The organism is Glutamicibacter sp. M10, assembly GCF_025452055.1.
Lineage (GTDB): Bacteria > Actinomycetota > Actinomycetes > Actinomycetales > Micrococcaceae > Glutamicibacter.
Window position 1 is genome coordinate 2,243,776 of record NZ_CP104918.1, and the last position, 54,098, is coordinate 2,297,873.

Consider the following 54,098-nt stretch of genomic DNA (forward strand, 5'->3'; position numbering starts at 1 on the left):
GCGAAACGCTATGTTACGCACTAATCTGCATCTAGGCGACTAATCTCCTAGCGTAACAATATGACGAAACACCTAAGGTAATAAAGCAATCCACTCCTACGATTACTGGCGTACCACCTCGCTTTAAGCCTTATAAATACTGGTCCAAAGCGAATCCACGCAGTGTCGAGAGGAACTACTTTTCACCATGTCTACGAACAACCAGAACTCCGTCGTCGGATCTGACCGCGTTAAGCGCGGTATGGCCGAAATGCTCAAGGGCGGCGTCATTATGGACGTAGTCACTCCAGAGCAGGCGCGCATCGCTGAAGATGCCGGCGCCGTTGCAGTTATGGCTCTTGAGCGCGTTCCAGCCGACATCCGTGCACAGGGTGGCGTCTCACGCATGAGCGACCCAGACATGATCGATAGCATCATCAGCGAGGTCTCCATCCCAGTGATGGCCAAGGCTCGTATCGGTCACTTTGTTGAAGCTCAGATTTTGCAGTCCCTCGGTGTTGACTACATTGACGAGTCAGAGGTCCTTTCGCCGGCAGACTACGAGAACCACATCGACAAGTGGCCATTCACCGTTCCATTCGTTTGCGGTGCTACCAACCTTGGTGAGGCTCTGCGCCGCATCAATGAAGGTGCAGCCATGATTCGTTCCAAGGGTGAAGCTGGAACCGGCGACGTTTCTAACGCCACCGGTCACATGCGCAAGATCCGCTCCGAGATCGCCAAGCTTGCAGCCCTTCCAGAAGACGAGCTGTATGTAGCGGCGAAGGAACTGCAGGCTCCATACGAACTGGTCAAGGAAATCGCACACACCGGCAAGCTACCTGTCGTATTGTTCACCGCAGGTGGCATCGCTACTCCGGCCGACGCTGCCATGATGATGCAGCTGGGCGCGGACGGTGTGTTCGTAGGTTCCGGTATCTTCAAGTCCGGCAACCCGGTAGAGCGTGCCGAAGCAATCGTGAAGGCAACCACCTTCTTCGATAACCCAGACGAACTGGCCAAGATCTCCCGCGGTTTGGGTGAAGCCATGGTTGGCATCAACGTAGATGAACTGCCAGAGCCACACCGCCTCTCCGAGCGCGGCTGGTAAGAACTTCTCACCTCAGCATTGCTGGCCTTGATTCTCAAACTAGACACGAGGCGCATCAAAGCGGTCCGTCAGATTTTTCTGGCGGGCCGCTTTGCGTTCTACGGCAAGATTGTAGATTCCGACGAGCGATGCTGGAGAGCCTATTCATGAGCATTCATCTAGGTCATTCCAAGACATCTGCGACCAGTTGCTCTTCCTTCTCGACGCTTTTCGCAATGTTCGGTCGTGCGCAAACGACACTCGAAGCAATACTTATCGCCGTGTGACGGGCCTATTTTGCCGGAGTTTTTTCGCCCCTAGGCTGAGGGTGTGTTCCACAGATGGAGCATCATCGAAGAGATCAACGCAGCCGCGTCAACACTGCTGCTTAGGAGGCCAACATGACTACCACCACCGCCACCCGCCTGAAACTTACAAAGCTCGGCGAACATATCGGTGCTCGCATTGAAGGCCTGGACCTTTCCGGACCCTTGGACTCCCAGACCGTTGATGCGATCCGATCGGCGCTGAACGAACACAAGGCGCTAGTTTTCAGCCAGTCGGGAATCGAAACGGACGAGCAGCAAGAACTCTTCGCCTCGCACTTTGGTCCGTTGACTACTGCCCACCCGACGGTGACCTTCAGCGAGCAGGAAAAGAAGACGGTACTACCGGTAGATAGCGAACAAGCCATCGCCAATCAGTGGCACACCGACGTCACGTTCATTGTTAATCCACCTCAAGCTTCTACGCTTCGTGCAATAACGTTGCCTCCGTACGGCGGAGAGACTCTGATTGCTAACGCGGCTGCCGCGTACCGCAGCCTACCTGCGGAGATTCAAAAACTTGCTGACGGGCTGTGGGCTGAACACTCTAACGATTCCGACTACGTGAGGCCGCGGACGGTAAACACCGATAAGGAGAAGGCGTACCAAGAAGCCTTCGTCTCGGAAAAGTACCGTACGATCCACCCGGTAGTTCGCGTTCACCCGCTGACTGGAGAGAAAGGGCTGTTCATCGGTACCTTTGCCAGGCACCTGAAGATTGTTGGCGTCTCACCATACGAGTCCCACGACATCCTGCGTTTGCTCCAGAGCCACGTGACTCGCCCGGAGAACGTACTGCGCGTAGCGTGGGAGCCGAACCAGTTGGTGCTCTTTGATAACCGCATCACCCAGCACTACGCTATCGACAACTATGGCCGCGCACCTCGCAAGCTCAACCGCATCACCGTTGCTGGCGACATTCCACGCAGCGTTGAAGGAAAATCAAGCTACTCGGTTGAGGGTGACGCTTCGCATTACTCTCCGATTGTTGACCCTGCCTAAATCAGGGGAGCAGTAAGCAGCCGAACTCGTTTGTTCCGCTCGTTCGATTGCCGATCCTTCGCCGAGGTCGAATTCCAACTAGGTGCGATCTCGACGAAAGAGAAGAAAGAGTTCGGGGCAAGCCGCTGTAGTAAATTGAAGTGCATGAGCGAGATCATTTTTGATGCAGCAGTGACCCTGAACGGCTACCTGGCCGACGAGAGCCACAGCTTGCAATGGCTCTTTAACGTCCCTGGAGCCCAAGAGCCAGACCCGGACTTGCTTCCGCAGAACGTGCGCGTCCACGTTGAAGGTGCCAATACGTATATGTGGATGCTTGAAAATGAGCAACTAATCGAAAATCCACAAAAGTGGCAGGAATTCTATCCGGGTATCACGACCTACGTGTTTACCTCGCGGGATCTTCCTATCCCGCAGGGCGCCGATGTACGACTGGTTAACGCGTCCGTTGCTGAGATACTGCCACACATTCGAGAAGTCGCCGGCGAACAGAACATCTGGGTGCTCGGTGGTGGCGAACTTCTTGGACAATTCTTCGATATTGACGCCATCGATACGTTGGCCCTGACCGTCGCGCCAGCCGCACTGTCCGGTGGGGCTGCCTCACTACCTCGCACCATTGGTAGCGAACGGTTAGAACTTTCCGAGGCAAGGAAGGCGGGCGCGTTTGCTCGCTTGGTGTATCGAGTGCTTCGCTCCGAATAAACAAGAAACAAACAGGTGCGCGGTGCACAGAAAATATTTTCTGTGCACCGCGCACCTGTTTACCTGGCTATAGTTTTGCTACTAGTTCCAAGACCGAAGAACCAAGTGGCGACCGCGACCAAGTAATTTCAGACCGTTGGCCGTGAAGAAATCAGCGCTTGACGGCGTCGCTGCAGCAAGCAGCTCCACCGCAGTCTCTTCGTCAGGCGGTGAGAGCGGATTGATCATGGAGCGCGAAAGCCCTTGAAGCAGTGCTGTGCCAGCACCCTGACGGCGGTATTCCTTGCCCACTGCCAGCGAATGAATCATCAGCTGACCGCCCAAACCCTGCTGAGCAAAACCGCGACCAACGATCTCGCCTTCATCGGTTCGTGCCAAAGCGTGCTCTACACGGCGTAAGGCCGGATGCCCGCTAGAAAGCTGGCTGCTGAGATCTCGCCACAAATTAGTGACGTTCAGCTCGGAAGCATCGGCACCGGTGGCTTCAGGAACGTTATTGCCCAGGCGAATTTTGCCGGCCCAACGATCCATCGGAATAGCCAACGGTCCAGCGTGCCAAGATACTTGTGCGTTGTCAGAGAAACCTGCGGCCTTCAGTTCAGCGGAGTCAGACCCAGCATTAACCAAGCTTCCACCCGGCGGGCGCCTAAACGCTGGCCCTCGGCCAGTGCTGGGCGCAACCCTGAGGGCTCCGGGTTCTCCGGGAACAGCAAGATCAAGCGCTTGCGCACCGGTTGCCATGCCCATGAGCACCCGTGGGTGGTAAAAATCTTGCCGCCTGTGGCAACTGCTAGTGCCTGATGCCAGTGGCTCAGTGCTTCCTGTGCGGAGGCAATCGTCGTCATTATTCTGCGTTCACCAATCCTCGACGGCGCAGCAACGGCTCTACCCGAGCGGTGCGGCCACGGAACAATTCATAGGACTTTAGGGGATCGCGCGTGTTACCGCGCGAAAGTAGTTCCTGACGGAACCGACTTCCATTTTCGCGCATCAAGCCACCATTTTCCTCGAACCACTGCACAGTGTCGGCGTCGAGTACTTCACTCCATATGTAGGAGTAGTAGCCAGCTGAGTATCCGTTGGCGAAAATGTGCTGGAAATAACCGGTCCGGTATCGTGGCGGAATCAGTTCTGTATCAAAACCAGCATCGTTGAGAACCTGCTGTTCGAACTGCAGTGGATCTTCGATGACGGCACCAGCGCGAATCGTGTGCCATGCCCAATCCAGCACGCTGGCCGCAAGATATTCGGTGGTAGAAAAGCCCTGACCCCATAGCCCGGCGTCGCGCACCTTACTAATGGTTGCTTCATCCAGCTTCTGACCTGTTTTATGATGCAAGGCATAACCGGGTATGACCTGCTGATCCAAAACCCACATCTCGTTGACCTGTGAAGGGAATTCAACAAAATCGCGGGGGACCGAGGTGCCTGAAAGAGAAGCATATTTACCGTTGGAGAACATGCCGTGCAGCGCGTGACCGAACTCGTGGAACAACGTATTGGTTTCATCCAGTGACAGCAAGACGGGTTCACCGTCAGCTGGAGCCGAGATGTTCAACGTGTTGGTCACAATGGGCAGTTCACCAAAGAAAGATGCAGCATCACGCAGGCTTGTCATCCAAGCGCCACCCTTTTTGGTTTCACGGGCCAAGTAGTCGCCGGTGTAAATAGCCAGTGGGCTGCCATCAGCGTCGAAAACCTCGAAGACGCGGAGTTGCTCGTGATAGGTAGGTAGGTCAAAGCGTTCCGTGAAGGTGATGCCATATAACTTGGTAGCGGTAGCAAAGACGCCATCAATCAGAACTCGATCAAGTTCAAAGTAGTTACGCAGCTCTTCGGAATCCACCGCGTATTCGTCACGTAGCACCTGGTTAGAGTATAACTTCCAGTCCCATGCGTTGAGCTCATGGCCAGCAACCTTGGCAAGAATTTCGGCTTCTTTACGAGCATTGGCTGTGGCCGCTGCGGTAAGTTCAGCCAGTCGCTCTTGGACCGCCGCAGTTGAAGGGGCGGTTGCCTGGGCGAGGACCGTTTCGGCATGGTTGGCAAAGCCGAGTAGCTCAGCACGCTCGGCGCGAAGAGCAGCCATCTGTGCAGCAAGATAGATCGTTGGGTTCTCGTCGGTTCCACGGGAGATCGAGGCCATGAAGACCTTACGACGAGACTCGCTAGAGGTCAGCGATTCAAGCAGTGGCTGCTGGGTCGGAGATACCAAGGGCAGAAGGTAGCCCTGAGCATGCCCGGCTTGTTTGGCAGCCTGAGCCGCCGAGTCGATGGCTTGTGTGCTCAACCCGGCAAGTTCGTCGGTGGATTCAAAGAGCACCGCATGTGCGTTTTGGTTCTCCAACACACGATTGCCGAATTGGCTCGAAAGCTCCGATAGCTGTGCGTTGAGTTCTTTGAGCTTTTGCTTTTCGGATTCGTCCAGCGCCGCGCCGGAGAGTTCAAAGTCCTTTAGGGTCTGTTTCGCTAGACGAGCGTCTTCGCCCTCCAGCTGTGAACAATTAAGGGTTTGTAAACGCAAGTACAAGGTTTTATTTAGGTAAATCTCGTCTTCTTGCGCACTGTAGATTGCCGACATCTGGGATTGGATGGCTCTGATTGGTTCAGTTCCATGAGCGGACAAGACGCTGAAGTACGTCATCATTGCCCGACGCAGGGTTTGTCCGCTGCTTTCAAGCGCTTGGAAGGTATTGGCGAAGGTTGGCTCGCCAGGTTCAGAGGCAATGCGCTGTAATTCTTCGCGTTGTTCCGCGGCACCGAGTTCGGCCGCTTCCAAGTAGTGATCGGCAGTAATCGAGTCAAAGGCCGGCCATTGGTAAGGGCGGGTACTTGGTGTCAAGAGCGGATTTTGCATAAGCATAGGCTTTCATAAGCAACGTGATTTAGCTTGCATTAACACCCCTGAGGTCATACTGGGCTAGGCTCAAAGCATGCATCAGCGTGTGGCCCTCGTTACTCGATCCCTGACTGCCGGCCTGCTTGGTATTGCTCTGCTCTCGGGCTGTTCGGCTACCGACACCCCGAACCAGAACAGTCAGTCTTCCGCGCAGCACACGCCGTCAGGCACTGCATCAAATCCGGACAGTACCGGTGCGGAGAATGCCGATGTTGATCGTGATCAACCAAAAGACTTCTCACTGATGGTCACCGGCGATGTCCTCTTGCATCCTGCGCTTTTGGACGAGGCGAAAACATCCGCCCAAGCACAATCGGGCAACGGTGAAGATTATGATTTTTCCCCGCTACTAGCCGGGCTCAAGCCATACGCTCAGGACGCGGACGCAGCCCTGTGCAATCTTGAAACACCTATAGGAAAGCCATCATATTCGGGCTACCCGCGCTTCACTGTCCCTGAACAGATTCTCGCTGATTTGAAAGACGTGGGGTACGACGGTTGCACCACGGCGACCAACCACACCGTGGATGCCGGAACCTCCGGAGTGAACCGGACGCTGGATGCGCTAGAGGAGCATGGACTTTTTGCCACTGGCTCCTACCGCACACACAAGGATTCTCAGAAGCCACCGATTATGGAAATTGATGGCGTGAAGCTCGGGGTAGTGACCAGTACCTTTTCGCTTAATGGATTAGCTGCCGATGCAAACTGGCAGGTCGATACCGGTGTTGACGCACAAAGGTTAATCAACCGGGGCAAAGCGGCGAAAAAGGCCGGGGCTCAAATTGTTGTGGCCGCGATTCACGACGGAACCGAATACACCAACCGACCCACCGCCGAGCAACAAAATCTTGGCCATGCGCTGGCTGACTCCGGGGCCTTCGACTTCATCTACATGCACCACACGCATTCGGTGCTTCCTATTGAAAAGTACGACGGCACCTGGATTGTTTACGGGCTGGGAAACTCGGTAGCCAAGCACGCGACCAAGACCATCCTGAACCGCGAAGGCATCAGCGTCAAAGCGACATTTAGCGAAGGCAAAAAGTCCGGGGACTGGGAAGTTAGCAAGCTTGAATGGGTTCCGCATCAGCTCTCTAAGTCGCCAGTGAAATGGTGCGAAGTTTTTGACGTCTCCGATTGTCTGCCTGCTGCTGATTCCAAAGCGTCTTTAGCAAGGACCAAGGCCACGATGAACGCGTACGGTGCCATTGAAGATGGGCTTCAGCCATGGCGTCTGGATTAAATTAGCGCACTGGCCAAGGAGCCCAGCGGCCATCGTGCGGAAGAATTTCACGGGCCCTGGCCAAGCGTGCGGGCGAAATATCTTCGAAGCTGCGCGATTCCTCGGCGAATCCCAGTGCCTTGACATGAAACAGATGCGTTACTAGTTGCTGCTCCCAGTTCATGATCTCGACGAAGGCCCCGGAGACTACTGCGTCGATCCATTCCTCAAGCTCGTCAAGCATCTCGGGAACTGACTCATCACAACCATCGCAACCGCAGTTAGGAGTGATTCTCCGGAATAAGGCTCCGAATTCAAGATGCACGCTAGGAAAGTTAGTGAAAACCAAAGCCATCGGTGCACACCGTGAATCCTCAGGAAAAAGTCGAACCGAAGCAATCAGATCTTGATCATTCACGCGAAGCAGCCTAGCTAGTCCGGGATCTTCGTAGCGACGCACTTTGAAACGCGCGCACATCCATTCCAGCAGCGCCTGAGCCACCTCATGCACCGGCGCAAAACGGTGCGGGTGGGCGACCTGGGTATACGCGTCCTCCGGTGGCTGGGAATCCCAGCGGTTTCCATACTCAATCGGCAGACCGCGAGCGTCAAGAAAATCCGCAATGGTGATCTGCGGTCGTTGGTATCCGTGGAGCATTGACAACACCCTTGCTTTGACGTGGTTAGTAACAGGCTATCGCCTTGACTCGCCATGCGTGGCTTCTGGCCGGTTGGCCACAACCAAAAACTGGGAGTGATGATGTCAATGGATGGCGTCGCCGTCGAATCATGGCGTAGGAAAAGGCGACACACCGTGCAACAAAATTAGCTGGTACGAGCAAGGGTACTAACGTTGTTTCGGCGCGAAGTGCGCCATGTAGCCCTCGAACTCTAAAGGTCACACCCATGCCGAAATTTGGCGTCCTCGCCCTTCAAGGGGATTTCCGTGAACACCTTGCGTCTTTGGAACGTTTGGGCCAAGCAGCACAGATAGTACGCACCCCTGAAGATCTTAAGCAGGTCGACGCGTTGGTCATCCCTGGGGGAGAGTCCTCTGTCATCGACCGGCTGTCACGTAACTATTCGCTGGCCGAACCGATCAAGGAACGCATAGCGGCAGGAATGCCGGCGTACGGCTCCTGTGCCGGAATGATCATGCTGGCTGACCGGATTGAAAACCCTGCGGTCTCCAGTGCCGGCGCAGTGCAGCAAAGCTTTGGTGGAATCGACATGACGGTGCGTCGTAATGCCTTCGGCCGACAAGTGGATTCTTTCGAATACCAGCTGGACTTCAACGGTAAAAATCTCGAAGCGGTCTTTATCCGTGCACCCGAAGCGGTGCAAGTAGGACCCGAGGTGCAGGTGATCAGCATGGTTCCGGCTGAGGATGAGCGCGAACAGGGTAGAATTGTTGCAGTACGTCAGGGAAATTTGTTGGCAACCAGCTTTCACCCGGAAGTCACCGGCAGCACGGCGATCCACGAATTTTTCATCCAACTCACGCGAGGAGACGCTTAAAGCATGTCAGGCCACTCCAAATGGGCAACCACCAAGCATAAGAAGGCTGCAATTGACGCCAAGCGCGCCAAGGCCTTTGCAAAATTCATTAAGGGTATCGAAGTTGCAGCCCGTGCCGGCGGCGCCGACATGTCCGGCAACCCGGCACTGGAACTTGCTGTTAGCAAGGCCAAGAAAAACTCCGTGCCAATCAATAACATCGACCGCGCAGTCAAGCGTGGTGCTGGCCTGACCGGCGAAGTTATTGACTACACCGAGATCATTTACGAAGCACGTGGCCCACAGGGCTCGGCTTTGCTGATCGAGTGCCTTACCGATAACAAGAACCGCGCAGCTTCTGAGGTTCGTGTTGGCATCACCCGCAATGGTGGAACCATTGCAGACCCAGGTTCGGTTTCGTACCTGTTTAACCGTCAGGGTGTAGTCCGCCTGCCAAAGGGCGAGCTGAGCGAAGACGACCTGTTGATGATCGTTCTCGACGCCGGTGCGGACGAGATTCTGGACGAGGACGACAGCTTCGCTATTGTCTGCGATCCATCGGATCTGCGTGCTGTTGCCGCTGCGCTGGACGAGGCAGAAATTGCCTACGAGTCCGACGAAATGGAATTCATCCCTTCGATGAAGGTTGATCTGGACGTTGAGGGTGCTCGCAAGTTCCTTCACCTCTTCGACGCTCTCGAAGAACTTGACGATGTGCAGAACGTTTACACCAACGCTGATCTATCCGACGAGGTTCGCGCCGCGCTGGACGAAGAGCAGTAGGACTTGTCCCTTCGCGTTGTCGGCGTCGACCCCGGACTGACCCGTTGTGGTCTGGCCGTGGTCGACGTCGCCGCAAACAGACAAGTTTCGCTGGTTGATGTCACCGTCGCCGGCACCCCACCAGGAACTCCACTGGACGCCCGACTGCTAAAGATCGCCAACGCCATTGATGAATGGCTTGATCTTCACAAGCCGGACGTATTGGCCATCGAACGCGTTTTTGCTTCGGCAAACGTGTCCACAGTCATCGGTACCGCCCAGGTTACCGGGGTAGTGATCACTGCTGCGGCTCGTCGCGGAATCCCCGTTGCTCTGCATACTCCCACCGAGGTCAAGGCAGCGGTCACCGGTTCTGGACAAGCAAGCAAGACAGCCATTGGCAAAATGGTTGCGAAGATTTGTCGCCTGGAGGAAGCTCCAAAACCTGCTGATGCCGCCGATGCGGTGGCCTTGGCTATCGCCCACGGATGGCGTGGTGCAGCTTCTGGATCCAATGCTTCAGCCTCTGCAGCTGGTGCGACCGGCTCATCGCAACTCACCGGTGCGCAGCAAGCCTGGATCGCCGCTGAGGCATCGGCCAAGCGACGAGCGGTCCGACGGTAGTAGCTGCGACCCACCGGCGCATTGCGCACGTCGCTATTCGTAAGTATCTTCGATAAGCTAGGTTCGATCGAACATATATCCCAAGGAGTGGCATGATCAGCTCATTGACCGGCACCGTTCAACTGGTGTCCCTGAATACCGCGGTAATTGATGTCAAGGGCTTCGGCATGCTGATCAACGCCACCCCCGGAACGCTGGCAACTTTGCACGTTGGACGTGAAGCTACCGTCTTCACCTCCATGGTGGTCCGCGAAGATTCAATGACACTCTTTGGCTTTGCCGGCGCCGATGAACGCGACGTGTTCGAAGTTCTCATTTCGGTCTCCGGTATTGGTCCTCGCACCGGTTTGGCCATCCTTGCCGTGCATAGTGCCGAAGAAGTGCGCATTGCTGCAAACACCAAAGACACCGCCGCTTTCACCAAGGTCTCCGGCATTGGTCCCAAGGGTGCCAGCCGAATTGTGCTGGAACTGAACGGCAAGCTGGTGCCAACCGGTGCTCCCGTGTCATCAACGACCACCATTGGTAACGCCAGTGTTTGGGAGCCTCAGGTCATTGCAGCGTTGACCGGTCTGGGTTGGAGCGAGAAGGATGCCACCAGCACGCTTAATTCGCTCACCAAGGCTGAACCTGAAATTGTTTCGGGCGGAAATGTCGCCGAAATCCTCCGCGCTGCTCTGCGCAGCATGTCTAGCGGGACCCGGGCCTAACCGGCGGTCGAGAGGACCATCATGAAGAATGACTCCACTGGGCTCACCAATGCGGGCAGCGAGCCTGAGGAACGCGTCCTAGAAGCGGCCCTTCGCCCACGAAATCTCGACGATTTTGTTGGCCAGTCGCGGGTTCGCCAGCAGCTTTCGCTGGTTCTTGAGGCTGCAAAAATTCGCGAACGAACTGCAGACCACGTTCTACTTTCTGGTCCTCCAGGGTTGGGAAAAACCACCCTGTCCATGATTATTGCCGCCGAGATGAACGCACCTCTACGCATCTCATCGGGACCAGCTATTCAACACGCAGGTGACCTCGCAGCAATTCTTTCCTCGCTGACCGAAGGTGAAGTGCTCTTCCTGGACGAAATCCACCGCATGTCGCGTCCCGCCGAGGAGATGCTCTACATGGCGATGGAGGATTTCCGCGTAGATATCATCGTTGGTAAGGGCGCCGGAGCAACGGCCATTCCACTGGAACTGCCACCCTTCACGCTCGTTGGCGCAACCACGCGTGCCGGTCTGCTGCCTGGTCCTTTGCGTGACCGTTTTGGATTCACCGGCCACCTAGAATTTTATGCAGCAAAAGAGCTCGAGTTGGTGTTGCGCCGTTCGGCGATGATGCTCGACTTGAGCGTGACGTCGTTAGCGTTCACCGAGATTGCCGGTCGATCGCGTGGAACACCGCGTATCGCCAACCGCCTGCTGCGCCGAGTCCGCGACTGGGCCTTGGTGCACAAACTCGAAGAGATCGATCACAAGGCTGCGGCCGCTGCCCTTGATATGTACGAAGTTGATGCCCGCGGCCTGGACCGTCTGGACCGCGGCGTATTGGAAGCGTTGTGCACAAAGTTTGGCGGGGGACCGGTAGGACTATCGACCCTAGCTATTGCCGTGGGTGAAGAGACTGAAACCGTCGAGACCGTTGCCGAACCGTATCTAGTGCGCGAAGGGCTGATGGGCCGTACGCCTCGTGGACGTATTGCAATGCCGGGAGCATGGGAGCATCTGGGCCTAAAAATGCCCAAGGATGCAATCTTCGCCAACGCACAAAGCTATGAAAACGATGAGGATTAGGCAAGCAAAGCTTCACTGCTCGCGTAAATGGTCTGCCGGTAGACAGTAACCGATTAGACTGAAGACGCCCGACCTATGCCCGTATACGGGTCAGGTGGGCGTCTTTGTCGTTAACGTCCGCAGTAGGGCGTTTCGGCATCCCAGAACTTTTGATTAAAACGCATCGAATCGTTAGCAGGTAAATACGTGAATTCCCTCGTAATCGCTCAGGCCGCCGGTGGCGGCTTCAACCCATCGCTGATCCTGATGGTGGCGCTGTTCGCAGTGCTGATCTTCATGATGTTCCGCGGACGTAAAAAGCAGGCAGCTCAGCAGGAAAAGCTGAAGACCAACACCGTGCCAGGTGCCAAGGTCATGACCAACTCGGGTATCTTCGGTACCATCGTGGGCGTTGACGCAGAAGATCACGTACAGGTTGAGGTTGCTAACGGCGTTGTGCTGACCTTGCACCGCCAGGCCATCTCCACTTTCTTGGACAACGAGCCAGCTGCAACCGCAACTGATGCCGCTCCTGCCGTAGAAAATGCTGATGCAACCAGCGATGTCGCTGAAACCCCTGAAGAGTCCCTGCGTCGTCTTAACGACCAGGGTAAGGACGAACGCAACTCCTAAGTCCGGGGTTGGCAGCGGTGGCCCGAATGTTCAGCCACCAAAACGAGAAAGCACAATAGATGTCATCAATCAGACCAGTAAAGCAGGCGCGCAAGGCGTTGCTGTGGTTACTGATCGTCTTCATCATCGCAACCGGCGTGCTGGTGGCTGGTGCAGCGACAGGTAAAACCGCGTGGGGGCCCAAGCTGGCCCTCGACCTTGAAGGCGGCACCGAGATGATCTTGGCCCCCGGGTTCAAGGTAATCAAACGATTAATCAGGAACAGCTGGACCAAGCGGTAGAAATTATCCGCCAACGTGTGGATGGATCTGGTGTTTCAGAATCTGAAATCACCACCCAGTCCGGTCGTAACGTTGTAGTCTCCATGCCTGGTACTCCTGATCAGGCCACGCGTGACCTGATCCAAGCATCTGCCGCAATGGAGTTCCGCCCAGTTTTGGTTTCGGGCGCTTACGAGGCGACCCCTAAGGACAAGCGGACTGCTAAGGCGGAGCTGCCAAACCCGAAGGATGAGCCGAAGAATGCTTCGGATACCAGCTGGGTCACCGCGGATCTGTACAAGCAGTTTGAAGCCTACGATTGCAAGACCGAGCTGGCCAAGGGTAGCGGCGAAGACGCTGATCCTAAAAAGCCAATGATTTCTTGCGATACCGGCACGCAGGCGAAGTACATTCTTGGCCCTCAGGAAATCCCTGGCGACCAGATCTCTGACGCTTACGCTCAGTTGGCACGTGGATCCAATGGATCGGTGACTGGTGAATGGGTTGTTGTTATTGAATTCAACCAGCAGGGCACCAAGACCTTCGCAGATACCACTCAGCGACTGGTGGCACTTCAGGGTGCACAGAACCAGTTTGCGATTGTGCTTGATGGCGAAACCATTTCGGCTCCAACCACCAACGCCGTAATTTCCGATGGTCGCCCCCAGATCTCTGGCGGCTTTACGCAGGAGACTTCCCAGGCGCTGGCCGAGCAGCTCAAATACGGTGCGCTTCCGATCAGCTTTGATATCCAGTCCGAGCGTCAGGTCTCCGCTACTCTCGGTGCTGACCAGCTGAAGGCTGGCCTCATTGCCGGCGTCATCGGTCTAGTTCTGGTCTTCATCTACTCGCTGTTCCAGTACCGCGCACTGGGCCTTGTCACCATTGCGTCTCTGTTGGTTTCAGGCATCCTGACTTACTTGGCCCTGGTCCTGCTCGGTTGGGGAATGAACTACCGGCTTTCGCTGGCTGGTGTTGCAGGTTTGATTGTTGCCATTGGTTTGATCGCTGACTCGTTCATCGTTTACTTCGAACGTGTCCGAGATGAATTGCGCGACGGCCGTCCGTTGGCAAGCGCCGTGGATATTGGTTGGGGACGTGCCAAACGCACCATCCTTGCTTCCAAGGCAGTGAACCTGTTGGCCGCCGTGGTGCTTTACATTGTGGCTGTTGGTAACGTGCGAGGCTTCGCCTTCACCTTGGGTCTAACCGCACTCATCGACCTCGTCGTTGTTTACGGACTAACGCACCCGACCTTGGTATTGCTGGCCCGCACCCGATTCTTCGCTGACGGACACCGACTATCCGGTCTGGACCCTTCGTTGTTGGGCGTTGAGCCACTGTACAAGGGCGCCGGGCAGATCCGTCGATTCGGCGAAAATGCTGAGGCTAACCGTGGCAAGAAGAACGCGAAGGCCTCAGGCGAAGCAGCAAAGCGCATGACCATTGCCGAGCGTCGTCGCGCCGAGGCGCTACAGTCTTCACAGCCGGGCAAGCAGGAGTCCAAGGCGCAGGAGGAGAACAATGAATAAGCTAGTGACGTGGGGCAACGAGCTCTACACCGGCAAGCGTTCCTACCCGTTCACCTCCAAGCATCGCCTCTGGTTCGCCATTGCTGGCGCGTTGGTGATCCTTTCCATTCTGATTCCAGTGGTTAAGGGCGGCTTCAACCTCGGTATCGATTTCCGTGGCGGTTCAGAATTTACCGTTTCGGGCGTGCAGAACACTGACATCAAAATCGGTGAAGAAGCTGTTACCTCTGTGGCTTCGGGTTCTGAAGCGACAGTTACTAACATTGCGCAGAACACTATGCGTGTTCAGACCGAACGCCTAAGCGATGACGAGACCTTGGAAATTGCACGGGCCTTGGCTGACGGATACCAAGTCCAAGCTAAGGAAGTAACCAGTAACTTCATCGGTCCAACCTGGGGCCAAGACGTATCGCGTCAAGCCTTGGTAGGACTAGTTGCCTTCGTGGTGCTTGTCGGGTTGCTCATGGCTGTCTACTTCCGCACCTGGAAGATGTCGTTGGCTGCAATCGTTGGTTTGTTCGTTGTCATCATCGTGACCGCCGGAATCTACTCGATTTCCGGTTTTGAGATTACTCCAAGCGCGATCATCGGTTTCCTAACGATTCTGAGCTATTCACTGTATGACACGGTGGTGGTGTTCGATAAGGTTCGAGAGAACACCAAGGACTTCACCAAACAGTCACGCAGAAGCTTTGAACAGTTGGTGAACCTCGCGGTAAACCAGACGCTGGTTCGTTCCATCAACACCTCGGTTGTTGCTGTTCTTCCAGTTGCGTCGATTCTGTTCATCGGTTCCTACATGCTTGGTGCAGGTACGCTCAAGGATCTTTCGTTGGCCTTGTTCGTCGGCATTATCATTTCGGCACTGTCCACTCTGTTCGTTCAAGCGCCGTTGTACCAATGGCTGCGACGCAATGATGCAGATGTTGCTGAACATACAAAGTCGATCGCTCAGGCATAGTCCGCAGTAGCTTAAAAGAGGCACTTCCAGCACTCGCTGGAGGTGCCTCTTTGCAACTGCGTGAAGCGGTGTAATTAGTTGTCACCGGCCGAACGTGCTATAACAAATGAACCAAACAAGGTGTTTTTAAGTGCAAGGTCGTAGAGGTGTCTACGACCGAAAACTACCAGCACGCGACGCGCGGCAAGATCACAGCTGCCAGCGAAGTGTGGTGGCAATGGGGAAGGAGCGGGGCATGGCTAATACGCCTAACCTGAACAATTCGAAACGACGCTCAATCTCCCGTTTAGTGCGCTTTGCTGGACGCGGTAGCACTCCGGGCACCTCGCCGACGCTTGAGCCGTTGCTTCGCACCGTCAAATCTAAGCATCCGCGGGCAGATCTGGACCTACTGGTCCATGCTTACGAGGTAGCCGAGAAATACCACGAGGGGCAAAAGCGTAAGAGTGGCGATCCCTACATCACCCATCCGGTAGCCGTAGCAACAATCCTTGCTGAGATGGGTATGACCGGAGCGATTCTCGCCGCCGCCCTATTGCACGACACCGTTGAAGATACCGAGTACTCACTCGAATCGGTCAAAAAAGAATTCTCTGAAGAGATCGCCATGCTTGTTGATGGCGTGACCAAGCTGGACAAGGTCACTTACGGTGAAGCTGCTCCAGCCGAAACCGTTCGCAAGATGGTTGTTGCCATGTCGCGCGACATCCGAGTATTGCTCATCAAATTGGCGGACCGCCTGCACAACGCCCGCACTTGGCGTTACGTTTCAGCAGAGTCTTCCTCACGTAAAGCCAAAGAAACTTTGGAGATCTTCGCTCCACTGGCTCACCGCCTAGGCATGAATACCGTGAAGTGGGAGTTGGAAGATCTTTCCTTCGCCGCTCTGCATCCTAAGGTGTATCAAGAAATCGTGCGCATGGTGGGGGACCGAACACCAGAACGCGAAAAGTATCTGACCGCTATCCGACAGACCTTGAACGGCGACTTGGGCAATGTAGAAATTCATGCCTCAGTTTCGGGCCGTCCGAAGCATTACTACTCGATCTATCAGAAGATGATTGTTCGAGGAAAAGACTTTGACGACATCCATGACTTGATGGGCGTTCGTATTCTGGTCGATACGGTCAAAGATTGTTATGGCGCACTCGGCGTGGTCCACTCTGAGTGGAACCCCCTGCCAAACCGCTTCAAAGACTACATCGCTATCCCTAAGCTGAACCTTTACCAGTCATTACACACCACGGTCATGGGTCCAGAAGGCAAGCCGGTTGAAATCCAGATCCGCACACACGACATGCATGTGCGTGCCGAATACGGTGTTGCCGCGCACTTCCAGTACAAGCACGGACAATCCGCTAACTCCATGCTCTCGCCTGAGCAGAACATGGACTGGCTGCGTTCCCTGATGGAGTGGCAGGCCGACACCACTGATTCAGAAGAGTTCCTTGACGGACTGCGCTACACCATCAGTTCGGCCGAGGTTTACGTTTATACGCCCAAGGGCGACATCATGTCTCTGCCTGTGGGTGCGACTCCCGTGGACTTTGCATACTCCATTCACACTGATGTTGGTCACCGCACGATTGGTAGCCGAGTCAACGGCAAGCTTGTACCGCTGCACACTGAACTTAAACAGGGCGATGTTGTTGAGGTCTTCACCTCGAAGGCTGAAAGCGCTGGCCCATCCCAGGACTGGCAAAACTTCGTTAAGTCGCCACGAGCCAAGGCTAAGATCCGTGGCTACTTCTCCAAGGAACGTCGAGAAGAAGCGATTGAAAAGGGCAAGGAGCTTCTGACCAAGGAGCTTCGTCGCAACCATCTGCCACTGCAGAAGTTGATGACCCATGACTTGCTCACCACCGTTGCCAACGAACTTCACCACACCGACATTTCTGCCCTGTACCAGTCGGTAGGCGACGGTCATACGAGTGCACAGAACGTTATTGAGCACCTGACGGCCCTCATTGGCCCTCCAGAGGCCGAACAGGTTGATGAGGAAGTCGTAGTTCGCCCGAACGCTCCAAGCGCGACTACGGGCAACGACGCAGGTGTGATTGTTGAAGGTGTCGGAGATGTGCTGGTTAAACTGGCACGTTGCTGCACGCCTGTGCCACCGGATGAGATCCAAGGCTTCGTAACTCGCGGGGCAGGTGTCTCGGTGCACCGCACAGACTGCCTGAACCTGGTACAGCTTTCGACCCAGCCTGACCGTCTGGTCAATGTCACGTGGGCCGCCAAGCACCACGGCGTGTTCCTCGTCGAGATTCAGGTTGAGGCGCTGGATAGAAAATCGTTGCTTTCTGATGTCACTCGAATCCTGTCCGAGAGCCATCTGAACATTTTGTCCGCCTCAGTGCAGACCAGCAAGGACCGTGTGGCACTGTCCCGCTTCTCCTTTGAAATGGGCGACCCTAAGTTCTTGAGCCACGTACTGAATCAGGTGCGTCGCATCGACGGTGTCTACGACGTGTACCGCACGACCGCAGGTTCACGACGTTAGGCCGCTTGCGCGACGTCATCGAAGGAATCAACCAGACGCAGGGCGCGTGAGCGTTCTGGGGATGGTTCGTAGCGTTGTAATGAATCCCTGATCGTTTCTAAGTTCAGGTACGGGTCGTGCAAGCTTATCGCGTTGCTCAGTACCCGACTTGCCACGGGTAGTGGGTCAAACTGTGCGCAGTCACAAACGCTTCTGAGCGCCGATGTCACTTTGACTCGACTGCGAAAAACCATCTGAGTATCGGGCACCCTGGTTTGCATAAATTGAACGTTGAGCCCGAAGCCCGGTTGAAACGGGCGATGATAACTGCGTGTATAGATACACAGCGTATAAACCTCGGGCAGTAAGCCGTGGATCCACGCGGCCGTTTGTCTGGCCAGCACAGTGCTGGAATTCAACTCTCGTCCGCAGACAAACGCGGCGATACGTGCTCTGAGTGAAGCCGTGATCCGAATATTGCTGGGCAGGAAGCAATCGCCCAATACTTCACGTAGTAGCCCATTAGAGGCCATAGCTTGTAGTTCATTGCGACTAAACATTTGGCCGGCGATCCAAAGATCCTCCGGAATGCGCAACGCGACGGCGCCTGATTCGGTAGCCTGGCAATTTCTAGATTCCATGTAGCTACTGAACCAGTAAGCGCCGTCGCGTTGACGGTGTACTGACGATCTGTGGATTACTTACTCAAAGTCGGCTGCCGACTTCTCCAAAGTGTTCAGCCACATACGACGAGCATCAAGAGCTTCTTGAGCCTTTTCGATCTGCTTTGCGTTGCCCTTAGCCTGAGCTGCAGCCAAGTCATCTTCCAATGCAGAGATGGTGTCCTGGAGCTGGGAAAGCATCGAGTTTGAACGAGCCTTGGTCTCTGGGTTGGACCGACGCCACTGCTCATCTTCGGCACCCTTGACGGCATCTTCAACCTGACGCAGAGCTGATTCAACGCGCTGTAGGTCGTTGCGTGGAACCTTGCCAGCAGCTTCCCAACGATCGCGAATCTTCTCAAGCTTGGTCTTGGTGGTAGCCAAATCCTTAATTGGCAAAAGCGCACGCGCTTCTTCCAACAGGGCTTCCTTCACTACCAGATTCTCTGAGTACTCAGCATCAATCTTGGCATTGGCCTCGGTACGAGCCTGGAAGAAAACATCCTGAGCGGCACGGAAGCGTCCCCAGAGCTGATCGTCGTCCTTGCGCGAAGCACGGCGCGACTTCTTCCACTCATCCATGAGCTTGCGGTACTCAGCTGCCGTAGCAGCCCAGTCCGTTGAGGTCTGCAAAGCTTCGGCGCGAGCAATTAACTCTTCCTTAACAGCCTTCGCAGAGGCGTTAGTGGAATCAAGCTGCGAGAAGTAGGCGCGGCGGTGACGATCAAATATCGTGCGAGCAGCGCGGAACCGCTTCCACAAAGCATCTTCGGTAGCCCGAGGCAAACGAACGGAAGAACGCTGGGAGGCTTTCCACGCTTCGAACAATTCGTTCATGGACGCCGAAGCGGTCTTCCACTGAATCTGCTCTGGACGCTTTTCAGCCATCGCTTCAGCCTGCTCAACAATGGCTTCACGAGCAGCCTGCTGTTCAGCACGAGCCTCATCGTGAGCCTTGCGCTGTTCGCCATTAAGACCCTCGACTGCAACACGAACGTTTTCAAGACGCGTTTCCAGCGCTGGGATATCGCCAACCATGTGGCGCTCAGCGACGGTGGCCGAGAGGGTGGAGACAGCCTTGCTCAGCTCACCGGCCGGAGCCTTAGCTACAACACGCTGCTCTAGGAGCACGAGCTGGGAAATCGCGTCGTCATATTTGCGCACGAAGTAGCTCAAAGCTTCCTCCTGCGTGGCGTCGGGATACTGACCCACTGGGAACTCGGCACCATCGATGATCACGAAGACGTGTCCATCTTCGGTAACGCGGGCAAACTTAGCCGCTTCGTCGAGGGGAGTGGTATGTGCGACGCTAGGCGCTACGACCGGCTTTGCTACAGGCTTCTGCGCCTGCGGCAATGGGGTCTTCTGGCTGTCGTCGGATTGCTGACTGGTGGTCACCGCTGAAACTCTTTCACTGTACGAGCACTTGCTGTAGCCAACTCTACCTGTGACCTCCGTTTCTTAGTAAGCCGACGTGCACAGGTTTCTTGCAAATCAGGCTTAAGATGTATTGGTAGCCCAATTTGCACTAAGGAGTTTCATGGCACGCAAGGCCTCACTATCAGGTTTCCCAGAATGGCTTCCAGCTGAACGGGCTGTTGAACAGCACGTGCTGGACACCTTGCGTCATGTTTTTGAACTGCATGGTTTCGCAAATATTGAAACCCGCGCCGTGGAAACCCGTGCGCAGCTGCTTCGCAAGGGCGAAATCGACAAGGAAGTTTACGGGCTGTCCCGTTTGGCTGCCGAAGACGATAAAAACGATCCCAACGCTTTGGCCCTGCACTTTGACCTCACCGTGCCTTTTGCACGCTATGTCGTGGAGAACGCCGGATACTTGGCTTTCCCATTCCGTCGTTACCAAATGCAGAAGGTCTGGCGTGGCGAGCGTCCACAGGACGGTCGCTTCCGCGAGTTCACCCAGGCTGATATCGACGTGGTTGGCGATGGCACCTTGCCATTTAGCTACGACGTGGAGCTCGCGCTGACCATCGCCGATGCGCTTTCTGCCCTGCCTATTGGCGACTTCCGCCTGCGAGTGAATAACCGCAAGCTAGCTGAAGGCTTCTACCGTGGACTGGGTCTTCAAGATCCGGATGCGGTATTGCGCGCCATCGACAAGCTGGAAAAGATCGGCGATGAAGCTGTCGCCAAGATTCTGGTTGAAGAAGTCGGCGCAACACGCGAGCAGGCTGATGCGGCACTGGCACTGGCAAAAATTCGCACCCTTGACACCTCATTCGTGGAACAAGTCCGAGCACTCGGGGTAAGCCACGAGTTGCTGGACACCGGTCTTGATGAGCTCTCCCAGGTGATCGATGCTGCTTCAAAGCGTGCGCCAGGCAAGGTGATGGCTGACCTTTCCATCGCCCGCGGCCTGGACTACTACACCGGCACCGTCTACGAAACCGTGTTGGTAGGCCACGAATCCTTGGGTTCGATCTGCTCCGGCGGACGCTACGAATCGCTGGCGTCCAAGGGCAAAAAGAACTACCCAGGTGTGGGCCTGTCCATCGGCGTCACCCGGCTGATTTCACGCATCTTGGCCGAAGAAGTGGTCACCGCCAGCCGCAGCGTTCCATCAGTGGTATATGTCACCTTGGCCAACGATGACACCTGGCACGAAGCTCAGGATGTGGCCTCGAAGCTGCGTTCACGCGGAATCGCCTGCGAGGTAGCAGCCAGTGCCGAGAAATTTGGCAAGCAGATCAAATTTGCTGATCGACGCGGGATTCCGTTTGTCTGGTTCACCCAGAATGACGGCACCCACGAGGTTAAGGACATTCGCTCCGGTGAGCAGGTAACTGCCGATCCGCTCACCTGGATGCCGGCCGAGTCTGACCTAAAGATCGCCATCAGCTAATACTTGCGGCCAACTGGCCCGCACACGCACCTTGGCAAGGTGCACTAAACTTCATGGGGAGAAACTTTCCCAACCGACCGAAAGGATCGTAGTGCTACGCACTCATCAGCTGGGCGTCTTGAACGCTGAGCACATTGGACAGCAGGTTACCCTCACCGGTTGGGTCGCGCGTCGCCGTGACCACGGTGGTGTTGCCTTCTTGGATTTGCGTGATGCTTCGGGCGTAGCCCAGGTTGTTGTACGCGACGAAGAGGACTTCCACCCGCTGCGCAATGAGTTCGTGCTGCAGATCGTCGGCAACGTCGAGCGCCGCCCGGAGGGCAACGAAAACCCGAACCTGCCAACCGGCCAGATCGAGGTTATCGCTGATACCGTCACCGTGCTGAACACCGCAGCACCCCTGCCTTTCCAGGTTGACGAGCACGTTGAGGTTGGCGAAGAGGCGCGTCTGCGTCACCGCTACCTTGACCTGCGCCGCCCAACCCCGGCACGCAACATCCGTTTGCGCTCCGAGGCTAACCGTGTAGCACGTAACCTGTTGCACGATCAGGGCTACATCGAAATCGAAACCCCAACGCTGACCCGTTCCACCCCGGAAGGCGCTCGCGACTTTGTTGTTCCTGCACGCCTGACCCCGGGTGCCTGGTACGCGCTGCCTCAGTCCCCACAGCTGTTCAAGCAGTTGCTGCAGGTTGGTGGCTTTGAAAAGTACTACCAGATCGCTCGCTGCTACCGCGATGAGGACTTCCGTGCGGACCGTCAGCCAGAGTTCACCCAGCTGGATATCGAGGCTTCGTTCGTCGAAGAAGATGACATCATCGAGCTGGGCGAAAAGCTGGTTACCGAACTGTGGAACCTGATCGACGTTCAGGTGCCGACCCCGATCCGCCGCATGGCGTACTCGGAGGCCATGGCCAAGTACGGTTCGGACAAGCCGGATCTGCGCTTCGGCCTGGAACTGACCGAAATGACCGAGTACTTCGCGAACACCTCCTTCAAGGTCTTCCAGTCCGAGTACGTCGGCGCCGTAGTCATGCCTGGCGGCGCTTCGCAGCCTCGCCGCACCCTGGATGCCTGGCAGGAATTCGCCAAGCAGCGCGGTGCCAAGGGCCTTGCCTACGTATTGATCAAGGAAGATGGCGAGCTTGCTGGCCCAGTAGCCAAGAACCTGTCCGATGAAGAGAAGGCCGGCCTGGCCGCAGCTACCGGCGCAAGCGCTGGCGACTGCATCTTCTTCTCCGCTGGCAAGAAGAACGAAGCGCGCGCACTGCTCGGTTCGGTCCGTGTTGAAATCGGTCACCGCACCGGTTTGATCAAGGAAGGCGACTGGGCGTTTGTCTGGATCGTCGACGCACCAATGTTTGAAGCTGCCTCCGACGCTGTTGCCTCGGGCGACGTGGCTGTGGGCGCTGGCGCTTGGACCGCTGTGCACCACGCATTCACCAGCCCTAAGCCAGAGTTCATGGACACCTTCGACGCCGATCCTGCCTCGGCACTGTCCTACGCTTACGACATCGTCTGCAACGGCAACGAAATTGGTGGCGGTTCGATCCGTATCCACCAGCGTGACGTTCAGGAACGTGTCTTTAAGCTCATGGGCGTGACCCAAGAGCAGGCCGACACCCAGTTCGGCTTCCTGCTTGAAGGCTTCAAGTACGGCGCCCCACCACATGGCGGCATCGCACTGGGTTGGGACCGCGTATTGCAGTTGCTGACCCACTCGGAGTCCATCCGCGACGTCATCGCCTTCCCGAAGACCGGTGGCGGATTCGATCCACTGACCCAGGCACCTGCGCCAATTACCCCGCAGCAGCGCAAGGAAGCTGGCATCGACTTCAAGCCTGAGAAGAAGAAGGCCGAAGAGGCCGAAGCCAAGTAGGCTTTCGCAGCTTCAAGTAGCCGAATTGAACGTATTCATGCGTTCGATCCGGCTACTTTTTTGCATGAAATAGGCTAAAAAGTAGATTAAAGCTGGTTTTAATACTAGGTTGGTTTTCAACCTAGACTTTTAGATCCCAGGAGAGCACTTGGCCTCGGCAGAACCCAATGACATCATCGAGCTCTACCCTGAAAGCGACCGACAATGGGCGCAGGACTTCAACATCGCGATGTGGTGGAAGGAGCTGAACGATTCCCAGTGCGCAGCGGAACTGGGCAAAGTGCTGGATGCGCTCCGCGACAGCGGTCAAAGCGCAGAAGAACTCTTTGGTGATCCCGCTGAATTCGGCGAAGCCCGGGCTTTCGCGCGCCTGAATCCGCAGCAGCTTGCGGATTCGGAGATGCCGATCAACAGCAGTTTGCTGCTCCTGGCTGGCATCGGGCTCGTTGTTGGCCTGCTGTGCACCGGTTTTGGCACGTGGGTCGGATTCCGCGACGGATGGACGTCGAACTCGTGGCACTTCTGGCAACTGGCGGCGCTGACTGCAGGCACGGGAATCGCCTTATCCGGGCACCTGTGGTGGTTCTACCGTTTGAAAGGCAAATTCGCGCGATCATGGGTGCTGGGGTTGTCCGGAATTGCGGTTTCCATCGCAGCAGCCGTACTGATCGCGGTATTCGGCGGTGGAGAGGTCATGCCGCTGCCCAATTGGCTGGCGCCGATTCTCGGCATCGCCCTGGCTGTCGGTGTGTTCTGGCTGCCATGGAATGATGAGTCTGAACCAGTACGCGGTGGCGCCTGCGCTTTCACGGATCCAGAAGCGTGGTTTGCCGAAACCACTCGTTTGCTGCGCGGGCGCTACGGAATGCGAAGCAGGAAGCGGCGTCCGCTCTGGAACCTGCCCGCGAGCACTGGTCGAATATGAGCATGGAGGGCGGCGGGGCCAGCATTGCGCAAGAGTTCGGCACGCCGGGCGAATTCGCTATCGGCCTGTCAGTGAACACCGGCACAGCGCTGAAGCGACGCTGGTTACTACGCCGCCTGCTACCGCTAGCCGTAGTGGGCCTCTACAGCTTCAGCCTCGTGCCGGAGGCGATCGCCCCAGACCGCAGCGGATGGGATATCTTCTTCGCGGCGTGCCTTCTGATTTTTGTTGCGGTGACCCTCTACGAGTTGCGCCCGGCGAATCGCGCAGAATACGTAGAATCCAAGCTTGCTGAAAGGCGCGCCCAAGTCCGCGGTATGGAAGAAGGCCGCGATGAGTAAGGACTCGCCATTTCCTGGCAGCTGGCAACGCGCCATGCTCCCGATGCTCCTGCTGGCTGAGCTCTCCAACGGCCACGCTCACGGCTATGCCCTGTCCAAGTCCCTGCAAGAACGCGGTTTCGGCCCGCTCAAAGGCGCAACGCTGTACCCCGCATTGGCGAAGCTGGAAGCCGCGGGTCTCGTGGAAACCCGGTGGCAAGAAGGCCAAGGCGGGCCGGGGCGCAAGGTCTACGAACTAGCCGCCGCCGGTCGGGTAGAACTAGCCGAGCAACGAGCCAGCTTCGAGCAACTGACCAAACTGGTACAGAGCACCAGCCGCTAGGGGAGGTCTGCCGAGTCGACGATCATCGTGAACGGACCGGTATTGGTCAGCGAGACATTCATCATCGCGCCAAATGCGCCGGTCTGAACGCTCGCGCCCAGTTCCCGCAAGTAAGCCACGAAGTATTCGTACAACGGCTCGCTCACCGGCCCTGGTGCCGCATTGGACCACGAAGGCCGGCGCCCCTTGCGCACCGAGCCGTAGAGGGTGAACTGGCTGATCACCAAGAGCGGGGCATTTTTGCTGGCAGCGGAGGTTTCATCCTCCAAAATGCGCAGCTGCCAGATCTTCTGGGCGACCTTGCGCGCGGTGGCCTGATCGTCATCGTGAGTCACGCCCAGCAGGATCACCAGCCCGGGGAGTCCAACCGGCCTGTGATCTCCCCTTCAACTTCGACGTGGGCGGTGCTGGCGACCTGGACGACGGCGCGCATGGAGCAAGTCCTTTCAAGAGGCAATAGGTGTCGGCGGTGGCGTGTTGGCATGCACCGCGCGACTCCCAGAATATCGGTAGGCTTAGCAGGTGAGCGATTTGTTCGATTCCCTGTCCGATGATCCGCGCGAAGCACGCGAGCCCCAAGTCAACCGGCCGCGTCCGCCTCTTGCGGTGCGCATGCGCCCCAAGTCGCTGGATGAACTGGTAGGCCAGCAGCACCTGCTCGGTCCCGGCTCGCCTTTGCGCCAGCTTGCCGAAAACCCGGAGACCGGCTTGGCCGGTCCGGCCAGCGTGATCCTCTACGGGCCTCCGGGCATCGGCAAAACGACCATCGCCCATGTGATCGCCCGCGCTACCGACCGCAAATTCGTCGAACTCTCGGCGATCACCGCCGGGGTGAAGGACGTACGCCGGGTCATCGAGCAGGCCAAGGACGACCGCGACCTGCGCGGGGTCACCACCGTTTTGTTCCTCGATGAGATCCACCGCTTCAACAAGGCCCAGCAAGATGCCTTGCTGCCCGGGGTGGAAAACCGCGTGGTGGTGCTGGTGGCTGCGACAACGGAAAATCCGTCCTTCTCGGTGATCTCCCCGCTGCTCTCGCGTTCGCTGCTACTGACCTTGCGTCCGCTGACCGACGGTGACCTGTCGACCCTGCTTGAACGCGCCGTATCTGACGAACGCGGCTTCAACGACCAGGTGATCCTCGAAGAGGAGCAGCGCGATGCCATCGTCCGGCTGGCCCAGGGCGATGCCCGCCGCTCGCTGACCGTGCTGGAAGCTGCCGGGGCAGTGGCCTGGAACGCCGCCGGAGCTGGCGTGGCCCCGCCGGTGCAGATCACCGCGGATCACGTCCAGCTGGCCATGGACCAAGCGGTCCAGCGCTACGACAGGGACGGCGACCAGCACTACGACATCATTTCCGCATTCATCAAGTCCATCCGCGGCTCCGACGTGGATGCCGCCCTGCACTATCTTGCACGTATGCTCTCCGCGGGGAGGACCCCGCTTCATTGCCCGGCGACTGATGATTTCAGCCAGTGAAGATATTGGCATGGCCGATCCCACCGCCCTTCCCCTGGCCGTCGCCGCGGCCCAATCGGTGCAACTGACCGGCATGCCCGAAGCGCGGATCATGCTGGGCCAAGCGACCGTGCATTTGGCGACCGCACCAAAATCCAATGCCTCCTACAACGCCACCAACGCCGCCTTAGCGGATGTAGCCGAAGGCAAGGGATCCTTGGTTCCAGATCATTTGCGCGACGCACACTATCCCGGTGCCAAACAACTGGGCCACGGCGTGGGCTACATCTACGCCCATGACGCGCCACATTCCATCGCCACCCAGCAGTATTTGCCCGATGATCTAGTCGGCACCAACTACTACACGCCGACAGTTAATGGGGCCGAAAAAACCATTGGCGCCAGGCTCACCCGGCTGCGTGAAATCATTCGCGGCAAGGACCCGGTACGAGGTAAAAAGCAGCGTTAATTGTGCGCTAGAACTCAGCGCCAGGCGTACTGGTTTCGTGTAGACTTGATCTTTGGCTGGCAAGCCATGCCCAGAATGCGAGCGATCGCGTACTGGAGCAGGGTTGCAGTGTAGCAGGGACGCGACGCCCACACACTCTCCATCCTGGAGGCCAGTAGATACCGTCGCTGATCGAAAGGGACACATTAATGGCTAACGCCCGTGCCCGCCGCACCGTACGCCTTTCGCGTGCGCTCGGCCTTGCATTGACCCCTAAAGCTGAAAAGTACATGGAGCGCCGTCCATACGGTCCAGGCCAGCATGGCCGCGCCCGTAAGAAGCAGGACAGCGACTACGCAGTACGTCTGCGCGAAAAGCAGCGTTTGCGTGCCCAGTACGGCATCCGCGAAGTTCAGATGCTGAACGCATTCAAGGAAGCTAAGCGCCTCGGCGGCCAGACCGGTGACAACCTGTTGGCACTGCTCGAGTCCCGCTTGGATGCTTTGGTTCTGCGTGCAGGCTTCGCTCGCACCATCCAGCAGGCTCGCCAGCTGGTTGTGCACCGTCACATCCTGGTCAACGGCCAGCGTGTTGACCGTCCGTCCTTCAAGGTACAGCCGGGTCAGCTGATCCACGTACACGAGAAGAGCGAGAAGATGGTTCCTTTCCAGATGGCTGCAGCAGGTGAGCACGCAAAGGTGCTTCCAGCTGTTCCTAGCTACCTGGACGTAAAGCTGGAAGCCCTTCAGGCTACCTACCTGCGCGCTCCTGAGCGTGCAGAGATCCCAGTGACCTGCGAAGAGAACCTCGTGGTCGAGTACTACGCACGCTAATACCTGATCCCTTATAAACAAAGGGATCCAGCTTAGCTGTGGCGGTTTCGTGGCGGTCTAACCTAGTTAGGCCGCCACAACTGTATCTGAAACAGCAGCCATTGCCGACCCGTCACTGTCCCACATATGCGCGTAAGTCCGCAAAGTTTCGTTAGCATCCTTATGCCCCAGACGCGCTGCCACAGCCACAGGCGAGAAGCCATGGGAGATCAGTACGCTCGCATGGTAGTGGCGTAGCTGATGCCAGCCTGGCCCGATCTCCGGTAGCGACTTGCGCGCCTTCACCCACACGGCCTCGTACTTCCAAATCTGCACGACCCCTCGGCGTGAAACAGTCGCCCCTCCGGCCCGGAAGCATTGCAGAGCTCCAAAAGAATATTCCGCATCACCGGTCCGAAACTCACGCTCCGTCGCGAAGACTTGGTCTTTAGTGGCCCACGGACGAGTTCTCCGGTTCGACGGCTTGCGTCTTGCAGTGTCAAACGAATGACACTATTCGGAAAATCAATGTCCTGCTTGGACAAGCCAAACAACTCGCTCGGTCGCAACCCCGTCGCCGCTCCGACGCGCATGGCCGTGGCGTACGGCTCCGGAACCAGTTTGATCAACTGATCTAGAGTCTCCTTGCTGAACTGAAAATTCTTACTCTCCACCTGCGGCAAGCTAATCTTCACGCACGGGGACTCGCGGATGATCTTCTCGAATACGGCTTCTTTGAATGCCTGGCGCATATACGTGTAGTAGAGCCGTGCGGTTGACGGAGCCATCCCGTCTGCAATCCATGAGTTGATGGTGGCTTGAATGTCCTCTCGTTTGATCTCCGTAAGGTAGCGGTCAACGAAGGCGGGGAGAATCCTTTTGCGGCCGGCAGAGTCGATCATGCGAAGTGAGCTGGCCCGCTGGTGTGTTTGTTGTTGACGCCACTTATCCCAGAAGTCTTTGAACAGCATGTCGGCTTTGAGCCCGTGTGGGTTCAGGGTGTAGTCGGTGGTTTTGCTGTCGAGCCATGCTTGGGCTGCGTCTTTGTAGTCGAAGGATCGCTTTGTCACGTTGTCGGTGCCGTCGGTCCATATGGCTTGCCAGCGCTTTCCGGATCCATACCTCGTGGTTCGGCTTCGGTCTTTTCGGTGCCAGAGGTCGTTTATCCTTCCGGTTGCCATGGTGTCTCCTGTTTTTGGGTGCGCTTTAGTAGGCGCATGTATGCGTGGATGTCTCGGGGGAGCACGTCGAGTTCGTTGGCTAGGGCGGTTGCTGTGCCGTAGATCAGTGATGCTTGGGTGAACTGGTCGTGTTGTATTAGCCAGGACGCTGAGAGTTCCTCTGCAGCGCGTTCTTGGCGAGGCGAGTAACCTGCGTGTCCAAGTACTGCGTGCGCGGTCTCGTGAGAGAGCGTGGAGCGTCGTTGAATTGGTGCGAGGCGCGGTCGGAGTGCGATGGTGTGCGTAACTAGGTCGTAGGCTCCCCAGAGGTTATTGGGGAGGTTCGCCTCTATGACTCGTGGGCGTATCCGCGAAAGAATTTCTTCGAACATGTGTTCGAATATAGTTGAGTCCTACGACACTTTAGGATTCAAGTAAGCGGATGTTACGACTCTGGCAACTGTTCCGGATCGATGCCCTGGTCACCCTTATCAGCTGCGGCGCGATGAACCGGGAAAAGCTCATGGACATCTGCTGTCGCACCCTGTTTCGAGTCATCTGTGGCTACTGTGTGCTGCTGGTCGCGTTCTAACCATCGTTGCAACTCACGGGAGGTTGATCTTAGGAGCTCTTGTGATTCGTAGGGGAGACGACCGGCGCCGACCAGGGTAAGGTCTGCCGGGTTTTCGGCCTCGATGTAGATTCCAAGCGTTCTAGCTGCAGCAAGCACTAGATCCCTTTGAGGGACATTTAGTGCGCGAGACAGTCCTTGGAATGTTTCGGGGTCAGGCATCCGGGTAAACCCTTTAGTCAAGAGCTTCTGAAGTGACCTACCAGTGGGTGCTCCGCCAGATAATTTCTCGATGGCGTCGTAGCTCTTGTCCGCCTTCAGTCGGAGGACTAGTTGTTGGAAGTTTTCGGCTTGGTTGTGATCCATGGCTTCAAGTTTTCCTTTGGTTCCTAGCGACTTCAAACGTATCGGAGGGCAATGCGCCTACCGGTAGGCGGTACTCAAAATTCTAGTTTGCGCCTACCAAATAATCGTCAGTTTCCGACTCTAGGTTGAGGGCATAAGCAAATAAACGCCTATTGGTTGTTGACACACCGCCTACCGGTAGGCAATACTGTTTTTGCAGCAGAAACCAAAACGATGCCTACCGGCTCATACGAAAGGATCCCAGATGTCCCCCTGGAAGCAACGCAAACGATATGCGAAAGGAAGCTATATGCGACTCAAATCAGTCGACCTACTGCGAGCGTTCGTTGTCACAAAAGAAGACATCGAGGCATACAAGGCAGGCAAGCCAATTGAGCAGAAAATCTCACAACGCCACCTGGCAGAGAAGGTCAATGTTCACCCCAGTTTCATCAATCACCTAACCTCGGGCCGCAAGAAATCTTGCGAACCACACACTGCCGAAAGCATTGCTGAAGCACTTGGTGTGCCAGTGAATGTAATTTTTTACCCGAAGAACCAACTGTCAGGCGGCAAAGTAACCAACGTCAGCAGACGGTAGCCGCATAGAGAAAGGACACGCCGGTGACTGCACAACCAATGGCACTCGAAGACACCACATGGCGCGAAGACGCACTGGACATCGTTGAACGCTGGGCCACGCAAGGCCGGCGGTTCACAGCAGACGACCTCCGCGAGGAAATGCGGCGTCCAGCACCGCACAAGAACATGGTCGGCTCAATCTTCACCACGGCTCAGCGACGCGGATGGATCGCAAAACACGCTAACGCCACAAGCCGAGTCAAATCCCGCAATGGCGGACACCAATACGAATGGATCGGAAAGACCTGGAGGGATCACCTTGGCTAACAGAGACGACCTACTCACGGTTCCGGAGGCAGCAGACCGGTTGCGGTCTCACCCGGAAACGGTGCGGAAGATGCTACGTCGTGGCGACCTGGTCGGAATCAAGTTTTCATCGGCTAATCGTGGCGGTACGTGGAAGATCCGCGAATCAAGTATTGAACGGTTCCTTCGCCGGCATGAGCACGCAGCATGAGCCGGTGGATGGAACGCAAAGGGTTGAAGCTCACCAGTCTGGGGGAGCGGGTGCTGGTCTCAATGATCGGACTAGGAATCATCGCGATGTGCGGTACGGCATTCCTTATCGAATCAGTCATCAACTTTCAGATAGGTGCATAGGTCATGAGCCTGACATTTAACGAAGCATCACACCGCTACAAGCTCGACAGCAAACCGGTCACCGGTGTCACGACCATCCTCGGTGGAGGCATTCCGAAACCAGCACTGGTCTGGTGGGCGCCAGGCGTAGTTGCCAAATGGGTTACTGACCCTGCCAACGCTGACAAGCTCACCGAGCTACTCGCCGGCGATACTGATCAGTCGGTCAAGTTTATGCAGGCGCTCCCTAATAAGGAACGTGACATCGCTGCCGAGCGTGGCACTGAAGTGCACGACCTCGCTGAGAAGCTCGCCACCACAGGCGAAGTCGAAGCACCCGAGGACCTCGTGGGGTTCGTCGAGGGATACATGGACTTCTTGGACGAATGGCAGATCACGCCAGTGCTTGTCGAAGTTGTGTTGGCAAGTCGTGAGCACTGGTTCTCCGGCAAGGTCGACCTCCTGGCTACGTCGCCACTGCTCATGTCCCAACCGGATATTGATGCGGGCAAGTTGATCCAGATTGACCTGAAAACATCCAAGGGCGTGTATTTCGAGACCGCGTTGCAGACCGCAGCGTACTCCCGTGCCGAGTTCTACATGGACGGCGACAAGGAAGTCCCCATGCCTGAGGTTGTGAAGACGTTCGTCGCTCACGTAACACCGATGGACCGGGAAGGCATCAACGCCCGGTACGAAGGTAGCCCACTAGGTACGAGCCTTTACCCGCTGGCAACGTCTCCCGCCGAGATTGACGAACACTTCCAACAGTTCCTCCACGCCAAAGCAGTCCACGAGGACGCGAAAGCGCGAGGCAAGAAGAAGCTCGAACCGATCAACCGCCCAACCGAAATGAAGGTCGCAGCATGAGTGCCTACAAGTTCAAGTGCGAAGTTCAAGACCAACAGCTCGACCTCTACTACGAGGACGAAGCTATCGCTATCGACATGGGACCCACCGATGACAACCGGACGTGGGGAGCCTCCCCGAACTGGATCGTCCCGGATTCGAAGTCATCATCCCAGTCGACAGCGCTGAACACATGGTCAAGGTCCTGCAAGACATGATCACCGAAATTCGGGCACGACAAGCCCGAGCAGCCTAACCAACACATCTAGGAGTCAACCCAAATGAGTATCCAACCATTCAACCCAGCCGGCGAAATCGCCAACCCTGCAGTCCTACCAACGAGCGCGGGAACCATTCAGCTCGCTGAATGGGCTGCAGAACTCGGTGCAGCTCACCAGCTCGGAACCGCCCTCTGCAAGACGGCATTCGTTCCCAAGGACTTCGTGGGCAAGCCCGAAGCAGCAGCCGCTGCAATCCTCACCGGCAAGTCCGTAGGCCTCGACCCAATGAATGCCCTCGCAAACATCTTCGTTGTTCACGGTCGCCCAGCAATGTACGCCCGCACAATGGTCGCCTTGGTCATGGCGCAGGGGCACGAGATCGTACGGACCGAAGCAACCAACGAATCTGTGACCATCAGCGCACGCCGTAAAGGACAGGAACGGTGGAGCGACTTCACCTGGTCCATTCAGCGTGCCAGTCAAGCCGGATACACGAGTAACGCGAAGTACAAGACCGACCCCATCGCCATGCTCACTGCCAAGGCTCAGGCCGAAGCCTGCCGAGTCATCGCCCCTGACGTGCTGGCAGGTATGCCGTACAGCGCCGAAGAGATGGAACTGGAAGACATGGGCGAGACTACACAGCCTGCCGAGGCGCCGGCGAAGACACGAAAGCTCACTCGCAAGCCTGCAACCAAGAACCCTGACCCAGCACCTACGACGGTGGCCGAACCGGTGGCAGACGAATCAACAGGCGAGATGCAAGACGACGGCCCAGCAGCGGTTCTCGAAACTGACTGGGATGCAGAGCTTGCACAGACCGAGGGGGACCGAGACGCCTTGATTTCCCTTTGGAACCGTGCGGTTGCTGAGGGCGCCCCGGCTGAGGTGGTGGACCGGATCACCGAAGCCGGATCCAAAACCATCCAGCAGTAACACCAAACCAACACCCGGTGGGTGCCCAGTCTGACGGGCTGCGCACCCACCAACAACAAGTAGGAGTCAAACATCATGAAGGTCATCAGCCTTACCACAACCAACTACAAGCGTGCCAAGCACGTAGAGATCAAACCAGATCCAGAGGGAAACCTGGTCATCGTTGCCGGGAAGAACGGGCAAGGAAAATCCAGTGTCTTGGACAGCATCTCTGCAGCACTTGGTGGCGCCAACAGCAAGACCACGCCGAAGCCAATCCGTGACGGTGAAGATCGGGCAGAGATCGTGCTTGAAACTGAGGAATTGACGGTCACCCGTGTCTTCACCCCATCTGGTTCCCGACTGACCTTGACTAGCAAGGACGGCGCGAAGTACCCGAAGGCGCAGGCGAAGCTGGACGAGCTCGTGGGTGATTTGTCCATGGATCCGCTCGCTTTCACGTTGCTGGATGACAAGAAGCAACTGGCACAGCTTTTGGAACTGGTGGAGTTGCCGTTTGACCCGGACCAGTTGGAAGTCGAACGCAAGCAGGCGTTTGACGAACGCACCGCAGTGAACCGACGGGTAAAGGAATTCGAATCTGCTCTCGCACAGTTCGGTGAACTGCCGGACGCTGTGCCGGCAAATGAAGTCAGCGTTTCCGAACTGCTGGGGGAATACCGGAAGTTAGAAGCCGCTCAGCAGGAGAGCGACAGGTACCTGACCGACCTCAATGAATCTCAATACAAGGTGCAGGAGCTTGAACGACAACTCGCGGCAGCCCGAAAGCACTTCGATGATGTGTCCGCACTCGTGGCTAACCAGTCCGATTACAAGGCAGATCTAGAGCGCATGCGAACGCAGATCGACGGCGCGGAGGAAACCAACCGTCTCGTGCGTAAAGCCAAAGAACGCGGGTCGCTGTCATTCCAGCACGAAGCAGCCAAGGGCCAAGCAAACTCATTGACCGCGAAACTCGACGAAATCGCCAAGACCAAAGCCGACGGCCTCGCAAGTGCATCGTTCCCAGTGGACGGCCTCGGCTTCACCGAAGACGGAGTCACCTACCAGGGCGTGCCGTTCAAGCAAGCATCCAGCGCCGAACAGATCCGCGTATCCATGGCAATGGCCATCGCACTGAACCCAAAGCTAAAGGTCATCCGCATTCAGGACGGTTCCTTGCTGGACTCTGACAGCCTCGCACTGATCGAGGAAACAGCACAGGAGCACGGATACCAAATCTGGCTCGAAGTAGTCGGAGACGACATCGAAGACGCATACACAATCATCGACGGAGAGGTGGCCTAACCATGGCTGGCGAAACCCTTATCACTGTAATCGGCAATCTGACGGCGGATCCGGAACTGCGTTTCACGCCTTCGGGTAGTGCGGTAGCTAACTTCACGATTGCTTCGACTCCGCGTACCTTTGACCGCCAATCGAATGAATGGAAGGACGGCGAAGCACTGTTCCTCCGGTGTTCAGTGTGGAAGGAAGCAGCCGAGAACGCTGCGGAAACCCTAACTAAGGGGATGCGTGTTATCGCGACAGGCTTCTTGAAGTCACGTTCCTACGACACCAAAGAAGGCGAACGCCGAACCGTCATGGAACTGGAAATTCAGGAAGTCGGCCCATCCCTTAGGTACGCGTCAGCGAAAGTCACTCGTACGGCACGAGGAAACGGTGAAGGCGCTGCAGGACGCACACCAAACAACAACAATGCCGGCTGGAACAACAGTAGCGGTGGCTGGGGCAACCCACCCGCACAGGAACCACCGTTCTAAACCAATGGCCAAGCAACTAGTTTGCCCACGTTGTAAACGCCCCGCAGCCAACCACTCAGTCCCGCACTGCACAAAGCGTTTGTGCGGTTGGTTGATCTGCAAAAAGTGCTCACTCACCTATGAGATTCCAGCGAAGCACTAACCCGAAGTAAAACACAGGGTGGTCTGGCCAGTAGTCGGACCAGGCCACCCAACCAACACCACTCAGGAGAACCAATGCGAACCATCACCTTGTACACCACCCAGAACTGCCAGCAGTGCCGAGGGACCAAAAGGGTCCTAGACCAATCCAGCGTCGAATACGTGACAGTTCAAGCAGACGCAGCTGACGCACATGAGCTTGCTGAAGCTATTCGTGGACGTGCTGACGAGCTCGGCGTACCAGCGACCATGCCTTATGTGACCGTGTACGACGACGACAACGAACTAATCGCTGACTGGTTCGGTTTCCAACCCGGAAAGATCACTGACTTTGCACTAGTACGAGACGAGGACGCAGCGTAATGGGTGTCTTTCAAGCTGTATGGCCAGTGCTAGACGCTGAGATTCCGGAGAAAGATTTGCTTGCTGAAGCTATCGAAGACCTACCAAAGGTTGCACGACGGCATGGGGTAATCACGATTGGTAAGCCACGGGTCGATATCCGACAGGGCAGTGAGATGCCTGGTACGGCTGGGGCGAAGCTCGTTGTGGTTGCTGAGTCTTCGGTCGTTGATCCGGCGCCTATTCAAGTTTTGGATGTGAAGTTTGCTCGCACGTGTGATCGGTGCGGGGTTGAGAAGAACGCTGTTTGGGGTGTGGACGAGTACTTCTGCAAGGACTGCAAGCGGTTTGTGAAGGCTGACGGCTGGTTGGAGCAAGCATCATGAGCGCATGCAAGAAATCATGCTGCTGGACTCCGTTTCAAGTGTGCGCTACCAAAAAAGAATGCAGTTGCCATATGAGTGAGAAGTCGATTTATGAGCGGTTGACTGCGCTTGAGGTTGAGCGTGCTCAGTCGGTTATGAAGTCCAGGTGGAAGAAGTGAACTATATGCCAGCCGTTGGGGATCTGGTCAAGCACACGGTCTATCAACCAGATGCTGAGCCTAAGACGCAGATCTACAAGCCGACCACAATCATGTTGGTTCGTGGCGTGACTGAGAACTATCGCGGTGTGCAGGATCTGACTCGATACTGGCTGGCTGATCCTCGCCGGCCTAATGACGAATCGCGTTTCTCGTGGACCGAATCCGATTGGGCTGACGTTGAACCCGCCGCCGAAGAACTTGGGAGGTTGTTCTGATGATCGCCGGACAGTTAGACATCTTCGACCTGATCGAAACTGACAAGCCAACCGTCATTCCGCTGGATGCTCTCAAACCGGTTATCGACGCTGGAACGTTTCATCATCCTGGAACGCCCGAGGCGCTCGAAGAAAAGTTGCTGGCGTTCCGAGAGGATCACAAGAAGCGTGGCTTCAGGTGGAAAACCTATGTCGGCTGGGCGACGTATTACGAAACGTCAGGTGTGGGATCTGATCACAAGTCAGCAAAGTTCAGCTCGATTCTTCACTGTCCCCACAACGTAGAGGATTGGTGCTCGTGCGTGAAGTGGCACGTATCTCGGGTCTACTGCGCTGGGTGCAATTGGTGGTCAGGGATTCACGTAAGCACGAGTGACGCGGTGCATGAGTACTTGGATCACTGCTGGCCGGGATGGCGGGATCTGCCAGTCCTTGAGGGAAAAACGGTTGGTTACCAAAAGAAGTTCAACCTCCCGGCTGACTATCCCAAGGAATTCATGGTCACCGGAGCACCTCTGTTGGACTGCCGAGGCAATAGCCGAACGGCAACACGCGACGTGCCCGGCGGTAACCAGTTCGGAGGCTACCAGGTAGCAATGAGTCAGGACTGCGAGCAGCACAACCAAAAGGGGAGAAGTGACCGCTCAACCGCATCCGCATTGTTCCCCACGCCCCATCTGCCCAGACCCCTCCTGCAAGAAAGTCTGGGCACCAGACAAACGCACAGCCAAACAACTCCGAGCAGAAATCATCGCCGAAAAAGAACAGCCGCCGAACCTGTCCGATACTACGAACACGCCGGCGGCTGGCACTGGACCAGGCAAGTTGATAGGCCCGCTCAAAGCGCAAGATTTAGGACAATCTAGTCAAGGTTTCCATAGACGTAGAAGCCATTTATCTCTTCTTTGGAGTCCATTACCATGAACAACTCTTCTTCGTCTGTAACACCATTCTTATCCGCAAGCGCTAGCCAGCGACGAATGTCTCCGACCGTGGCCCTGCCCTCGCCGTTCTCCTCAAAAAATTCGATATCAATTCGCAAGCCAACAGCCACGATCAACCCCCCAATGAATAGACAATGATGACCTCAATCATGCCAGAGAGGGACGACAAAATGAGTGCCAAGGACGAACGGCCCTGGATCAAGCTATCCATCGACTATCTCGACAACCCAAAGATCGACGGACTCAGCGACCAGGCAATCCTCTTGCACCTATCTCTTATGCTCAGAGCAGCCCAACAACGATCCGGCGGGAAGGTTTCAGCACGAGTCGCAGAGCAACGAGGGAAGATCACGCTCAAAGAACTCACCGATGGAAAACTGCTCGTCAAAGAAGACGCAAAAACCTATCGGATCCACGACTACGAGAAGCACCAAACCGTGCACGAACTATCCAAAAAACGGGCCATTTCAGGCGCCCGTGGAGGGCACACGAAGAACCACAAAAACAAGGGGATTTTTGCTACAGATTGCGAGTACTGCCAAGAAGATACAGGAGAACGAGAGAAATCCCAAGTCATCCCAGAAGAACCACCATTCTAACCGCCTAGCAAAAGTAGCAAAATTCTAGCAAATGCCACCCTGGCTAGACACAAAACCCCAAGTCGCCAACTAGCAAACACAGTGGCAGAACTTAAGAAGTTAAGAACCTACTTACGTAGGTGGCAAAACCAACGGACACTCTTGGTTCAGTTTTAAAAGAAATGGCTAAAGAAAATCGTCGATCGTTGAGTACTTAAACGCGAGACGCCAAAACGATCGACCGTAAGGAGACACCTAAAAATGATCACCGAACAACAAGCCATCACCCTAGCCAACCTCCTCGCCATGATCCGCCCAGGCGACTGGCGACCACAACAACTCACAGACCTGTTCTACGAGCACCGCACCACCACCCACCCGTTCAACGACATCGCAGAAGTCGCCATCCGAGCAGCAAACAACCCCGACATCAAATCACCCAACGTGATCTTCCTCGACGGAAAACACTGGAACCTAGGAAGAAACACCAAAAGACCAAAAAACCCTCCATGCGCCGAGCACGCCGGCGAAGACGCACACACCTGCCGATGCTGCCAAGCAGACATCCTCCTCGGAGAACGGCCACCACACATGATCGGCAAACGAATCCACCCAGCAGGCAAACCCAACGCCTTCGGAGTCCAAGCCGTCAAACACGCACTCCAAGCACTCAAAAGCCCCGAGAGCGATGTTGAAGCATCCGAAACAACCCGGGGCGTAGCCCCATTCTAAAACTTTTATTTGCAACCAACACCAACCAACAGACGGTGAACCACCGTTATTCGGGCAGAAATCGTGTCTAGGCGTGATTGTGACACCCTGGGCGGGTGGTTTCCCCGTTCAACCTCCTGAAAGGCTCTCAAAATGGATTCTGTGCCCTCCGGCGAATTCCGGTTGGAACTTCCGAAGCTTGCCGACTGGCTCAACCTCAATGTGAATCTCCATTGGGCGCCACGGAACAAGCGTGTCCAGGCTTGGCGACATGGTGCGCACATTATGTCCCGGCAGGCCAAGCTCCCGAAAGGCCTGCAGCGCGTACGAATTGACGCTTATGTGTGGAAGTCATCGAAGCGCGCTTATGACCCACATAACCTGATGCCCACGCTGAAGCCCGTGGTTGATGGCCTCGTCGACTATGGGCTGATTCCAGACGACAACACCACCCACCTGGCCGGCCCGTTCATCCACCATGGCGGGTACGGGACCGAGAAGCTGGTGCTAGTTATCAAAAATCTGGAACCGCTTCACAATGGTTGCTATACCAACTAACAGACGGTAGTCTGACAACCAGCAGCAGAAGTATTGATCGTCCCACCATCTGAGCGTGGGGCACCAAGGGGAACCATCATGAGCAATCAAATCGTGCAGCGTGAGCCGCGTGTCTATCCGACGGAATCAGTCGAGTTGATCATGGACAACTACACCGATGACGCTGACTGGTGCGCACCAATCAACGGCGACATGCTCGCCTACTACCGCCACGAATACCCCGACTACGACAGCTTCCCTGTCGGCATCTACCTGGTCTAAAGGGGGCAGTGATGACAATCATCCACGCATTCATCACCAGCGTGAAACGCCTGATCCTCCGCCTAACCGACTGGCTAGCCGAAACTAACGAAGAAACCAAAGAAAACGAGGACGACGAATGAGCAACCTTTTCGACCCAACGCCAGGCCAAGACTATGGACTGTGCAAGACCTGCAACAAGCCGATCCCCACCGAGGATGACAAAGGAAAGCACTGGGCTGGCGACGGTGAAGGCCACTCCATCAGCATCTTGAACCAATCACGTGCCGACAGGATCGAGCGGCACATACAGCAGGAAATCGAAGACGCTTTGCAGTCTGCGTTCTCCGCGATTGATGACTACCTTGTGCGTGGCCATTTCACCGAGGAAGAAGTCACCAAAGCTATGCAAACGATCCACTTTGAAGTAGATGACGGCTGGCGAGAGTACAGCAATGAGTGAGAACGGTTTGCACAAGATCCCGGCCATGCGTGCCGCGTTGGTAGCGATCCAAGAACTGCACCATCCAAACAGTGACTACGGGTACCCAATGATGTGCAGAAATTGCGCACATGGTTGGCCTTGCCCGTCTCGCAAGCTGGCCGACGAAGGACTCGGAGGTGAGACCCGTGGCTAAGTGCACCTGTTTCGAGTTGCCACCTGAGATGTGGACTACGCACTACGGGGCAGTGGAGCCCGGTTCAACGCATGAACCTAACCCGGATTGCCCTGAACACTTCCGCAAACCCCTTATCGTCTCGATGACGGCACATGGTCAGACGGAGTGGACCGCACGAGCATGATCAAGCTTCACAAATTCCAAATCGAGAACCCGAGTCGCCCCATTGTCATCCAGACATGGGATCAGCGGCCAGACGGCGGATATGACTGGGTGGCTATCGAATCCAAATACGGGGAGCCCGAGTATTTCCCGACCCACACTGAAGCTATCGCCTACGCCGACCGTATGGCACGAACCAACCAAGGAGAAAACAAATGACTAGCATCCCGCTAAACCCGGACGCGCTCGAAGTGGCGTGTGATGCGGTAATTGATGCGTCTTTCGGCCAAGAGTTGCCGGAAGCGCCTATTGACCTCGCTACCGCTGCCGTGTCCGCTTATCTCGGCGTCGCCCAGCCGGTAGTGAACAGTGTGGACTCTCAGTCCACCCCGGAAGGTCACTATGACGCATGGCGGGATACCGGAGACGTCTACACGCAGCGCAAGGGCTGGACGCTCACCTGCCTGTGGTGCGGTTCTGAGTTCACCGGCGCCACCAAATCCGAAGCGCTCAAAGGCTACCGGGGCCACGAGGAAAGCATCATGCGGGCACTGCGCGAAGCTGACGCTGAACGGGCCAAGAACCGCCCAACGGTGAACGATGCCTAGGCATAGCGAACGGGGCCTCACCCCGAAAGGTAAGACCCCGTTCTGTCGCGCAAATTACGCCTTCTTGCGTGTGATCAGTCCCCAGATAACGAGGACGATCAGCGAGCCGCCGATGGCCAGCAACCAAGTCGAAAGCGACCAGAACGAGCTGATATCCACGTTGAACAAAGCGGAGCCGATCCAACCACCCACAACGGCACCAACAACACCAAGCACCAGGGTAGCGAGCCAGCCGCCACCCTGCTCACCAGGCTTGATCGCCTTAGCGATCGCACCAGCAATAAGGCCTAAAACAATCCAACCAATGAAACCCATAACTTCCTCCTGTTGGGATCGAGTGACTTCGTTCAGCATCAGGACTGAGATGCACAAGGGAAAACAATACAGGTCGAAGCACAGAAATTACTAATCAAAAACATAGGAGAAGATTCCCATGAGCGCTAATGAGAAGCACGCAGCCACCTACCACTGCGGAGAATACACGCCGACAACTGAGCAGGTGCGAGAGGCGTGCATACTCGGGCACTACCCGTTGCCGAGCGTGAAGCAACGAACCGACTTGGGCGCAGACTTCGACCGTTGGCTTGAAACCGTTCGCGCCGAAGCAAAAGCAGAAGCGCTCAACGAGGTAGCCAACGCTTTTCAATACAAGGCATGGAACGAACTGATCCAGGGCAGCCTGCAAGACCGGTTGCGCGTTGCTCAGCCAATCACGGCATGGCTCCGTGCTCGCGCTAACCAGTACAAGGAGGAACCAGCCGATGGTCGTTAGAGTTACGGCTGAGAACCTGGGCAAAGCGATCAAACGATACAAAGGCGACCCCACCTACGCCCCAGGGCAAGAGCGCGGCGGGAAGCTGATCTGCGGCGCCAAGAAGCGCGGCAAAGACGAAGCTTGCGGATCCTCACCAATCCAAGGCGGAGTACGGTGCGGACGACACGGTGGTAATAGCCCGAAAGCTAAAACAGCGGCAGAAGCAAGGATCGCGGAACAAGAATTGAACCACGCCATAGGCACGCTCGGAATCACCGACAAATACCCTGACGTCGACCCAGCCCAAGCACTGCTCCAAGAGATCCGGATCAGTCACGCGCACGTCCAATGGCTTCGCACCAAGGTAGCTGAGGTCGAACCCAACGAACTTGTATGGGGGATAACAAAGACTGAGGTCGGTATCGGTGCCCAAGGCCCAGTGGATATGACCGTTCAGGAAGCCGGATTCAATACCTGGTACACGCTCTACACGAAAGAGCGTGAGCACTTCGCCAAGCTCACCACCTTGGCCTTGAAAGCTGGTATCGAGCAGCGTCGCATCGAACTGGAAGAGCAGAAAGCCGAACTCGTCGTGGTCGCGTTGAAACAGATCTTCGCCGCGTTGAACCTCTCCAAGATCCAAGCCGACATGCTCCCCACCATCGTCCCCAACGCCCTACGCCAACTCACCGGAGGAACACCATGAGCACCACCCGCGAAGCCCGCCACCTATCAGGCGCAGACCTCGGCAAAACCATCAGCTACAAGATACTCGACCCAGAAACCCGCGAAACCATCACCCACACCGGGCGGCTGGTCAAAGCAGACCACCAACTGAACCTCATCGAAGACACCAGTCTCTGCGACCCGCACCCCACCTACAGCCTTGGCGAACCAGCCTTCCGAATCGAACTGCTCAGCGCAGGAACATTCATCACCGCCAACCTAAGCCCAGACCACCCCATCACCATCACCGGCGAACCATCCCCAACAGGGCTAGACCTACACCGATCAGTACTCGACCAGAACGAATAGGATTGGGGCATGGCCTCCACAGACAAATTGATTTGCGAGATCTCAACTACAGACCCGTTGCAGGTCGCATGCCAAATGCCAGACGCTTCGTGGATAGAAATACTCTCTGGGGTTGGCTCGGCGCTCGGGACGCTCGTGGCAGCACTCGCAGCCGTGTACGGCGTCTACGAGGCATTCAAACAGCGCGATCGGGCTGACAGATTAGACAAGAAAAACACTTTACGCAATGCATCTGGACGGTACTTCGAAGCATTGAGCAACTTAGTCGAGGCATCTGAAGGGGAACGATTCAAAGCAGGCGGATCGGTACACCGTGAACTGTTCGATTTTTCTAATTTGTTAGCCGACGGAGATATGTACCAAAAACGCTTTGCGGAATCACTAAACATTGTCACAGGGCCGATAATCAACGACCTTGTGTGGGCATTGGAACCGTTTGAAGGGGCGACGGATGCTGAAAAAGTGAGATATGAGGTCAGGATTTCAAGCGCCCGGAGCTTGATAGAAACCGTGGCCGAGCAAGCGCAGTCAGCATTTAGCGTGGTCATGAATGTGGAATCCATAGAGACCAAGGAAGGAAGAGTGTCCTTCTTTGAACGTCGGGCGACGAGTTTGGCGAGTCAGCTCACTGAGGGCTCGAAAAAAGATCGGGGTAATAAATGACGTGCCTAGCATGTGAGTACATGACCGCTGAGGGTCTGCATCTCTGCAATCAGTGTGATGCCCGATTCCGTGCAGTGTTGGATCGTGTGCCTGCGACGTTGCGGACTGCGCAGGCCACGCTGTCGAACATGAGCGTGCAGCCGCGGGTCGGGTCCGCTGGCACTAGCGCCCCGGGTGCGCCGTTGAACCTGGACATGGCCGAACGCCTCGGAGAGTACGAACGCCGGCTAACCGAGCTCGCGCACTGGGTGAACGGGCGGGAGGAACCGAACCGCTTGCGGATCTTCACCACCACGTTCCACGCTGCCGAGTACCTCAGAGCCGTGGCGCACACGATGCGGAAACGCGAGTATGTTGGCGACATCTATCTAGAGTTGCGTGACCTTGAACGGCGGGTACTCTCCGCAGCAGACAGGCCACTTGTGAAGCGTCCACTGGGGGAGTGCGGGGCGCTCAACCTGAACACCGAGGGTACCGTCACCCGTTGTGATGGCATTGTCGAAGGCCACGAAACAGCCACCACAGGCCGATGTAAAGAATGCCACCGCGAACACGACCTAACCGACCGCATCACCGAACGCTTCGCCGAAGCTTGGCACCATGTCGCACCACTCGCCGTCGTAGTCCGAGCGCTGAAAGATGCCGGCTACTCGATCAACTACGAACAAGCTAAAAAGTGGGCTCAACGCGGCAAACTGCACCCAAGGTGCGACCTCACAACACGGCAGGAGGGCCACTCGCCGGCCGAGGTTCTCGGCGTTTTGCGATCAATACCGCGTGATAAGCGTTAAAGTACCAACCGAAAGTTGATTTAGTTGCGAATTGTCCCTAGGATGAAATCAAGATCGGAGCAGTGTAAGAACCCAAAGATTTGCTCACACCCCCACAGGTGGGCAAAACGGTGTCAAAGCTGGAATCTGCTGCAAACCGATACCGTGGCGAGTGAGCCGAACATTGATCCTGTTCAGGCCGACACAATGACCCGCGCCAGCTTCGGCACCAATAACTAAATAGCCCCTGAGGAACACGAGACCCAGGGGAGCGACTGTAGCTCAGGAGTAGAGCCAAGGTGCGCAGGTGCAACTCCTGCCAGTCGCACGAGGGGTCCCTGCCAACCCGCACGACTCCAATAGTCGCGCAGGGCGCTAAGACTGGACAAGATCCGAAACTGTAAAAGTTCGAACGGGTATCCAGATCTGCCCCACACACTCTTGACGGCGCGACCCCTAACCAAAAATTGATGCGAGTAGGCCAGCCGCCGTCAATGAAACGCCAGTCACAGATTTCCAACTATCGTCCGGCAAAGCGCTAACATAGCGTGAGCAGCAATCAAGCGTAGGAGGAAATGTGTTGACCAGCGACATTGACATTCGCCTGGCTCTTGATTCACAACTGCAGGGCAAACATGGGCAAAATCCTGACGTGCTTATTCGACACGAGCTCGGCGTAGATATGGGAAATAGGCGGATCGATCTCGCCGTTCTAAATGGACACCTCGCCGGGTGGGAAATCAAGAGCGATAAAGACACTCTAAAGAGATTGCCGGAACAAGCGGAGGCCTTTTCGAGGGTCATGGACTATCTCACGATAGTGACCACTTCTAAGCATCTAGATAAGTGCGCAGCCATTGTTCCGCCGCACTGGGGTATCCAAGAAGCAATTAGTGGGCCCGGCGGGATCCGGATTGTCACCCGCAGGGCCCCTAAAATAAATCGACAGACAGATCCTTTCTCCATGGCTCAATTGCTGTGGCGCGATGAAGCTTTGGATGAGCTCAAACTGCGAGGGCAAGCTCGGGGGCTTAGTGCGAAACCCAGATACACGATTTGGCAGCGACTATCAGAAGTAGTTCCTAAAAAGAATTGCGCTCTATTGTCTTGAGTCGACTCAAGCAACGCCAAGCGTGGACAGGCGGTCACTTACCAACTCCATGTGGTGGTTCTGAGCGTACGAGATCCACTGTGTAGCTGTACCTGGACCTGGCGGATTTGCAATAGAGTTGTCACCCCATGAAAAGTTTGCTCCGGCAAAATCTGTATGTGCAACAATATTCTTGCAAACGTCGTAGAACGTCGAATGCCCGCGTTGCGGGTCCTTGGGTTCACGCCAAACCACCCAGTGATCGGCTGTTGTATATCTCAGATAGGGTAACGGGCCCTGGAAGCCGGGGGTGTCAGACTGCTCTGGCGAACGGGTTCCGTAATCTGCGTAATCCAACGTCGGGTAAGTCTTGATCATTTGGTTCCAGAGTGCCGCGTCGTTGCGTTCGATGTAGTGGTACTTTTGCTTCTGCACGTCGGATATTTGCTCAGGCGCGGCCCCTGAAGCAAGAATTATCGAATCCCATGGGCCGTTGCTTGAAACCCATCGTAGAGACGCATCAGCTAGTCGGTTCACTGAAGAAATATCAGACCCATAAATGCTTCCAAGGTCGACCATAATTGCTATGTCCTTGGGTTGTATGTTATGAGCTGTGCACCAGTCGCGGAGAGTTCGATCACTATCTTCTGGATCTGGGTCAAGTTCGTCCCCTCGGATCCTCAAAAGTAAATTCTCGGATCCAACGGCGAAAATGGCGTCATCGAGTTGAGCCTGAGTGTCATCCAGGTGGATTACCGCGTGGAAATCTATGTCTTCACTCGACAGCTCCGCGGCCAGCCAAGTGAACGGCATTAGCCCGGTCGATTCTTCCTTCTCGCCGGGCGTGAGTGCCCCGAGGTCGATTGCATATAGCTCCCGAGAGCCAGCTGAACGATGCAGCGCATCTCGGAACTTCTTCAAGTCACGACTGACACCATTTTCAGCTACGAGCTCGAAAAGAGGCTCGATCTTGTCCCGATGTTTGCCGCCAACATTTTTCCAGGCTTCGAATTCGCCCGCTTTGCCCCTAAGGATTGGGTAGTACACCAGTTCTCCTAACTGATCACTGGCCAACACAAGTTTGTCGGCCCATATTCATCATATGTGATCTGTGCGACATTATGGAGGTGCTGCCGTGTCTGCCGCTTATGACTGGGCGGAATACGCGGCCCGCGCATTCGAGGTACCAGAGCATGACTGGGAGACCCCCGGCCAGTTGGCAAAAGCTATTGAGCCAACCACCTTGCAGACCCCGGCACTGGATCTGATTGACGAGTACCTGGTCAAGGTCGAAGCAGGGGAGATTGATCGTCTGATCATCAACCTTCCACCCCAGGAAGGCAAGTCCACCCGCGTCACGACGATTGGGCCGCTCTGGTTCCTCACCCGCAACCCGGACCGGCGTATCGCCATCGTGTCCTACGCCCAAGACCTTGCCGACGAGTTCGGGCGCAATATCCGAAACCACATCGCATCCAACGACGGCGACGATGAAACGCTCGACCTCGGCCTACGCGTCGCCAAAGACAACGGCGCCGCACGACGCTGGAAACTCGAAGACAAAAAGGGTGGCGTCCGCTCAGTCGGTATCCGCGGCGGCCTAACCGGTCGCGCCGTGGACGCACTGTTCATCGACGACCCCATCAGCAACCTCGAACAGGCTTACTCCAAAACCTACCGTGAGCAAGCGTGGGGGTTCTGGCAGTCCGTCGGCATCACCCGCCTCGCACCCGAGGCTCCAGTGATTCTAGTGTTGACTCGCTGGCATGCTGACGACCTCGCAGGCCGACTCCTAGCTGGTGAAGACGCAGACCGTTGGACCGTACTCAACATTCCTGCCGAAGCTGTCGAAGGTGACCCGCTCCAACGCCAACCCGGTGAATGGCTCGAATCAGCCCGCCAACGCACCCCGAAGCAGTGGGAACAGATCAAAGTCTCTGTCGGCCCCAAAGTCTGGCAATCCCTCTACCAGGGCAACCCAACCTTGGACGACGGCGGCGTACTACCCACCGAATGGGCACGCTACGACCAACCACTATGGATCGAACACCCCGACGGCAGGCACACAGTGCCCGGTATCGACCGCGACGACCACGAACTCATACAGTCCTGGGACCTCGCATTCAAGGGTGAGAACACCAGCGACTATGTTGTTGGGCAAGTCTGGCTGCGCGTCGGCAACATTGCTTACCTGCTAGACCAAGTGCGCCGGCGGATGAACTTCTCAGAGACCTGTGACGCGATCACCGCACTCACAGCAAAATGGCCAGAAGCCACCGCGAAACTCGTCGAAGACAAAGCCAACGGCCCAGCAGTAATGAACGCCTTGAACAAGACCATCATCGGCCTGATCCCAGTTGAACCAGTCGGATCCAAATACGCACGCGTATCCGCAGTTTCACCATTGGCGTTCTCAAAGAACATTGTGCTCCCATCCACGACGCTATGCCCGTGGATAGAACACTTCACCCAAGAAGCACTGTCATTCCCTGCAGGCGCCAACGATGACCAGCTAGACACCATGTCCCAAGCAGTCAACCAATTGCTCCTACACCGGATAGACAGTGTCGAAGATGAACTAGTCCAACCTGACGAATACGACGTCCTGGACGAACAGGGCTACTACCTATCCCAGTACTAACGAAACGAGGTGTCACCCATGGGCCTACGCACTTGGCTTGGATTCACCCAAGAATCAGACACCACCACGGCAACTGAGACAGTCCCTGTAGGCACCGTGGGCACACTCGAACACAAGATCGAGAACCTTACCGAGTCCATGGCGCAGTTGTCTTTGGCGCGTGAAGACGCTGGCTGGGAACGGATCATGCAGGACGGGCAACGAGAACTCACCTCGGAGGCTCGCCGTCGCAACGCTGAACTATGCCGCATATTCGCGATAGCTAACCCGCTAATCAAGCGTGGACTAGAACTGCGTGCAGCCTATGTTTTCGGACAAGGTGTAGGAACCACAGCCACAGGCGACCAAGTCAACGACATCGTTCAAACGTGGCTGGATGACGCCGAAGTACGCGAAGTCTTCGCAGGACCGCAAGCCCAGGCACGCAACGAGCTCGCATTGGGAACTGACGGAAACGTGTTCTTCGCACTCTTCACCAACCCGCTCACTGGGCGTGTGAAGCCGCGAGTGATCCAGTTCGAAGAAATCCAAGAACAGGTCACTGACCCTGAAGACTCGTTGACAGTCCGCTATTACAAGCGGGTCTACAACAGACGCACCACCACAGGCGACGAACAAGAAATCGTCACCTACCATCCGCGCTACGACTACCGCCCACAGATCCGACAACGCTTCTACCGGCCAGCCGGTTCAAACGAACAGCACGAAATCGTGTGGGATGCCCCGATCTACCATGTGAAGGTCAACGCCCTCACCGGTTGGCAGTACGGCATCGGCGACGCATACGCAGCAATCCCGTGGGCTCGCGGTTACAAGGAATTCCTTGAATCATGGGCTGTCATGATGAATGCGCTGTCCAAGATTGTTTGGCAACGTGTCGGCAAGTCCGGGAAACGTACTGCTGCTAATGCCCGTCGCGAGTTGGAAAAGATTCCGGGCATGACAGCTGGTGGCAGTGTGAACGCTACGGATGACACGAAGCTTGAAGCGATCCCTAAGACTGGGGCGACCATCGACTCCGAGTCGGCTAAACCCCTGGCTGCCATGGTAGCTACTGCGTTGGGTATCCCAGTGACCATGCTCCTGGCTGACCCCGGCCAGACCGGTGCACGAGCTGTGGCGGAAACATTGGACAAGCCAACCGAGCTGACCATGCAGGGCCGGCAGGACGTGTGGCGTGAAGCTCGCCGTCAGATCCTCGGCTACGTCATCGACCAAGCAGTCATCGCACCACGTGGGTTACTGCGTGGCCAGGGTAAGACTGTTCGTGACGGTGATCGGCTAGAGACCATCCTCAACAACGAGGAAGACCGCACGCTAACGATCACGTTCCCGGACATCTCCAAGATCGACGCTAAGACGATGATGGAAGCCTTGGATAAGGCAGACGGTCACATCCCACCGTTGCTTCTTGCTGAACTGGTCATGCGTGCGTTGAACGTGCGTGATGTTGACGAATGGTTGGCTGAACTGCAGGACGAAGACGGCAACTTTATTGACCCGATTGGTGCTGCCGGTCAAGCCGCTGTGGATGCATTCCGCCGTGGCGAAGACCCAGCAGAAGAAGTATAAGGCGGTGATGATCGGTGGCTGTCACAGACGAAACACTCTTGATAGCCGCCGACACACGCCGGCGCTTGCAACGCATGACCGACGAACAAGTTGTTCAGCTTACCCGGTCATGGGTTGACGCGTGGGATTCACTCACACCGTTATTCAACGAAGCCCTATTGGATCTCTTGCACGGTGCGCCTGACCGGTTGCCCCGTGCAGTAGTCGCACGTAACCGGCGCCTACAGTCCGCTCTCAGGCAAGCACGTGCCACACTCAATGAGCTGACACGTGGCGCTAATGAGGTCATCGAAAACAGTCTCGCTGACGCAGTGCTCGACGCTGTCAGTTCGCACCAGTCGATTGTTCGTAGTCAACTACCCGCGGACAGCGCTGGTGTCGCGTTCGACTTGGATGCACCCGCGCCGGAAGCATTGGACGCAATCGTTACCCGAGCGACCCAACAGGTTCATGCGGCAAGCAAGCCGTTGGCTGGGTGGGTTGTTCAAGCGATGCGCCAAGAACTGGTGCGAGGCATAGCAGTCGGTGACAATCCTCGTGAAGTGGCCCGCAAGCTGATGAAAGCTACCGAAGGACACTTCAACGGTGGACTAGCCCGTGCAACCAGGATCGCCCGCACTGAGATGTTGGATGCGCATCGGCGAGGTTCTCAGACTGCAGCGAAAGCCAACACTGACTTGCTGACTGGTTGGAAGTGGCAGTGCACGTTAGATCGGCGCACGTGCCCGTCCTGCCTATCGAAGCATGGCACCTTGTACCCGGTAGACCAGTTCGGACCGATTGACCATCAGAACGGCCGGTGTGCACGCATTGACATCACGAAGTCGTGGGCTGAGCTTGGCTTCACAGGTATTGACGAACCAGCCGACACCTTCCCCGACGCACGCACTTGGTACGACGGACTCACCGACGACTCCAAGCTAGCAATCATGGGGCCAACCCGGATGCAACTACTCGCAGACGGCGCCATCAACTGGGAAGACCTCGCCACACTCCGCAAATCAGACGCATGGCGAAACTCCTACACACAAACCCCAGTAAGAGACCTACAAGCCATCGCTTCGTGACGGCTCATACTGCACCGTCCCACACCACTTACAGACAACCGACATAGATCCGCCGGTCGGACGCAAGTACACCTTGCCGACCCGCCACTCATGGCCCGGGCATGCCCCCGGTTCACCTGGTGTGTCATTCGCGTTGTCTAACCCCATGACCATGATTATAGGAGGCCCCGTGCCTAAAAGAATCCGTGAAGCGGCCACCGCTACCCGGCGCGGTCCCGGACGTATCCTGCTCACCCTAATCACGCCGGGTCAGGGATCTAGTGGTGGCTACACCCCAGAGGTGCTGGCAACCGCCGCTCAGGAGCGTGCGTTCCCTCGTGGCACGTTGGGCATGATCGACCACGACACACCCACCGAGATGATGGAACGCCCCGAAGGTTCCCTACGAAACCTTGCCATCGTCCTCGACGAAGACGCATACATCGGCGAAGGCGGGGCGCTACAGGCCGAAGCCAAAGTAGCTTCCGCATGGCGTGACCTAGTCGAAGACTTCCACGAACACATCGGTGCCAGCATCTTCGCCAGCGCAGAGATTAGTACGGACGAGACCGGGCAAAAAGTCGTTGAACGAATCATTCCCGACCCGTTCAACCGTGCCGACCTTGTGACCGTGGCAGGCCGTGGCGGAAAAGTCGACCAAATCCTAGAAGCAGCCAAGGCCATTGAGTCACGGTCCATCATCGCTGAAGCAACAGCCAGCGACGTGCGCATGTGGTTGCAAGCCACAGTTCGCGCCTCCCACGACAACTATGCCTGGGTAGCTGACCACGATGACACCTACGTCTACTACGAAATCGGCGACAAATACTTCCGGCAGGCCTACGAGCTAACCGGCGTAAACGTCACCCTCACCGGCGACCCAGTTGAGGTACGCCGACGCGTCGAATACGACCCCGTCATTCTCCCCGCCACTCCGGCCGGGGTAACCGAAAACAAGAAGGAGGAAGCCTCCATGGCAACCACCCAGATTGAGGAAGCAGAGCTGACCCAGCTCCGCGAGTCCGCCGGCCGGGCCACCGCGCTGGAAGCGGAACTGCAGGCCGAAAAGGACGCACGAGCACAGGAAGCCGCAGAGCGTGCGACCGAAGCTACCGCGAACCGCATCGCAGAAGCGAAGCGCATCGTCGTAGAAGCCTTCGGTGAGGACGCACCAGCGCTCTACACCCGCTTGGCCGAATCTGCAGCCGCCCCGGACGACTTCGACGCAGGCAAGTTCCGTGCAGAAGTCACCGAAGCCGCAGCGAAGAACGAAGCCGACCAAGGTGCAGGCCAGCCACGCGGACTTGGCTCCCAGACCATCACCGAGTCGAAGACCTCTGTCTCCGACGAAGACATCATCAACGCACTCTAAGGAGGCAACACCGTGGCAAAGAACCAGCGTTACACCAACGCCCTACACATCACCTTCACCGCCACCAAGGCGATCAAGTCAGGCGACCCAGTACAGGTAGGCCAGATCTCCGGCGTAGCACAGATTGATGCTGCCATCGGCGAAAAGGTCACCATCTGGTTGGACGGCTCCTGGGACATCCCCGTTACCGGTGCTCTCGCGACCCAGGGCCTGCCCGTCTACATCACTTCGGCTGGCGTACTTACCGCCACCGCGACCGGCAACACCCCTTGGGGCGTAGCGCTCGCATCGAAGACCACCGGCACCGCACCCGTTGAGGTCGTGCCGCTCGGCTACACCGCTGGCGCAACCGCCTAAGAAAGGAAGTCAACACCATGACTCACGAAATTGCACAGGAAGGCTTCCGCCGCGCATCCTCCCACGAAGAGCGCGTCCACGAAGCCGCCAAGCTGTTCGGTGCCGGCCGCACCGGATCCGACCCATTCGCACAGGCACGCCTGCTCGAAGCATTCAGCACCGACGACTTCCCAATCCTGCTCGGTGACGCATTCACCAAGAAGGCCATCGCAGCCCAGAAAGCTGCGGTCAAGGAATTCGAACCAATCCTCACCAACATCACCGTTGACGACTTCAACCGTCACAAGCTGGTTGACCTGTGGGGCTCGGACGAATTCGAGACCGTGAAGCAACTCGAAGAGTACAAGTCCGGTTCGATGAACGAAACCGAACTGACTCACGGCGCTGAAAAGCACGGTAAGACGTATGGCCTGTCGTGGGAGCTTCGCCGTTCCCGCCAGTTCACCGCACTAGCCAACTTCCCTGTAGTACTGGGCAATGGCTCGGTCAAGGGCCAGAACAGCCGTGTAGCAGACCTGCTGGTCGACGCTACCGCCGGCAACTGGAGTGCGAACTTCTTCGGCACCGTGGACACCAAGAAGTTCACCGCTGACAACTTGGATGCTGCTATCAAGCAGTTGTCACAGGTTGTTGACCACCGTGGCGACCTGGTCGACGTGTCCAACCTCGTGTTGGTTCACTCGGCTGGCCTACGCTCCGAGGTTCTGCGCGTGCTAAACGCGTACGAACTGGAAATGCAGGTCACCGACGGCGCGAAGGTCACCAAGACCCGCGTTCAGAACCCATTCAAGGGTGTTGTCACCCCACTGGAATCCCGTGCGATTGGCAAGCGCCTCGGCGCTGTACAGTCCACCGGTTGGGCTTTGGTTCCTGCCGGTTCCTCGGATCTGCCAGCAATCATCCGCACCTTGCTTTCGGGCGAGGAAAACGTGGACATCCGCGTCAAGCGTGATCAGGGCGAACGCCCAGGCGGTGGCACCGTGCCGGTTGATGCAGGATCGTTCAACGACGATTCCATCTGGTTCCGTGGCCGCGACGTTTACGGCATCGACAAGGGCTTCACCTCGGGCGTTTACGCCTCGAACGGCACGGTCTAAACACATCGGATAGGGGAGTGGTGGTCATGGACTACGAAACACCAATCAAGCACGTGCGTGTACTGATCGCAGACATGGCCACCCCTCCACTACTCGACGACCAGACCCTGCAAACCTATTTGGAGTTGCAGGGCTGGGCGGACGGGGCACGGTGGGCTGTGAAGCGTGCGGCTGCCGACGCGCTTGAAGCAATCGCGGTGTCTGAGGTTCTGGTCTCTAAGAAGATCCGTACACAGGACTTGTCCACGGACGGTCCCGCTGTCGCGGAAGCACTGCGGAAACTTGCTGCAGGGTTACGCGATCAAGCTGACAATGAAGACCCAGGCTTTGGTGGCGTGTTTGAAATTATCGACACAGGATCCGGGCTGAATGAGCTTGAATCGTGGAGGGCCTTCTAATGCCTTTTCCCGGAACCGGCATCATCCCGCCTGGTTGGTCTGAGCATCATCGTCCGGTGGTTGCTGGTGGCATGACCGCGGACTGTGTCATTGAGCGTGTTACTGATGGGCCTGCACCGTTCCCGTTGCCTGACGGGTGGACGGGGCGCACGGCGGTCTGGTCTGGAATGGCACGTATTCAGGAGCTGAAGCGTGAATCCACAGCGTTCCCAACAGACCAGCCAACTGAGTCACGCCAATACTTGATTCAGCTCCCGATGCTTGCCGCGAATCCGCTTCCACCGCTTCACGTGGGGGAGCGCGGCGACATCGTCACCAGCAACGGGGTTGAATACACGCTCAAACAGCGCATGACCGGATCCGAGTTGTGGGCTAACGACTTCATCGCATGGGAAAACCAAACCCAACAAAACCCTTAGGCGGTACCCCATGAGCTTCGATGCATCGGAACTGCGATCCCTCGCTGTAGACCTTGGCACTGTCCCTAAGATCGCCGGACAGCTAGCAAAAGTCGCAGTGAAAAAGACTGCCAAGGATATCGAAGCCACGGCTAAGACACTATCCCCGGTAGATACCGGAAACCTGCGCTCATCGATCAGCACGTCCGACTTGCGGAGCGTCTCCCAAGATTCACCATCAGCCGAGGTTCGCGCATCAGCAAACTACGCCACCTACGTCGAGCTAGGCACGAGCCGTATGGCAGCCCAACCATTCATGGTGCCCGCAGCCGACAAACACGAACCAGCGTTCGCGCAGGCAATGGCACAACTCGCAGCAAAAGCAATAGGCGGGTAAGTAAGTGGACGCTACACAACTGAATACAGAGCTCACGGCCACCCTAAAAGCGATCCCCGCTTTGGGTGGCCGTATCTATGACGGGTACGTACCCGAAAAGCTCCCCACCGACGGCGCAGGCTACATCCTCCCGTACGTGTTACTGCTCTCCGGAATCACAGCAGACCTACCGGAAGAACGCGACCTCACCAGACAAGTCGACACCACCGTGCACGGCTGGACGCCACAAACCAACTGCGTCGGCCCCACACCAGACCACGCCCGCAAGTGCGCACAACTCGTCGCAC

The 54,098-nt window shown here is 56.6% G+C and carries 67 protein-coding genes, 1 tRNA gene and 3 pseudogenes (1 of these 71 running past the window's edge); 57 read left to right on the top strand and 14 right to left on the bottom strand.

The annotated features are described in order from the left end of the window. Positions 1–187: 187 nt before the first annotated feature. The 3 genes from pdxS (at position 188) to N6V40_RS10985 (ending at position 3,102) form a co-directional block, all read left to right on the top strand. Positions 188–1,090: a pyridoxal 5'-phosphate synthase lyase subunit PdxS gene (gene pdxS / locus N6V40_RS10975; RefSeq protein WP_131088294.1), complete on the top strand. Its 903-nt coding sequence runs from the start codon at positions 188–190 to the stop codon at positions 1,088–1,090. Between the two features lie 380 nt (positions 1,091–1,470). Then, positions 1,471–2,397, top strand: coding sequence for a TauD/TfdA dioxygenase family protein (locus N6V40_RS10980; RefSeq protein ID WP_262197647.1), 927 nt, complete (start codon positions 1,471–1,473; stop codon positions 2,395–2,397). A 144-nt stretch (positions 2,398–2,541) separates the two neighbouring features. Beyond that, the gene (locus N6V40_RS10985) at positions 2,542–3,102 is read left to right on the top strand and encodes a dihydrofolate reductase family protein (RefSeq protein WP_262197649.1); all 561 of its coding nucleotides are present in this window, start codon (positions 2,542–2,544) and stop codon (positions 3,100–3,102) included. Positions 3,103–3,183: 81 nt separating this feature from the next. Here the strand turns inward: N6V40_RS10985 and N6V40_RS10990 are convergent, their stop codons facing one another. The 3 genes from N6V40_RS10990 to N6V40_RS11000 are packed head-to-tail and all read right to left on the bottom strand — an operon-like array spanning position 3,184 to position 5,959. Further along, positions 3,184–3,729 carry a GNAT family N-acetyltransferase gene (locus tag N6V40_RS10990; RefSeq protein WP_262197650.1) on the bottom strand — a complete coding sequence of 182 codons (546 nt, stop codon included), beginning with the start codon at positions 3,727–3,729 and terminating at the stop codon, positions 3,184–3,186. Then, the gene (locus N6V40_RS10995; protein ID WP_262197652.1) at positions 3,696–3,947 is read right to left on the bottom strand and encodes a hypothetical protein; all 252 of its coding nucleotides are present in this window, start codon (positions 3,945–3,947) and stop codon (positions 3,696–3,698) included. Before N6V40_RS10995 ends, N6V40_RS10990 begins: the two co-directional genes overlap by 34 nt. Next, a complete protein-coding gene (locus tag N6V40_RS11000; protein ID WP_262197653.1) occupies positions 3,947–5,959 on the bottom strand; it encodes a M3 family metallopeptidase in 2,013 nt (670 codons plus the stop codon). The genes N6V40_RS10995 and N6V40_RS11000 overlap by 1 nt, the downstream gene beginning before the upstream one ends. A gap of 76 nt (positions 5,960–6,035) precedes the next feature. Here N6V40_RS11000 and N6V40_RS11005 point away from each other — a divergent pair, with 76 nt between their 5' ends. Continuing rightward, positions 6,036–7,247 carry a CapA family protein gene (locus N6V40_RS11005; RefSeq protein ID WP_262197654.1) on the top strand — a complete coding sequence of 404 codons (1,212 nt, stop codon included), beginning with the start codon at positions 6,036–6,038 and terminating at the stop codon, positions 7,245–7,247. 1 nt (position 7,248) lies between these two features. Here N6V40_RS11005 and N6V40_RS11010 read toward each other — a convergent pair whose 3' ends face one another. Continuing rightward, entirely contained in the window at positions 7,249–7,884 is a 636-nt protein-coding gene (locus N6V40_RS11010; RefSeq protein ID WP_262197655.1) for a DUF6226 family protein, read from the bottom strand. A 248-nt stretch (positions 7,885–8,132) separates the two neighbouring features. Between N6V40_RS11010 and pdxT the strand changes: the two genes are divergently transcribed. The 9 genes and pseudogenes from pdxT to N6V40_RS11055 all read left to right on the top strand — a co-directional run bounded on the left by pdxT (position 8,133) and on the right by N6V40_RS11055 (position 17,761). Further along, positions 8,133–8,744, top strand: coding sequence for a pyridoxal 5'-phosphate synthase glutaminase subunit PdxT (gene pdxT / locus N6V40_RS11015; protein ID WP_131088287.1), 612 nt, complete (start codon positions 8,133–8,135; stop codon positions 8,742–8,744). A 3-nt stretch (positions 8,745–8,747) separates the two neighbouring features. Beyond that, positions 8,748–9,506 carry a YebC/PmpR family DNA-binding transcriptional regulator gene (locus N6V40_RS11020; RefSeq protein WP_131088286.1) on the top strand — a complete coding sequence of 253 codons (759 nt, stop codon included), beginning with the start codon at positions 8,748–8,750 and terminating at the stop codon, positions 9,504–9,506. Between the two features lie 3 nt (positions 9,507–9,509). Continuing rightward, positions 9,510–10,109, top strand: a complete 600-nt coding sequence (gene ruvC / locus N6V40_RS11025) for a crossover junction endodeoxyribonuclease RuvC (RefSeq protein WP_262197656.1) — start codon at positions 9,510–9,512, stop codon at positions 10,107–10,109. Positions 10,110–10,201: 92 nt separating this feature from the next. Then, positions 10,202–10,819, top strand: coding sequence for a Holliday junction branch migration protein RuvA (gene ruvA, locus N6V40_RS11030; RefSeq protein ID WP_262197657.1), 618 nt, complete (start codon positions 10,202–10,204; stop codon positions 10,817–10,819). Positions 10,820–10,840: 21 nt separating this feature from the next. Further along, on the top strand, positions 10,841–11,893 hold the full coding sequence (gene ruvB / locus N6V40_RS11035; protein WP_131088283.1) for a Holliday junction branch migration DNA helicase RuvB: 1,053 nt from the start codon (positions 10,841–10,843) through the stop codon (positions 11,891–11,893). Positions 11,894–12,079: 186 nt separating this feature from the next. After that, complete coding sequence (gene yajC, locus N6V40_RS11040; protein ID WP_131088282.1) at positions 12,080–12,505, top strand: preprotein translocase subunit YajC; 426 nt, start codon at positions 12,080–12,082, stop codon at positions 12,503–12,505. A gap of 59 nt (positions 12,506–12,564) precedes the next feature. Continuing rightward, a pseudogene (gene secD, locus N6V40_RS11045) lies at positions 12,565–14,297 on the top strand (protein translocase subunit SecD). Then, positions 14,290–15,258, top strand: coding sequence for a protein translocase subunit SecF (secF, locus tag N6V40_RS11050; RefSeq protein WP_131088280.1), 969 nt, complete (start codon positions 14,290–14,292; stop codon positions 15,256–15,258). Before secD ends, secF begins: the two are co-directional and overlap by 8 nt. 235 nt (positions 15,259–15,493) lie before the next feature. Further along, positions 15,494–17,761, top strand: coding sequence for a RelA/SpoT family protein (locus N6V40_RS11055; protein WP_131088279.1), 2,268 nt, complete (start codon positions 15,494–15,496; stop codon positions 17,759–17,761). Here the strand turns inward: N6V40_RS11055 and N6V40_RS11060 are convergent. Together N6V40_RS11060 and N6V40_RS11065 are read right to left on the bottom strand one after the other, a co-directional pair. Further along, positions 17,758–18,336 (bottom strand): hypothetical protein, encoded by a 579-nt coding sequence (locus N6V40_RS11060; protein WP_262197660.1) that lies wholly within the window; start codon positions 18,334–18,336, stop codon positions 17,758–17,760. The two genes, N6V40_RS11055 and N6V40_RS11060, sit on opposite strands and share 4 nt — an antisense overlap. Before the next feature lie 105 nt (positions 18,337–18,441). Further along, positions 18,442–19,800 carry a DUF349 domain-containing protein gene (locus N6V40_RS11065; protein WP_262197662.1) on the bottom strand — a complete coding sequence of 453 codons (1,359 nt, stop codon included), beginning with the start codon at positions 19,798–19,800 and terminating at the stop codon, positions 18,442–18,444. A 142-nt stretch (positions 19,801–19,942) separates the two neighbouring features. On the opposite strand from N6V40_RS11065, the gene hisS reads away from it, so the two are divergent. The 5 genes from hisS (at position 19,943) to N6V40_RS11090 (ending at position 24,732) form a co-directional block, all read left to right on the top strand. After that, positions 19,943–21,265: a histidine--tRNA ligase gene (gene hisS / locus N6V40_RS11070; RefSeq protein WP_131088276.1), complete on the top strand. Its 1,323-nt coding sequence runs from the start codon at positions 19,943–19,945 to the stop codon at positions 21,263–21,265. A gap of 91 nt (positions 21,266–21,356) precedes the next feature. After that, on the top strand, positions 21,357–23,144 hold the full coding sequence (gene aspS / locus N6V40_RS11075) for an aspartate--tRNA ligase (protein ID WP_262197663.1): 1,788 nt from the start codon (positions 21,357–21,359) through the stop codon (positions 23,142–23,144). A 148-nt stretch (positions 23,145–23,292) separates the two neighbouring features. Next, complete coding sequence (locus tag N6V40_RS11080) at positions 23,293–24,069, top strand: DUF1129 domain-containing protein (protein ID WP_262197664.1); 777 nt, start codon at positions 23,293–23,295, stop codon at positions 24,067–24,069. Next, complete coding sequence (locus N6V40_RS11085; protein ID WP_262197665.1) at positions 24,066–24,410, top strand: hypothetical protein; 345 nt, start codon at positions 24,066–24,068, stop codon at positions 24,408–24,410. Before N6V40_RS11080 ends, N6V40_RS11085 begins: the two co-directional genes overlap by 4 nt. Continuing rightward, the gene (locus N6V40_RS11090; RefSeq protein ID WP_131088273.1) at positions 24,403–24,732 is read left to right on the top strand and encodes a PadR family transcriptional regulator; all 330 of its coding nucleotides are present in this window, start codon (positions 24,403–24,405) and stop codon (positions 24,730–24,732) included. The genes N6V40_RS11085 and N6V40_RS11090 overlap by 8 nt, the downstream gene beginning before the upstream one ends. Here the strand turns inward: N6V40_RS11090 and dtd are convergent. Continuing rightward, positions 24,729–25,165 (bottom strand): annotated as a pseudogene (gene dtd / locus N6V40_RS11095) (D-aminoacyl-tRNA deacylase). The gene N6V40_RS11090 and the pseudogene dtd sit on opposite strands and share 4 nt — an antisense overlap. An 89-nt stretch (positions 25,166–25,254) precedes the next feature. Here dtd and N6V40_RS11100 point away from each other — a divergent pair. Then, positions 25,255–26,659, top strand: a pseudogene (locus tag N6V40_RS11100) (replication-associated recombination protein A). Positions 26,660–26,847: 188 nt separating this feature from the next. Next, the gene (gene rpsD / locus N6V40_RS11105; protein ID WP_131088271.1) at positions 26,848–27,471 is read left to right on the top strand and encodes a 30S ribosomal protein S4; all 624 of its coding nucleotides are present in this window, start codon (positions 26,848–26,850) and stop codon (positions 27,469–27,471) included. Between the two features lie 66 nt (positions 27,472–27,537). Here rpsD and N6V40_RS11110 read toward each other — a convergent pair whose 3' ends face one another. Genes N6V40_RS11110 through N6V40_RS11125 form a run of 4 tightly spaced genes read right to left on the bottom strand, consistent with a single transcriptional unit; the run spans position 27,538 to position 29,547 of the window. Further along, the gene (locus N6V40_RS11110; RefSeq protein WP_262197667.1) at positions 27,538–27,786 is read right to left on the bottom strand and encodes a tyrosine-type recombinase/integrase; all 249 of its coding nucleotides are present in this window, start codon (positions 27,784–27,786) and stop codon (positions 27,538–27,540) included. Continuing rightward, a complete protein-coding gene (locus tag N6V40_RS11115) occupies positions 27,753–28,631 on the bottom strand; it encodes a tyrosine-type recombinase/integrase (RefSeq protein WP_262197668.1) in 879 nt (292 codons plus the stop codon). The genes N6V40_RS11110 and N6V40_RS11115 overlap by 34 nt, the downstream gene beginning before the upstream one ends. Then, positions 28,613–29,002: an ImmA/IrrE family metallo-endopeptidase gene (locus tag N6V40_RS11120; protein ID WP_262197669.1), complete on the bottom strand. Its 390-nt coding sequence runs from the start codon at positions 29,000–29,002 to the stop codon at positions 28,613–28,615. Before N6V40_RS11120 ends, N6V40_RS11115 begins: the two co-directional genes overlap by 19 nt. Positions 29,003–29,055: 53 nt before the next feature. Next, on the bottom strand, positions 29,056–29,547 hold the full coding sequence (locus tag N6V40_RS11125) for a hypothetical protein (RefSeq protein ID WP_262197670.1): 492 nt from the start codon (positions 29,545–29,547) through the stop codon (positions 29,056–29,058). Between the two features lie 244 nt (positions 29,548–29,791). Between N6V40_RS11125 and N6V40_RS11130 the strand changes: the two genes are divergently transcribed. The 12 genes from N6V40_RS11130 to N6V40_RS17705 all read left to right on the top strand — a co-directional run bounded on the left by N6V40_RS11130 (position 29,792) and on the right by N6V40_RS17705 (position 36,666). Then, positions 29,792–30,127 carry a helix-turn-helix transcriptional regulator gene (locus N6V40_RS11130; protein ID WP_262197671.1) on the top strand — a complete coding sequence of 112 codons (336 nt, stop codon included), beginning with the start codon at positions 29,792–29,794 and terminating at the stop codon, positions 30,125–30,127. Positions 30,128–30,150: 23 nt separating this feature from the next. Next, positions 30,151–30,435, top strand: coding sequence for a hypothetical protein (locus N6V40_RS11135; RefSeq protein WP_262197673.1), 285 nt, complete (start codon positions 30,151–30,153; stop codon positions 30,433–30,435). Continuing rightward, positions 30,380–30,625 carry a helix-turn-helix domain-containing protein gene (locus N6V40_RS17700; protein WP_396267744.1) on the top strand — a complete coding sequence of 82 codons (246 nt, stop codon included), beginning with the start codon at positions 30,380–30,382 and terminating at the stop codon, positions 30,623–30,625. Before N6V40_RS11135 ends, N6V40_RS17700 begins: the two co-directional genes overlap by 56 nt. Before the next feature lie 146 nt (positions 30,626–30,771). Continuing rightward, a complete protein-coding gene (locus N6V40_RS11140; RefSeq protein WP_262197674.1) occupies positions 30,772–31,617 on the top strand; it encodes a hypothetical protein in 846 nt (281 codons plus the stop codon). A 103-nt stretch (positions 31,618–31,720) separates the two neighbouring features. Next, a complete protein-coding gene (locus N6V40_RS11145; protein WP_262197675.1) occupies positions 31,721–31,852 on the top strand; it encodes a hypothetical protein in 132 nt (43 codons plus the stop codon). 25 nt (positions 31,853–31,877) lie between these two features. After that, entirely contained in the window at positions 31,878–32,753 is an 876-nt protein-coding gene (locus tag N6V40_RS11150; protein WP_262197676.1) for a hypothetical protein, read from the top strand. A gap of 75 nt (positions 32,754–32,828) precedes the next feature. Continuing rightward, positions 32,829–34,040 (top strand): AAA family ATPase, encoded by a 1,212-nt coding sequence (locus N6V40_RS11155; RefSeq protein ID WP_262197678.1) that lies wholly within the window; start codon positions 32,829–32,831, stop codon positions 34,038–34,040. 2 nt (positions 34,041–34,042) lie between these two features. Continuing rightward, a complete protein-coding gene (locus tag N6V40_RS11160) occupies positions 34,043–34,516 on the top strand; it encodes a single-stranded DNA-binding protein (RefSeq protein ID WP_262197679.1) in 474 nt (157 codons plus the stop codon). A gap of 216 nt (positions 34,517–34,732) precedes the next feature. Beyond that, the gene (locus N6V40_RS11165) at positions 34,733–35,020 is read left to right on the top strand and encodes a glutaredoxin family protein (protein WP_262197680.1); all 288 of its coding nucleotides are present in this window, start codon (positions 34,733–34,735) and stop codon (positions 35,018–35,020) included. Continuing rightward, positions 35,020–35,385, top strand: a complete 366-nt coding sequence (locus N6V40_RS11170) for a hypothetical protein (protein ID WP_262197681.1) — start codon at positions 35,020–35,022, stop codon at positions 35,383–35,385. The genes N6V40_RS11165 and N6V40_RS11170 overlap by 1 nt, the downstream gene beginning before the upstream one ends. 163 nt (positions 35,386–35,548) lie before the next feature. Then, positions 35,549–35,800: a hypothetical protein gene (locus N6V40_RS11175; protein WP_262197682.1), complete on the top strand. Its 252-nt coding sequence runs from the start codon at positions 35,549–35,551 to the stop codon at positions 35,798–35,800. Continuing rightward, positions 35,800–36,666 carry a DUF6349 family protein gene (locus N6V40_RS17705; RefSeq protein ID WP_396267748.1) on the top strand — a complete coding sequence of 289 codons (867 nt, stop codon included), beginning with the start codon at positions 35,800–35,802 and terminating at the stop codon, positions 36,664–36,666. The genes N6V40_RS11175 and N6V40_RS17705 overlap by 1 nt, the downstream gene beginning before the upstream one ends. Here N6V40_RS17705 and N6V40_RS11180 read toward each other — a convergent pair. Continuing rightward, a complete protein-coding gene (locus N6V40_RS11180) occupies positions 36,663–36,854 on the bottom strand; it encodes a hypothetical protein (protein WP_262197683.1) in 192 nt (63 codons plus the stop codon). The genes N6V40_RS17705 and N6V40_RS11180 overlap by 4 nt on opposite strands. 60 nt (positions 36,855–36,914) lie before the next feature. Here N6V40_RS11180 and N6V40_RS11185 point away from each other — a divergent pair, with 60 nt between their 5' ends. The 8 genes from N6V40_RS11185 to N6V40_RS11220 all read left to right on the top strand — a co-directional run bounded on the left by N6V40_RS11185 (position 36,915) and on the right by N6V40_RS11220 (position 40,221). Next, on the top strand, positions 36,915–37,343 hold the full coding sequence (locus N6V40_RS11185; protein WP_262197684.1) for a phage replisome organizer N-terminal domain-containing protein: 429 nt from the start codon (positions 36,915–36,917) through the stop codon (positions 37,341–37,343). Positions 37,344–37,583: 240 nt separating this feature from the next. Then, positions 37,584–38,054, top strand: coding sequence for a hypothetical protein (locus tag N6V40_RS11190; RefSeq protein WP_262197686.1), 471 nt, complete (start codon positions 37,584–37,586; stop codon positions 38,052–38,054). Between the two features lie 132 nt (positions 38,055–38,186). Continuing rightward, positions 38,187–38,591 (top strand): RusA family crossover junction endodeoxyribonuclease, encoded by a 405-nt coding sequence (locus tag N6V40_RS11195; protein WP_262197687.1) that lies wholly within the window; start codon positions 38,187–38,189, stop codon positions 38,589–38,591. Positions 38,592–38,669: 78 nt separating this feature from the next. Further along, complete coding sequence (locus N6V40_RS11200; RefSeq protein ID WP_262197688.1) at positions 38,670–38,852, top strand: hypothetical protein; 183 nt, start codon at positions 38,670–38,672, stop codon at positions 38,850–38,852. Positions 38,853–38,970: 118 nt separating this feature from the next. Next, a complete protein-coding gene (locus tag N6V40_RS11205; RefSeq protein WP_262197689.1) occupies positions 38,971–39,294 on the top strand; it encodes a hypothetical protein in 324 nt (107 codons plus the stop codon). After that, positions 39,287–39,469 (top strand): hypothetical protein, encoded by a 183-nt coding sequence (locus N6V40_RS11210; RefSeq protein WP_262197690.1) that lies wholly within the window; start codon positions 39,287–39,289, stop codon positions 39,467–39,469. Before N6V40_RS11205 ends, N6V40_RS11210 begins: the two co-directional genes overlap by 8 nt. A gap of 162 nt (positions 39,470–39,631) precedes the next feature. Then, positions 39,632–39,832, top strand: a complete 201-nt coding sequence (locus tag N6V40_RS11215) for a hypothetical protein (RefSeq protein ID WP_262197691.1) — start codon at positions 39,632–39,634, stop codon at positions 39,830–39,832. Further along, positions 39,829–40,221: a hypothetical protein gene (locus N6V40_RS11220; protein ID WP_262197692.1), complete on the top strand. Its 393-nt coding sequence runs from the start codon at positions 39,829–39,831 to the stop codon at positions 40,219–40,221. The genes N6V40_RS11215 and N6V40_RS11220 overlap by 4 nt, the downstream gene beginning before the upstream one ends. A gap of 54 nt (positions 40,222–40,275) precedes the next feature. Here N6V40_RS11220 and N6V40_RS11225 read toward each other — a convergent pair whose 3' ends face one another. Continuing rightward, positions 40,276–40,536 carry a GlsB/YeaQ/YmgE family stress response membrane protein gene (locus N6V40_RS11225; RefSeq protein WP_262197694.1) on the bottom strand — a complete coding sequence of 87 codons (261 nt, stop codon included), beginning with the start codon at positions 40,534–40,536 and terminating at the stop codon, positions 40,276–40,278. Between the two features lie 118 nt (positions 40,537–40,654). Here N6V40_RS11225 and N6V40_RS11230 point away from each other — a divergent pair, with 118 nt between their 5' ends. The 7 genes from N6V40_RS11230 to N6V40_RS11260 all read left to right on the top strand — a co-directional run bounded on the left by N6V40_RS11230 (position 40,655) and on the right by N6V40_RS11260 (position 44,554). Continuing rightward, positions 40,655–40,993, top strand: a complete 339-nt coding sequence (locus tag N6V40_RS11230; protein ID WP_262197696.1) for a hypothetical protein — start codon at positions 40,655–40,657, stop codon at positions 40,991–40,993. Next, complete coding sequence (locus N6V40_RS11235; RefSeq protein ID WP_262197697.1) at positions 40,983–41,681, top strand: hypothetical protein; 699 nt, start codon at positions 40,983–40,985, stop codon at positions 41,679–41,681. Before N6V40_RS11230 ends, N6V40_RS11235 begins: the two co-directional genes overlap by 11 nt. Continuing rightward, entirely contained in the window at positions 41,678–42,010 is a 333-nt protein-coding gene (locus N6V40_RS11240; protein WP_262197698.1) for a hypothetical protein, read from the top strand. The genes N6V40_RS11235 and N6V40_RS11240 overlap by 4 nt, the downstream gene beginning before the upstream one ends. Before the next feature lie 9 nt (positions 42,011–42,019). Next, a complete protein-coding gene (locus tag N6V40_RS11245) occupies positions 42,020–42,673 on the top strand; it encodes a hypothetical protein (protein WP_262197700.1) in 654 nt (217 codons plus the stop codon). 20 nt (positions 42,674–42,693) lie between these two features. Further along, positions 42,694–43,464, top strand: a complete 771-nt coding sequence (locus N6V40_RS11250; RefSeq protein ID WP_262197701.1) for a hypothetical protein — start codon at positions 42,694–42,696, stop codon at positions 43,462–43,464. A 250-nt stretch (positions 43,465–43,714) separates the two neighbouring features. Further along, positions 43,715–43,771 (top strand) — tRNA-OTHER (locus N6V40_RS11255). A 252-nt stretch (positions 43,772–44,023) separates the two neighbouring features. Further along, positions 44,024–44,554 (top strand): sce7726 family protein, encoded by a 531-nt coding sequence (locus N6V40_RS11260; RefSeq protein ID WP_262197703.1) that lies wholly within the window; start codon positions 44,024–44,026, stop codon positions 44,552–44,554. 6 nt (positions 44,555–44,560) lie between these two features. On the opposite strand, the gene N6V40_RS11265 is transcribed toward N6V40_RS11260, so the two are convergent. Then, on the bottom strand, positions 44,561–45,580 hold the full coding sequence (locus N6V40_RS11265) for a beta family protein (protein ID WP_262197704.1): 1,020 nt from the start codon (positions 45,578–45,580) through the stop codon (positions 44,561–44,563). Between the two features lie 88 nt (positions 45,581–45,668). Here N6V40_RS11265 and terL point away from each other — a divergent pair, with 88 nt between their 5' ends. The 10 genes from terL to N6V40_RS11315 form a co-directional block, all read left to right on the top strand. Continuing rightward, the gene (gene terL, locus N6V40_RS11270; protein ID WP_262197705.1) at positions 45,669–47,174 is read left to right on the top strand and encodes a phage terminase large subunit; all 1,506 of its coding nucleotides are present in this window, start codon (positions 45,669–45,671) and stop codon (positions 47,172–47,174) included. Positions 47,175–47,192: 18 nt separating this feature from the next. After that, entirely contained in the window at positions 47,193–48,746 is a 1,554-nt protein-coding gene (locus N6V40_RS11275) for a hypothetical protein (RefSeq protein ID WP_262197706.1), read from the top strand. Between the two features lie 14 nt (positions 48,747–48,760). Continuing rightward, positions 48,761–49,813, top strand: coding sequence for a phage minor head protein (locus N6V40_RS11280; RefSeq protein ID WP_262197707.1), 1,053 nt, complete (start codon positions 48,761–48,763; stop codon positions 49,811–49,813). Between the two features lie 169 nt (positions 49,814–49,982). Then, complete coding sequence (locus N6V40_RS11285; protein ID WP_262197709.1) at positions 49,983–51,164, top strand: hypothetical protein; 1,182 nt, start codon at positions 49,983–49,985, stop codon at positions 51,162–51,164. A 12-nt stretch (positions 51,165–51,176) separates the two neighbouring features. After that, positions 51,177–51,521, top strand: a complete 345-nt coding sequence (locus tag N6V40_RS11290) for a DUF2190 family protein (protein ID WP_262197710.1) — start codon at positions 51,177–51,179, stop codon at positions 51,519–51,521. A 17-nt stretch (positions 51,522–51,538) separates the two neighbouring features. Continuing rightward, positions 51,539–52,618, top strand: a complete 1,080-nt coding sequence (locus N6V40_RS11295; RefSeq protein ID WP_262197711.1) for a phage major capsid protein — start codon at positions 51,539–51,541, stop codon at positions 52,616–52,618. Positions 52,619–52,644: 26 nt separating this feature from the next. Next, positions 52,645–53,016 carry a hypothetical protein gene (locus N6V40_RS11300; protein WP_262197713.1) on the top strand — a complete coding sequence of 124 codons (372 nt, stop codon included), beginning with the start codon at positions 52,645–52,647 and terminating at the stop codon, positions 53,014–53,016. Then, on the top strand, positions 53,016–53,435 hold the full coding sequence (locus N6V40_RS11305; RefSeq protein WP_262197715.1) for a DUF6093 family protein: 420 nt from the start codon (positions 53,016–53,018) through the stop codon (positions 53,433–53,435). The genes N6V40_RS11300 and N6V40_RS11305 overlap by 1 nt, the downstream gene beginning before the upstream one ends. Before the next feature lie 10 nt (positions 53,436–53,445). Beyond that, entirely contained in the window at positions 53,446–53,811 is a 366-nt protein-coding gene (locus tag N6V40_RS11310) for an HK97-gp10 family putative phage morphogenesis protein (protein WP_262197716.1), read from the top strand. Between the two features lie 4 nt (positions 53,812–53,815). Beyond that, positions 53,816–54,098: the 5' portion of a hypothetical protein gene (locus N6V40_RS11315; protein ID WP_262197718.1), read on the top strand. 143 nt of this gene lie beyond the right edge of the window; 283 of the gene's 426 nt are visible here — the first part of the coding sequence; its start codon is at positions 53,816–53,818; its stop codon lies off the right edge, out of view.

What these genes read in the sequence shown, in the direction of transcription:
- pdxS (WP_131088294.1), top strand. Translation starts at nt 188, where the DNA reads ATGTCTACGAACAACCAGAACTCCGTCGTCGGATCTGACCGCGTTAAG.
- N6V40_RS10980 (WP_262197647.1), top strand. Translation starts at nt 1,471, where the DNA reads ATGACTACCACCACCGCCACCCGCCTGAAACTTACAAAGCTCGGCGAA.
- N6V40_RS10985 (WP_262197649.1), top strand. Translation starts at nt 2,542, where the DNA reads ATGAGCGAGATCATTTTTGATGCAGCAGTGACCCTGAACGGCTACCTG.
- N6V40_RS10995 (WP_262197652.1), bottom strand. Translation starts at nt 3,947, where the DNA reads ATGACGACGATTGCCTCCGCACAGGAAGCACTGAGCCACTGGCATCAG.
- N6V40_RS11000 (WP_262197653.1), bottom strand. Translation starts at nt 5,959, where the DNA reads ATGCAAAATCCGCTCTTGACACCAAGTACCCGCCCTTACCAATGGCCG.
- N6V40_RS11005 (WP_262197654.1), top strand. Translation starts at nt 6,036, where the DNA reads ATGCATCAGCGTGTGGCCCTCGTTACTCGATCCCTGACTGCCGGCCTG.
- N6V40_RS11010 (WP_262197655.1), bottom strand. Translation starts at nt 7,884, where the DNA reads ATGCTCCACGGATACCAACGACCGCAGATCACCATTGCGGATTTTCTT.
- pdxT (WP_131088287.1), top strand. Translation starts at nt 8,133, where the DNA reads ATGCCGAAATTTGGCGTCCTCGCCCTTCAAGGGGATTTCCGTGAACAC.
- N6V40_RS11020 (WP_131088286.1), top strand. Translation starts at nt 8,748, where the DNA reads ATGTCAGGCCACTCCAAATGGGCAACCACCAAGCATAAGAAGGCTGCA.
- ruvA (WP_262197657.1), top strand. Translation starts at nt 10,202, where the DNA reads ATGATCAGCTCATTGACCGGCACCGTTCAACTGGTGTCCCTGAATACC.
- ruvB (WP_131088283.1), top strand. Translation starts at nt 10,841, where the DNA reads ATGAAGAATGACTCCACTGGGCTCACCAATGCGGGCAGCGAGCCTGAG.
- secF (WP_131088280.1), top strand. Translation starts at nt 14,290, where the DNA reads ATGAATAAGCTAGTGACGTGGGGCAACGAGCTCTACACCGGCAAGCGT.
- N6V40_RS11055 (WP_131088279.1), top strand. Translation starts at nt 15,494, where the DNA reads ATGGCTAATACGCCTAACCTGAACAATTCGAAACGACGCTCAATCTCC.
- hisS (WP_131088276.1), top strand. Translation starts at nt 19,943, where the DNA reads ATGGCACGCAAGGCCTCACTATCAGGTTTCCCAGAATGGCTTCCAGCT.
- N6V40_RS11085 (WP_262197665.1), top strand. Translation starts at nt 24,066, where the DNA reads ATGAGCATGGAGGGCGGCGGGGCCAGCATTGCGCAAGAGTTCGGCACG.
- N6V40_RS11090 (WP_131088273.1), top strand. Translation starts at nt 24,403, where the DNA reads ATGAGTAAGGACTCGCCATTTCCTGGCAGCTGGCAACGCGCCATGCTC.
- rpsD (WP_131088271.1), top strand. Translation starts at nt 26,848, where the DNA reads ATGGCTAACGCCCGTGCCCGCCGCACCGTACGCCTTTCGCGTGCGCTC.
- N6V40_RS11115 (WP_262197668.1), bottom strand. Translation starts at nt 28,631, where the DNA reads ATGGCAACCGGAAGGATAAACGACCTCTGGCACCGAAAAGACCGAAGC.
- N6V40_RS11120 (WP_262197669.1), bottom strand. Translation starts at nt 29,002, where the DNA reads ATGTTCGAAGAAATTCTTTCGCGGATACGCCCACGAGTCATAGAGGCG.
- N6V40_RS11125 (WP_262197670.1), bottom strand. Translation starts at nt 29,547, where the DNA reads ATGGATCACAACCAAGCCGAAAACTTCCAACAACTAGTCCTCCGACTG.
- N6V40_RS11130 (WP_262197671.1), top strand. Translation starts at nt 29,792, where the DNA reads ATGTCCCCCTGGAAGCAACGCAAACGATATGCGAAAGGAAGCTATATG.
- N6V40_RS17700 (WP_396267744.1), top strand. Translation starts at nt 30,380, where the DNA reads ATGGCGGACACCAATACGAATGGATCGGAAAGACCTGGAGGGATCACC.
- N6V40_RS11140 (WP_262197674.1), top strand. Translation starts at nt 30,772, where the DNA reads ATGAGCCTGACATTTAACGAAGCATCACACCGCTACAAGCTCGACAGC.
- N6V40_RS11150 (WP_262197676.1), top strand. Translation starts at nt 31,878, where the DNA reads ATGAGTATCCAACCATTCAACCCAGCCGGCGAAATCGCCAACCCTGCA.
- N6V40_RS11155 (WP_262197678.1), top strand. Translation starts at nt 32,829, where the DNA reads ATGAAGGTCATCAGCCTTACCACAACCAACTACAAGCGTGCCAAGCAC.
- N6V40_RS11160 (WP_262197679.1), top strand. Translation starts at nt 34,043, where the DNA reads ATGGCTGGCGAAACCCTTATCACTGTAATCGGCAATCTGACGGCGGAT.
- N6V40_RS11165 (WP_262197680.1), top strand. Translation starts at nt 34,733, where the DNA reads ATGCGAACCATCACCTTGTACACCACCCAGAACTGCCAGCAGTGCCGA.
- N6V40_RS11170 (WP_262197681.1), top strand. Translation starts at nt 35,020, where the DNA reads ATGGGTGTCTTTCAAGCTGTATGGCCAGTGCTAGACGCTGAGATTCCG.
- N6V40_RS11175 (WP_262197682.1), top strand. Translation starts at nt 35,549, where the DNA reads ATGCCAGCCGTTGGGGATCTGGTCAAGCACACGGTCTATCAACCAGAT.
- N6V40_RS17705 (WP_396267748.1), top strand. Translation starts at nt 35,800, where the DNA reads ATGATCGCCGGACAGTTAGACATCTTCGACCTGATCGAAACTGACAAG.
- N6V40_RS11185 (WP_262197684.1), top strand. Translation starts at nt 36,915, where the DNA reads ATGAGTGCCAAGGACGAACGGCCCTGGATCAAGCTATCCATCGACTAT.
- N6V40_RS11190 (WP_262197686.1), top strand. Translation starts at nt 37,584, where the DNA reads ATGATCACCGAACAACAAGCCATCACCCTAGCCAACCTCCTCGCCATG.
- N6V40_RS11195 (WP_262197687.1), top strand. Translation starts at nt 38,187, where the DNA reads ATGGATTCTGTGCCCTCCGGCGAATTCCGGTTGGAACTTCCGAAGCTT.
- N6V40_RS11200 (WP_262197688.1), top strand. Translation starts at nt 38,670, where the DNA reads ATGAGCAATCAAATCGTGCAGCGTGAGCCGCGTGTCTATCCGACGGAA.
- N6V40_RS11205 (WP_262197689.1), top strand. Translation starts at nt 38,971, where the DNA reads ATGAGCAACCTTTTCGACCCAACGCCAGGCCAAGACTATGGACTGTGC.
- N6V40_RS11210 (WP_262197690.1), top strand. Translation starts at nt 39,287, where the DNA reads ATGAGTGAGAACGGTTTGCACAAGATCCCGGCCATGCGTGCCGCGTTG.
- N6V40_RS11215 (WP_262197691.1), top strand. Translation starts at nt 39,632, where the DNA reads ATGATCAAGCTTCACAAATTCCAAATCGAGAACCCGAGTCGCCCCATT.
- N6V40_RS11220 (WP_262197692.1), top strand. Translation starts at nt 39,829, where the DNA reads ATGACTAGCATCCCGCTAAACCCGGACGCGCTCGAAGTGGCGTGTGAT.
- N6V40_RS11225 (WP_262197694.1), bottom strand. Translation starts at nt 40,536, where the DNA reads ATGGGTTTCATTGGTTGGATTGTTTTAGGCCTTATTGCTGGTGCGATC.
- N6V40_RS11230 (WP_262197696.1), top strand. Translation starts at nt 40,655, where the DNA reads ATGAGCGCTAATGAGAAGCACGCAGCCACCTACCACTGCGGAGAATAC.
- N6V40_RS11235 (WP_262197697.1), top strand. Translation starts at nt 40,983, where the DNA reads ATGGTCGTTAGAGTTACGGCTGAGAACCTGGGCAAAGCGATCAAACGA.
- N6V40_RS11240 (WP_262197698.1), top strand. Translation starts at nt 41,678, where the DNA reads ATGAGCACCACCCGCGAAGCCCGCCACCTATCAGGCGCAGACCTCGGC.
- N6V40_RS11245 (WP_262197700.1), top strand. Translation starts at nt 42,020, where the DNA reads ATGGCCTCCACAGACAAATTGATTTGCGAGATCTCAACTACAGACCCG.
- N6V40_RS11250 (WP_262197701.1), top strand. Translation starts at nt 42,694, where the DNA reads ATGACCGCTGAGGGTCTGCATCTCTGCAATCAGTGTGATGCCCGATTC.
- N6V40_RS11275 (WP_262197706.1), top strand. Translation starts at nt 47,193, where the DNA reads ATGGGCCTACGCACTTGGCTTGGATTCACCCAAGAATCAGACACCACC.
- N6V40_RS11295 (WP_262197711.1), top strand. Translation starts at nt 51,539, where the DNA reads ATGACTCACGAAATTGCACAGGAAGGCTTCCGCCGCGCATCCTCCCAC.
- N6V40_RS11300 (WP_262197713.1), top strand. Translation starts at nt 52,645, where the DNA reads ATGGACTACGAAACACCAATCAAGCACGTGCGTGTACTGATCGCAGAC.
- N6V40_RS11305 (WP_262197715.1), top strand. Translation starts at nt 53,016, where the DNA reads ATGCCTTTTCCCGGAACCGGCATCATCCCGCCTGGTTGGTCTGAGCAT.
- N6V40_RS11310 (WP_262197716.1), top strand. Translation starts at nt 53,446, where the DNA reads ATGAGCTTCGATGCATCGGAACTGCGATCCCTCGCTGTAGACCTTGGC.